At 35.6% G+C, this 57,671-nt stretch carries 42 protein-coding genes; 12 read left to right on the top strand and 30 right to left on the bottom strand.

From position 1 onward, the window contains the following. The first annotated feature begins 4 nt into the window (after nucleotides 1–4). Both BW939_RS07730 and BW939_RS07725 read left to right on the top strand, forming a co-directional pair. The gene (locus tag BW939_RS07730) at nucleotides 5–1,423 is read left to right on the top strand and encodes a WG repeat-containing protein (RefSeq protein ID WP_123891528.1); all 1,419 of its coding nucleotides are present in this window, start codon (nucleotides 5–7) and stop codon (nucleotides 1,421–1,423) included. 77 nt (nucleotides 1,424–1,500) lie between these two features. Continuing rightward, entirely contained in the window at nucleotides 1,501–2,091 is a 591-nt protein-coding gene (locus BW939_RS07725; protein WP_076451463.1) for an acyl carrier protein phosphodiesterase, read from the top strand. A 28-nt stretch (nucleotides 2,092–2,119) separates the two neighbouring features. On the opposite strand, the gene BW939_RS07720 is transcribed toward BW939_RS07725, so the two are convergent. From BW939_RS07720 to BW939_RS07690, 7 genes are all read right to left on the bottom strand, one after another. Further along, nucleotides 2,120–2,896 (bottom strand): DUF3575 domain-containing protein, encoded by a 777-nt coding sequence (locus tag BW939_RS07720; protein ID WP_076451462.1) that lies wholly within the window; start codon nucleotides 2,894–2,896, stop codon nucleotides 2,120–2,122. 47 nt (nucleotides 2,897–2,943) lie between these two features. Then, nucleotides 2,944–3,915: a T9SS type A sorting domain-containing protein gene (locus BW939_RS07715; protein WP_076451461.1), complete on the bottom strand. Its 972-nt coding sequence runs from the start codon at nucleotides 3,913–3,915 to the stop codon at nucleotides 2,944–2,946. Between the two features lie 83 nt (nucleotides 3,916–3,998). Beyond that, nucleotides 3,999–4,436 (bottom strand): DUF1801 domain-containing protein, encoded by a 438-nt coding sequence (locus tag BW939_RS07710; RefSeq protein ID WP_076451460.1) that lies wholly within the window; start codon nucleotides 4,434–4,436, stop codon nucleotides 3,999–4,001. Nucleotides 4,437–4,677: 241 nt separating this feature from the next. After that, complete coding sequence (locus BW939_RS07705) at nucleotides 4,678–5,604, bottom strand: Kelch repeat-containing protein (protein ID WP_076451459.1); 927 nt, start codon at nucleotides 5,602–5,604, stop codon at nucleotides 4,678–4,680. Between the two features lie 359 nt (nucleotides 5,605–5,963). After that, entirely contained in the window at nucleotides 5,964–7,589 is a 1,626-nt protein-coding gene (gene groL / locus BW939_RS07700) for a chaperonin GroEL (RefSeq protein ID WP_076451458.1), read from the bottom strand. 90 nt (nucleotides 7,590–7,679) lie between these two features. Continuing rightward, nucleotides 7,680–8,033 carry a four helix bundle protein gene (locus BW939_RS07695; RefSeq protein ID WP_076451457.1) on the bottom strand — a complete coding sequence of 118 codons (354 nt, stop codon included), beginning with the start codon at nucleotides 8,031–8,033 and terminating at the stop codon, nucleotides 7,680–7,682. Nucleotides 8,034–8,068: 35 nt separating this feature from the next. Then, nucleotides 8,069–8,347, bottom strand: a complete 279-nt coding sequence (locus BW939_RS07690) for a co-chaperone GroES (RefSeq protein ID WP_047444781.1) — start codon at nucleotides 8,345–8,347, stop codon at nucleotides 8,069–8,071. Between the two features lie 211 nt (nucleotides 8,348–8,558). On the opposite strand from BW939_RS07690, the gene BW939_RS07685 reads away from it, so the two are divergent. Next, a complete protein-coding gene (locus tag BW939_RS07685; protein ID WP_076451456.1) occupies nucleotides 8,559–9,113 on the top strand; it encodes a hypothetical protein in 555 nt (184 codons plus the stop codon). A gap of 205 nt (nucleotides 9,114–9,318) precedes the next feature. On the opposite strand, the gene BW939_RS07680 is transcribed toward BW939_RS07685, so the two are convergent. The 5 genes from BW939_RS07680 to lpxK form a co-directional block, all read right to left on the bottom strand. Then, complete coding sequence (locus tag BW939_RS07680; protein ID WP_076451455.1) at nucleotides 9,319–10,374, bottom strand: NAD(P)-dependent alcohol dehydrogenase; 1,056 nt, start codon at nucleotides 10,372–10,374, stop codon at nucleotides 9,319–9,321. A 371-nt stretch (nucleotides 10,375–10,745) separates the two neighbouring features. Next, nucleotides 10,746–12,215, bottom strand: coding sequence for an alpha-amylase (locus tag BW939_RS07675; protein ID WP_228417158.1), 1,470 nt, complete (start codon nucleotides 12,213–12,215; stop codon nucleotides 10,746–10,748). A 57-nt stretch (nucleotides 12,216–12,272) separates the two neighbouring features. After that, the gene (gene dinB / locus BW939_RS07670; RefSeq protein WP_076451453.1) at nucleotides 12,273–13,361 is read right to left on the bottom strand and encodes a DNA polymerase IV; all 1,089 of its coding nucleotides are present in this window, start codon (nucleotides 13,359–13,361) and stop codon (nucleotides 12,273–12,275) included. Between the two features lie 337 nt (nucleotides 13,362–13,698). Then, the gene (locus BW939_RS07660; RefSeq protein ID WP_076451451.1) at nucleotides 13,699–14,214 is read right to left on the bottom strand and encodes a TlpA family protein disulfide reductase; all 516 of its coding nucleotides are present in this window, start codon (nucleotides 14,212–14,214) and stop codon (nucleotides 13,699–13,701) included. 135 nt (nucleotides 14,215–14,349) lie between these two features. After that, a complete protein-coding gene (lpxK, locus tag BW939_RS07655; RefSeq protein WP_076451450.1) occupies nucleotides 14,350–15,375 on the bottom strand; it encodes a tetraacyldisaccharide 4'-kinase in 1,026 nt (341 codons plus the stop codon). Between the two features lie 397 nt (nucleotides 15,376–15,772). Here lpxK and truA point away from each other — a divergent pair, with 397 nt between their 5' ends. From truA to BW939_RS07640, 3 genes are all read left to right on the top strand, one after another. Continuing rightward, on the top strand, nucleotides 15,773–16,504 hold the full coding sequence (truA, locus tag BW939_RS07650; RefSeq protein ID WP_076451449.1) for a tRNA pseudouridine(38-40) synthase TruA: 732 nt from the start codon (nucleotides 15,773–15,775) through the stop codon (nucleotides 16,502–16,504). A 140-nt stretch (nucleotides 16,505–16,644) separates the two neighbouring features. Then, entirely contained in the window at nucleotides 16,645–18,402 is a 1,758-nt protein-coding gene (locus tag BW939_RS07645; protein WP_076451448.1) for an ABC transporter ATP-binding protein, read from the top strand. Nucleotides 18,403–18,658: 256 nt separating this feature from the next. Next, nucleotides 18,659–18,871 carry a hypothetical protein gene (locus BW939_RS07640; RefSeq protein WP_076451447.1) on the top strand — a complete coding sequence of 71 codons (213 nt, stop codon included), beginning with the start codon at nucleotides 18,659–18,661 and terminating at the stop codon, nucleotides 18,869–18,871. A 59-nt stretch (nucleotides 18,872–18,930) separates the two neighbouring features. On the opposite strand, the gene BW939_RS07635 is transcribed toward BW939_RS07640, so the two are convergent. Beyond that, entirely contained in the window at nucleotides 18,931–19,437 is a 507-nt protein-coding gene (locus BW939_RS07635) for a DUF6702 family protein (RefSeq protein ID WP_076451666.1), read from the bottom strand. 120 nt (nucleotides 19,438–19,557) lie between these two features. Between BW939_RS07635 and BW939_RS07630 the strand changes: the two genes are divergently transcribed. Together BW939_RS07630 and BW939_RS07625 are read left to right on the top strand one after the other, a co-directional pair. After that, nucleotides 19,558–20,136, top strand: a complete 579-nt coding sequence (locus BW939_RS07630; RefSeq protein WP_076451446.1) for a HupE/UreJ family protein — start codon at nucleotides 19,558–19,560, stop codon at nucleotides 20,134–20,136. 61 nt (nucleotides 20,137–20,197) lie between these two features. After that, a complete protein-coding gene (locus BW939_RS07625) occupies nucleotides 20,198–22,579 on the top strand; it encodes a M1 family metallopeptidase (protein ID WP_076451445.1) in 2,382 nt (793 codons plus the stop codon). Between the two features lie 274 nt (nucleotides 22,580–22,853). On the opposite strand, the gene BW939_RS07620 is transcribed toward BW939_RS07625, so the two are convergent. Both BW939_RS07620 and BW939_RS07615 read right to left on the bottom strand, forming a co-directional pair. Next, on the bottom strand, nucleotides 22,854–24,131 hold the full coding sequence (locus BW939_RS07620) for an alkaline phosphatase family protein (RefSeq protein WP_076451444.1): 1,278 nt from the start codon (nucleotides 24,129–24,131) through the stop codon (nucleotides 22,854–22,856). 163 nt (nucleotides 24,132–24,294) lie between these two features. Beyond that, nucleotides 24,295–25,497, bottom strand: a complete 1,203-nt coding sequence (locus tag BW939_RS07615; RefSeq protein WP_076451443.1) for a hypothetical protein — start codon at nucleotides 25,495–25,497, stop codon at nucleotides 24,295–24,297. Between the two features lie 379 nt (nucleotides 25,498–25,876). Here BW939_RS07615 and BW939_RS07610 point away from each other — a divergent pair, with 379 nt between their 5' ends. Beyond that, on the top strand, nucleotides 25,877–26,938 hold the full coding sequence (locus BW939_RS07610) for a TerB family tellurite resistance protein (RefSeq protein ID WP_076451442.1): 1,062 nt from the start codon (nucleotides 25,877–25,879) through the stop codon (nucleotides 26,936–26,938). Nucleotides 26,939–26,992: 54 nt separating this feature from the next. After that, entirely contained in the window at nucleotides 26,993–27,694 is a 702-nt protein-coding gene (locus BW939_RS07605) for a hypothetical protein (protein ID WP_076451441.1), read from the top strand. Between the two features lie 30 nt (nucleotides 27,695–27,724). Here the strand turns inward: BW939_RS07605 and BW939_RS07600 are convergent, their stop codons facing one another. From BW939_RS07600 to BW939_RS07530, 15 genes are all read right to left on the bottom strand, one after another. Beyond that, nucleotides 27,725–28,468 (bottom strand): T9SS type A sorting domain-containing protein, encoded by a 744-nt coding sequence (locus BW939_RS07600; RefSeq protein WP_076451440.1) that lies wholly within the window; start codon nucleotides 28,466–28,468, stop codon nucleotides 27,725–27,727. A 5-nt stretch (nucleotides 28,469–28,473) separates the two neighbouring features. After that, nucleotides 28,474–29,001 carry an ankyrin repeat domain-containing protein gene (locus BW939_RS07595; protein WP_076451439.1) on the bottom strand — a complete coding sequence of 176 codons (528 nt, stop codon included), beginning with the start codon at nucleotides 28,999–29,001 and terminating at the stop codon, nucleotides 28,474–28,476. Next, nucleotides 28,998–29,543 carry a YceI family protein gene (locus BW939_RS07590; protein WP_076451665.1) on the bottom strand — a complete coding sequence of 182 codons (546 nt, stop codon included), beginning with the start codon at nucleotides 29,541–29,543 and terminating at the stop codon, nucleotides 28,998–29,000. Before BW939_RS07590 ends, BW939_RS07595 begins: the two co-directional genes overlap by 4 nt. A gap of 13 nt (nucleotides 29,544–29,556) precedes the next feature. Continuing rightward, nucleotides 29,557–29,898 (bottom strand): hypothetical protein, encoded by a 342-nt coding sequence (locus tag BW939_RS07585; RefSeq protein ID WP_076451438.1) that lies wholly within the window; start codon nucleotides 29,896–29,898, stop codon nucleotides 29,557–29,559. 1 nt (nucleotide 29,899) lies between these two features. Beyond that, the gene (locus tag BW939_RS07580; RefSeq protein WP_076451437.1) at nucleotides 29,900–30,742 is read right to left on the bottom strand and encodes a DUF5777 family beta-barrel protein; all 843 of its coding nucleotides are present in this window, start codon (nucleotides 30,740–30,742) and stop codon (nucleotides 29,900–29,902) included. Nucleotides 30,743–30,864: 122 nt separating this feature from the next. Next, complete coding sequence (locus BW939_RS07575; RefSeq protein WP_076451436.1) at nucleotides 30,865–31,515, bottom strand: Crp/Fnr family transcriptional regulator; 651 nt, start codon at nucleotides 31,513–31,515, stop codon at nucleotides 30,865–30,867. Between the two features lie 521 nt (nucleotides 31,516–32,036). Continuing rightward, nucleotides 32,037–32,342 (bottom strand): DUF3467 domain-containing protein, encoded by a 306-nt coding sequence (locus BW939_RS07570; RefSeq protein ID WP_056084768.1) that lies wholly within the window; start codon nucleotides 32,340–32,342, stop codon nucleotides 32,037–32,039. Between the two features lie 118 nt (nucleotides 32,343–32,460). Continuing rightward, on the bottom strand, nucleotides 32,461–36,726 hold the full coding sequence (gene rpoC, locus BW939_RS07565; RefSeq protein ID WP_076451435.1) for a DNA-directed RNA polymerase subunit beta': 4,266 nt from the start codon (nucleotides 36,724–36,726) through the stop codon (nucleotides 32,461–32,463). Between the two features lie 113 nt (nucleotides 36,727–36,839). Next, the gene (gene rpoB / locus BW939_RS07560) at nucleotides 36,840–40,658 is read right to left on the bottom strand and encodes a DNA-directed RNA polymerase subunit beta (RefSeq protein ID WP_076451434.1); all 3,819 of its coding nucleotides are present in this window, start codon (nucleotides 40,656–40,658) and stop codon (nucleotides 36,840–36,842) included. Nucleotides 40,659–41,054: 396 nt separating this feature from the next. Beyond that, nucleotides 41,055–41,624 (bottom strand): hypothetical protein, encoded by a 570-nt coding sequence (locus tag BW939_RS07555; RefSeq protein ID WP_076451433.1) that lies wholly within the window; start codon nucleotides 41,622–41,624, stop codon nucleotides 41,055–41,057. Between the two features lie 81 nt (nucleotides 41,625–41,705). Next, complete coding sequence (locus tag BW939_RS07550) at nucleotides 41,706–44,015, bottom strand: L-type lectin-domain containing protein (RefSeq protein ID WP_076451432.1); 2,310 nt, start codon at nucleotides 44,013–44,015, stop codon at nucleotides 41,706–41,708. A 255-nt stretch (nucleotides 44,016–44,270) separates the two neighbouring features. After that, entirely contained in the window at nucleotides 44,271–45,062 is a 792-nt protein-coding gene (locus BW939_RS07545) for a hypothetical protein (RefSeq protein WP_076451431.1), read from the bottom strand. A gap of 195 nt (nucleotides 45,063–45,257) precedes the next feature. Further along, nucleotides 45,258–45,803: a hypothetical protein gene (locus BW939_RS07540; RefSeq protein ID WP_076451429.1), complete on the bottom strand. Its 546-nt coding sequence runs from the start codon at nucleotides 45,801–45,803 to the stop codon at nucleotides 45,258–45,260. A gap of 81 nt (nucleotides 45,804–45,884) precedes the next feature. Then, complete coding sequence (locus tag BW939_RS07535) at nucleotides 45,885–52,826, bottom strand: DUF6923 family protein (RefSeq protein WP_084566622.1); 6,942 nt, start codon at nucleotides 52,824–52,826, stop codon at nucleotides 45,885–45,887. A 239-nt stretch (nucleotides 52,827–53,065) separates the two neighbouring features. Continuing rightward, the gene (locus BW939_RS07530; protein WP_076451425.1) at nucleotides 53,066–53,833 is read right to left on the bottom strand and encodes a hypothetical protein; all 768 of its coding nucleotides are present in this window, start codon (nucleotides 53,831–53,833) and stop codon (nucleotides 53,066–53,068) included. A gap of 583 nt (nucleotides 53,834–54,416) precedes the next feature. Here BW939_RS07530 and BW939_RS16025 point away from each other — a divergent pair. Both BW939_RS16025 and BW939_RS16020 read left to right on the top strand, forming a co-directional pair. Beyond that, nucleotides 54,417–56,186 carry a purple acid phosphatase family protein gene (locus tag BW939_RS16025; RefSeq protein ID WP_228417155.1) on the top strand — a complete coding sequence of 590 codons (1,770 nt, stop codon included), beginning with the start codon at nucleotides 54,417–54,419 and terminating at the stop codon, nucleotides 56,184–56,186. 42 nt (nucleotides 56,187–56,228) lie between these two features. Next, entirely contained in the window at nucleotides 56,229–57,170 is a 942-nt protein-coding gene (locus BW939_RS16020; RefSeq protein WP_228417153.1) for a T9SS type A sorting domain-containing protein, read from the top strand. Nucleotides 57,171–57,671 lie beyond the last annotated feature (501 nt).

The following is a 57,671-nucleotide window of genomic DNA, read 5'->3' as shown; positions in this document are numbered from 1 at the left end:
ACTCATGATAAAAATAGTTTATATGTTGTGTTTTCTGGCTTTTTTTGGGCTGGGTAAAAGCCAGGAAAAACCAACACTTACCGATCGTAAAAACTTGGTGGGAGATCAAAAAATTCTTCATCAACTTCTGCTTGAATGTTTAGAAATAAAAAATCCGGACACGGAAGCTTTCCACCTTCTACCCGAAATTTATGTGGTAGAAAACAGCGCTAAAATTAAAGTTTCTGTCTATTATTACGGTAAAAATTATTATCCGGAAAATTACTACAGCCCATCGATGGCGACATATACAGCTTCTCTTACGGCAGAAAAGGATAAGCCACAACCTAAAGGAAATTATGGAACATCAAACCCTCATTTTGAAAGGGAAAAGCCAAGTTTTGGTTTCGGAATTGCCGATCTAGATGCTAAAAAATCATACTATGCCAGCGTTCCAAATATTTTAACTAAAAAAAGTGATCAGCCTATTTTTAAAAATGACCTAGTTCACTTGTCTTATGCATCAAACGTAAGCTACAACAAAGTAGACCTTAATCTTTATCCTCAGGAGTTTGGCCACGTCACTTTTGTGAATAAATCTTTTATTATAGCCAATATTAAAGGAAAATATGGCGTTGTAAGCAGCAAAAAAGAAGAAATTCTACCTTTTGAATATGAGCAGATTCAGCTTATAAATAAAGATTTTTTGGTGAAGAAAGATTCCAAATTTTTTATTGTGAATTCTAAAAATGAAAAAGTTTCGGATATATTTGATGAATTTATTCCATTATTCACTTATTCAATGATGATCAACTCAAATCCTGAATTAAAACATTTTTTTCAGGTGAAAATAGCCGGTAAAGCGAACTTTATCGACGGGAACTACAAGATTTTAAAGCCATCGGTTTATGACAATCTTCAATATTTAAAATCTGGGCCATTACTTTTTCTGGCTGATAAAGATGATAAACAGGTGATTGTAGATTTTCAAACTTTTAAAGAAATATCTCCGAAATTCGATCGTATAAGAAGGTTCGACGATACAAATTATGAAGTTACAAATGGCGGTAAGAAAGGAATTGTGGATGCAAATTTCAAAACAATTCTGGACTGTACATACGATTCAGTTGAAATTTCTCTGGATACCGACCTCAGCAAACCTGAGGAATACAAACTTATTGTAGGGAAAGACAAAAAATTCGGAGTCTTTCATTTAGGTGAAAAAAGATGGATTACCAACCTAGATTTTGAATCTATTGACATCAGCTTAAAATACATTACCCTAAAGAAAGATGGAAAATTCGGAACGATGGATTTTGAAGGGAAAATACTTATTCCTGCCAAGTATGATTCTCTTGAGTTTAATCCGAAAACGAAACAAACAGAAGCCGTGAAAAAAGGAAAAGTTTCATCAGTTGATTTTCATGGTTATTTGGTGAAATAATTTTGATTTTTGTAGTAAAAATATTCTCTTAGAAATTATTTTAAAGAGAATTTTGATTTTAAATCTTAAATTGCAGTATGAACTTCCTAGCCCATTCTTTCTTATCTTTTTCCGACGAACAAATTGTCGGGCAATTTCTGGAAGATTATATCCGTAACAAAGAGCGATATTCTTTTTCGAAAGATATTCAGGATGGCATTACGATGCACAGAGCAATTGATACTTTTACAGATTCTCATCCTGCGATACATGAAGCAAAGAAGGTTTTTAGTCCGTTGGTAAGATTATATTCCGGAGCTTTCGTTGATGTTTCGATGGATTATTTTCTAGCTAATGACTTCACTTTAAAAACATTACAAGGCTGGAAAGACCACTCAAAACATGTTTATAAAGTTCTAAACCAGCATCTTCATCTTTTCCCTGAAAATTTCAAACTTATGCTTTCAAGAATGGAATCTGAAGATTGGCTTTACAATTACCGAGTAGATAAAAACATAGGTTTCAGTATGAAAAACGTTTTGCATAAGGCAAAATATCTGGAAAAAGACATTCCTGTTTTTGAAGCTTTTTTAGAACATAAAAAATTCCTGAAAGAATGTTATGATAACTTCTTTCAGGAATTATATCTTCATGCAAAGACTGTTAATGATATGATGAAGAAAATTTAGATTTAAATACTTTTTATCTTAAACTTAATTAAAATCTATATCCCAAAGAAAGGCCACTTCTAAGACCAGCCCACGGACCATCAACTTTTATCCTTGCTCCTTCGGTATTGGTCTCTACTGTATATTCTACAAAAGGAACGTCAAGATCTTCAATTTCTTTTTTAAGCTGAGCCTGCATTTCGGGATTAAGGTAAACATCACTTTTTAATTCAAAATCTCCTTTTCCTGTTCCGTAATGGGCACCGGCAATCCAAAAATCAAGTACTAAATTTTGGGCTCTGTTTAAGAAAAACTGCGCTCCTACCATCAAACCACCGCTATGTCCTCTTGTATCTCCTTTTCCAGTTAATGGAATTTGATAAGTAACTCCGTTTACAGGTTGATAATTATAATAAAAATCGAAAGAGTTTGTCTCTACGCTTGAATACCGATAATATGGGGCAAAGTAAAAACCTTTACCATAACCGTGACCGATGTAAAACCTTGGTTCCAGAGTAAAATTGGTGGCTTTTATTTCAAGATTCTGAAATTGTTTTTCATCTTCTTCATTCAAGAAAGAACTCATAAAAGGTACCTTACCTTCGGGCATTGTTCCAAAACCTATGTTTAGAGAAAACCATTGATTGATGGCTCTTTCATAAGTTAAATTAAAGTTTCTGAAAGCATACGCGGTGACATTTGTCTTCACGATATTCATTTTCTCAGGCATTTCTTCTGCCTGTGGTGTAGGGTTTTCAATCTGAGCCTGCGCGAATGAAATCATGCAACAAGCCACTATAGTTGCTAAGTTTCTAGTTATATTCATCTGATTTGGTGTATTTTGCTAGTGTTATAAAAAATGATCTATACAAATCACTTTTTGATTAATTTTTTAGTTTTAGTAAAGTTACCTTGTTTTTCTGCTGTAATAAAATAAACTCCTTCTGGCAAATCTGAAACATCTACTGCATTCTGATTATTTTTTATCTGTTTCAGCATTTTGCCTTCAGCGTTGTAAATCATAACATTTGCATTTTCTGCATTTTTAAAATACACCTCATCAGAGGCAGGATTAGGATAAAATTCTAGATTAGTATTTGAACTTAAATCTTTAACTGCGAGATAAACTTCATTTAAAGCCTGAGCTCCATTGCTAGTTTGTGCAGCACCACCTGATGGAGTAATTACAGCGTTGGTCGTATTAAACAATGGAAACTTGTGCAAACTGTCATAATAGGTATAGGAAGTATTAACAACAGTACCTGCGGAAAAACCAAAAACGGTAAGATTAAAATTTTGTACAGATTTTATTCTTGTAACATTCGTATACGTTTTTGATCCAATGAGAAGAGTTCCCCAAGCATCAGCAGAGAGATTGATATTTCCACTGAAATTACCAGAACCTTGTGTGGTAGAAAATGTACCGGATGCTATATCTGTTTCAGAATATCCAAAGGTAGCAGGATATGATATGAATGTACCATTATTTCCACTAAAATTTAGTGTTGCATCTGGTGTTACCAAGCCTGTAATCTCAAGTTTTGCAGCTGTTTGCTTATAAAATACGGTAGTAGAACCATTTACATACTTTAAAGTAGATCCTGGATAAGATGAAATCTCTGAACTACTTGGCACAGAATACGTTCCCGATACTCCCACTCCTTGCGTGAGTGCAGCATTATTAAAAACGGTACTAGCACCTGTTGCAGAATTATCTGGAGTGCCTACCAAATTTACGTTATTGGCCACATCACCTGCAACGGGATCGTGAAATGCTTTTGTGATGGTTGTTTGAGCATTAAACAATGAAACACAAAGTGTTAAAGAAAGTAGAATTTTTCTCATGAGGTAAATTTTTTATAAAATTAAACAAAAATTCGACCAAATTTTAAGAAATTTTAAGATTTTCTTAACTTTGCAGAATAACATTATTTTTCTCTGCAAGCACATTCATGATGTTTATTTAAATAAATAATAGTTGCGTTACAAATTTTTTCTAAGGCCTCCAGATTTATGTCAGACAATTTTTTAACGTAAATACAAGCTTTGCCCATTTTGAATTTCCCAAGATTATCCAATAAAGGCTTGTGCTCTTCAATGGGTGAGTAGACGTAGAGCGAAAACTCTGCTTTGCGCGGCGAGAATCCTAGTATGGGCATATCGCCTTCATGCCCACTTTCGTATTTATAATGATAACTGCCAAATCCGATGATTGTAGGTCCCCACATTTTAGGTTCAAAACCAGTCCATTCGCTCATTAGTTTGATTAGTTGAAGGCTGTCTATTTTCTTTTGTTCGTTATCAACGTAAGAATTGATGAAATCTGTAACATTCACATGAGTTTCTTTGGTCTTATTATTAATCATAGTTTTTTTAAATGTATTCAATTATTTTAAAATTAAAAATCGATTTTCAACAGTTTCTTGCTTTTTTTTGAATAAAAAACAGGATGAAAGCGTGCTGGAGTATAGAGAACACTTTAAGATTGCAAGAGATACTACCAAACGCCACAAAAAAAAGCAGTCCTTCTAAAAAACTGCCTTGTATCTAAATTCTAAAAACGACAACTCCATAAGGAGACTCATTGAGCAGCGGTGGACATGGGGTTTATTTAGCGGAAAGCACTTCTTCGCTAATATCTGCAACCTGAATGCTTTTAATAGATGATTTGGTTGAGGATGCTGTACTTCCGCCCATGATGTATAATTTATTGTTATAGATTTCCGCAGCAGCATGTCTTCTGGGAATCATATTGGATGATAACCTATGCAACTTGTTGGTTTCTGTATCAAAGTAGGCCAGAAAATTCTGATTGTTGTAACCGCCTGCAATAAAAATCTTATTACCAGATACCGCTAATGAATGTCCGGATATCGCAGCTGGCATCGTATATTGCTCAGTCCAAAGATTTTTTTTGAGATCATATACATTAACCAAGCGGGATGACGTACCGTTAAAACCTCCAATGACATATAGCTTATCATTCACAATTTTGCCCCTTGCTTCTTTCGCTGTTGGCATATTCGGTAATGGATGCCATGTGTCTGAAGCGATGTCATAATATTGAAATCGGTCAGAAAATACTGTGGTGGCGGCATTGTTTAGCCCACTTCCTCCGAACGTATATATTTTTCCGTTATGGAGGGCAGAACCTGCATTTCCAGTGTAGGCACGGTTAACAGCTCCCTTCGTTTTTTTATGAGTTTCAAGGTCTACAATTTCAAGATGGCTGTTTCCCCACCCGTTAAAAATATAAATTTTATTATCGTAAGTCTCCGAATTGGCAAATCTTTTAGGAACCAAAGTAGAATTAATCACACTCCAGCGGTTATCTTTAATGCTGTATTTTTCAATAAAAGTAGCATTACCATCCGTATCTTTATACCCATTGCTCAAATAGATATTGTCACCTGCAATAGCACTGCTTATTGCTCCTCTTCTCACAGACATATCCGAAAGATGTTTAAAATTTAAGGTTTGTGCATTGGCTACACATAAACCGAAAAGAGAAAGGAGGAATAGTTTTGTTTTCAAGGGCGTGGAAGTTTGGGTTGAAAAATATGTTTAAATATAGAGAAAAGTGATGGATTGGAAATCTGCGAGATCGGATTTTAAATCTATTAGTTCAAGAAAGTGAATTAAAGGTTGTTTTTTTATACAAAAGCCACACGAAGGGATTCGTGCGGCAGCGGTGGATTAGTATTAAAATGCATTTCGCTGGCGCAAGCGTCTCGCTTGTGACCGTCTAGTAGGTACGAGCGAGACGCTCGCACCAGCGGGGGATTATTAGATACAAAATATAAATATACTATTTCCTAATGGAAAACCATAATACTAAAAACCGCTCAGAAGAAATCTGAACGGTTTTAATATATTTAAAGCTTCGTTGATGACTACATCATTCCTGGCATTCCACCTCCCATTGGCATAGCAGGTTCTGCGCTCTTAATTTCAGTGATGACACACTCAGTTGTAAGAAGCATTCCAGAAACTGAAGCTGCGTTTTCAAGGGCAACTCTTGTTACTTTCGTAGGGTCGATGATTCCTGCTTCAAGCATGTTTACATACTCGTCAGTTTTAGCATTGTATCCGAAGTCTCCGCTGCCTTCAGCAACTTTAGCAACGATTACAGAACCTTCACCTCCTGCGTTAGCAACGATTTGTCTCAATGGCTCTTCGATCGCTCTTTTTACGATTTTAATACCTGTAGTTTCATCAGCATTTATTCCTGTAAGGTTTTGCAAAGCATCAATTGCTCTTACCAAAGCAACACCACCACCTGCAACGATACCTTCTTCAACAGCTGCTCTCGTAGCGTTTAATGCATCATCTACTCTGTCTTTTTTCTCTTTCATTTCAACTTCAGAAGCTGCACCTACGTACAATACGGCAACACCACCGGCTAACTTAGCCAATCTTTCCTGTAGTTTTTCTCTGTCGTAGTCTGAAGTAGTAGTTTCCATCTGAGCTTTGATCTGGCTTACTCTACCTTTGATTTTAGCTTCTTCACCACCACCGTTTACTACAGTTGTATTGTCTTTATCGATAGATACTTTTTCAGCAGTTCCCAACATATCTAGAGAGATATTTTCCATTGTAAAACCTTGCTCTTCAGAAATAACCTGTCCGCCAGTTAAGATTGCGATATCTTCCAACATTGCTTTTCTTCTGTCACCGAATCCTGGAGCTTTTACTGCAGCAATTTTAAGAGAACCTCTTAATTTGTTTACTACTAAAGTTGCCAAAGCTTCACCTTCAACTTCTTCTGAGATGATTAATAAAGACTTTCCGCTTTGTGCGATTGGCTCAAGAACAGGAAGCAATTCTTTCATTGAAGAGATTTTTTTCTCAACTAAAAGAATGTATGGGTTCTCCAATTCAGTCAACATTTTCTCAGGATTCGTCACGAAATAAGGAGACTGGTAACCTCTGTCAAACTGCATACCTTCTACAACGTCTACTGTAGTATCGATACCTTTCGCTTCTTCTACTGTGATTACACCTTCTTTCCCTACTTTTCCGAAAGCTTCAGCGATTAAAGATCCGATTGTTTCGTCGTTGTTTGCAGAAACAGAAGCAACCTGCTTTACCATTTCTGTAGAATCTCCAACTTCTTTAGACTGCTCTTTAAGGTTGGCAACAACAGCAGTTACAGCTTTGTCGATACCTCTTTTAAGATCCATTGGGTTTGCACCTGCAGCTACGTTTTTAAGACCTTCTCTTACGATAGCCTGTGCTAGAACAGTAGCGGTAGTTGTACCGTCTCCTGCAATATCATTGGTTTTGGAAGCCACTTCTTTTACCATTTGTGCTCCCATGTTTTCTACTCTGTCTTCAAGTTCGATTTCTTTTGCTACAGAAACACCGTCTTTAGTAACGTGAGGTGCACCGAAAGATTTTTCGATTACTACGTTTCTACCTTTTGGTCCTAAAGTTACTTTTACTGCATTAGCCAATGCATCAACTCCTCTTTTTAGAGCGTCTCTAGACTCGATATCGAATTTTATTTCTTTTGCCATTGTTTTTAAGCTTTTGGCTTTAGGCTTTAAGCGATATGCTTTTCCTAAAGCGGTTAAATTTTTATTATGTGTAGGCTTAATGCCTGAAAATTATTTGATAAGTTTTAATCTTAATTGGTATAGTCTTCTTTTAACAGTATTCAATTCTTCATTGATTCTTTCAAAATCTTCGATTCTAATATATTCCAAATCTTTAGCTAAGAATAAAAGATATTCTGATTCACTAAGCGAGCCTAATGCTATATTTAAAAATTGTGCAAATTCTTTATCAGAATTTCTTCCACAACCTTCCGCAATATTATTAGGAATTGAAACAACTGAACGTCTGATTTGCGATGTTAAGCCAAATAATTCTTCTCTTGGAAAAGTTGAAGTTATTTGATAAATGTCTAAAACAATTTTATGACTTGATTGCCAAACATCATATTTTTTGAAATCCCTCATAAAGCTTATTGCTTATAGCTAAAAGCTTACTGCTATTACCCAATTACACCCAGTAAATCTCCTTCTTTTACAATTAAGAAATCTTTTCCGTCTAATTTTAATTCAGAACCTGAATATTTTCCATAAAGAACTTTGTCTCCTACTTTTACAGTGGTAGGCTCGTCTACTTTACCAGGGCCTACTGCTACTACTGTACCTTCTTGAGGTTTTTCTTTTGCAGTGTCTGGGATAATAATACCTGAAGCTGTTTTAGTTTCTGCAGCGATAGGCTCGATAAGCACTCTGTCTGCTAGTGGTTTAAAGTTTACTGACATAATATTTTTATTTTTTAATTATTTCTGTATCGTAAATCTCTAAATCTATGCCAAGCAACCGAAACTAGACTTTTGGCAGATTTTTTTTTAAGATGTGAAATTTTGGCAGAAAAAAAACAATGAAGTAATAAATGAAAATAATTTAAGTAAAAGAGTTTTATGTTTAGAATAAAATTATATTTTTGTGTAAATATTTTGAAAAACTAATTAGATGAGAAAGATTTTATTATTTGCCGCAATGAGCTTCTTGGGCATGAGTGTTTATTCACAAACTACAGTTGAGCCAGAATTCATTGGTGAGTGTATGTTATTAAAGCCCGACCAAAGCACTGTACTTTTAGAAAAACACATGACACAAACTCGTTCCGCCATGAATGCAGGGATGATAATAACTGGTTTTGGAAGCATGAAATCTAAACTGCAGATTGAAGGTTGCTGTTCTACCACTAAATTAAAATCTGGTGATGATATTCAGTTTATTGTACGTGCAGTGGATAACAACACTGACCCTATGGCTATCATCAAAATTTTTGAATTCGATTCTAGTAAAAAATTCAGAAGAGCAGAGTTGGCATCTGTGAATACTTTTGGTACTACAAAAACCAATAAATTGCATTACCTTAACTTCAGCGGGAAAAAATACGGACAAAACTCTTATTTAATAAGTTTAAAAGATAAACCTCCTGGAGAGTATGGCATCACAGTGACGAATCCTAACGCACTTGATGAAAAAAGTACAATTATTGCTACTTTTTCAATTTTATAGAAAGTAAAAAAAGCCGTTTCAAACCAATCGAAACGGCTTTTTTTGTTTTTAGCTAAATTAAAGTTGAAAATATTTAATTTCCAAAATAATACAGGCTTACAATATCATTTAGATGAGCTCGCCCATTTAAAATCTTTCTAATTGATACAAAAAAACTTGGCGCAATTAAGTGTTGGCCAAGTTTTTTTTAATTATTAGAATCTTTTTATGACAAAGACTGCATATCAATCACAAAACGATATCTTACATCGCTTTTAAGCATTCTTTCGTAAGCATCGTTGATGTCTTGCATTTTGATCATTTCAATTTCAGAAACGATATTGTGTTCACCACAGAAATCAAGCATTTCCTGAGTTTCTGCAATTCCACCAATTACAGATCCTGCAACCGCTCTTCTACCCATAATCATTGGAGGAGTGAAGAGTGCTTCGTCCATCTTACCTATAAATCCTACCAAAACATGAGTACCATTAATGTTCAAAGTTGTTACATAGGGATTTACATCATGATCGTAAGGAACGGTATCGATAATTAAATCAAATTTACTTTTTACGGAAGCCATCTGATCTTCGTCTGTAGAAATAACTACGTAATCTGCACCAAGACTTTTGGCATCATCGGTTTTTCCGGGAGTTCTTGAAAATAAAGTCACCTCAGCGCCCAAGCCTTTTGCAAGCTTTATTGCCATGTGCCCCAAGCCTCCTAAGCCAACAACTGCTACTTTAGAACCTTTACCAACCTTCCAATGCTTTAATGGAGACCAAGTTGTAATACCGGCACAAAGAAGAGGTGCAACAGCAGCCAAATCAAGATTTGCAGGAACTTTCAGTACGTGATCTGCATCTACAACCACTTTTTGAGAATATCCTCCAAAAGTATGTCCCCCTAAATGCTTGTCTTTTGCGTTATAAGTACCAGTAAAGCCATTTTCACAATATTGTTCAAGATCTTGCTTACAACTGTTACATTCTCCGCAAGAATCTACAATACAACCTACCCCAGCAAGATCACCTACCTGAAATTTAGAAACATTAGATCCTATTTTTGTAATTTTCCCTACAATTTCATGACCTGGTACAGATGGATATTTTGTTCCGCCCCAATCATTTCTTGCTGTATGTAAATCTGAATGACAAACTCCACAATAAAGAATTTCAATTTCTACATCATTGGTGGTAATTTCTCTTCTTTCGATATTCATTTCTTTAAGATCAGCTTCTTTGGATTCTGCTCCAAATGCTTTTACAGAATATGTGCTCATATTTTTTAATAATTTTTAAACTTAAATCTTGTTGTATCAAATTTCCGACCTTTTTCTGAAAACCACTAACCTTTTTTATAGATTTATTTATTAGAATTAGTTTTTTTGGAACTTAGGATTTCATATCGTGAACGTTTTAAATTGTATAGAAATTATTTTCCTCAACCCTAAAGCGCAGGATTTTGTTGAGATTTTCAACGTATTTTTCCGTTCTTTAAAGATGAAAAAGAAAAATGAATTGCAAATTTAATTATTGAATCATTTGTAAACAGATTCTGAACACAAATTACAATCATCCAGAACTCCTTGAACCAAAAATTGGCACAAAAATCAGCTTAAATATATAGCGACCTCAATTTATCTAAACAATACTATTTTTCACTTTCAACAAGCCAAACACTTACGTTCCCAGCCGGAACTTTGAAATTTCCCCAACCATTTTCATCAATAATAACTTTATCTTCGAATCTTCCTAAAACATCAAAAAATGTTTTACCTATATACCTCTCCCCCATTTCCATAGGTTTTTCGTATTGATCTTTGTTGCTCAAAACTACGGCACAACCATGATGCTCATCATCTCCTTCACGCGTCCAGCCTAAACAATTGGCATCTTCAAAATAATCCCTCTGAAGTCCGTAGGCATTATTTTTTCTGGCTTTAAGGAGTTCTTCAATTCCATCCACTTTATTGAGTGTAATTTCATATTCATTGCCATCGTTGCCATTATCTTTATAGCTTGCACCGTACAAATCTGGATAGAAAACACAAGGATAACCTTTTTCTCTTAACAAAATCAAAGCATAAGCAATAGGTTTAAACCATTCTTCAACAGGAGCTTCCAAATCCTGAAGTGGTTGGGTATCGTGGTTATCTACCAAACTTACAGAGTGCATTGGATCTGCATCGGTCAAAGTTTCTGTGAAAATATTTCTCATATCATAAGAATCTCCTTCTTGAGATGCAGTATGGAAATTGTTTTGGAGCGAACTGTCAAAAAGACTCATACAACCTTCTGTAGCCTCTATATATTTTTGCAATAAACTGAGCTGTCCTGGTGCCCAGTATTCTCCTACAGCAAAAATATTTTTTTCTGAATTAGAACGAAGCATCGTCAACCATTCTTTATAAAATTCGAAAGAAATGTGTTTTAAAGCATCTAGCCTTACACCATCAAAGTTGGTTTGCTGAAAATACCAATTGGCCCAATTATTAAGTTCTTCCCGAACGTGAGGATTACGGTGTTCTACATCATTGTACATCAAATAATCGTAATTCCCTTTTTCATCATCAATCATTTTTTCCCAATCGTCTCCGTATTCAGATTTAATTTTATAAATGTGGGATTCTTTTCCTTCTGCATAATCTACACCGCTGAAGCAAGTAAAATTCCATTCAAAATCTGAGTATTTTTTTCCACGTCCAGGAAATGTAAATTTGGTGTATGACTCGATTTCAATTTCTGAGGAAATGATTTTATCGCGATTATTTTCGTCAACTTTTACAACTTTAAATTTTTCTAATTCATCACCTCCAGCTTTGTGTCCTAAAACAATATCTACGATAACCTGAATGTTTTTTTCTTTTAAAGCCTTAATTGCTTTTGTATAATCCTCTTTAGTTCCGTACTTGGTAGGAACAGAATTTTTCTGATCAAATTCTCCTAGATCAAAAAGATCGTAAGCATCATATCCAACAGAATTTCCACCATTCGTACTTTTATAAGCCGGAGGAAACCAAACTGATGTGATTCCGAGTTGAGATAAATAGTCTGCCTGCTCTTCGGCGTGTTTCCATAGCTTTCCTTCTCCTTCTGTATACCAGTGGAAAAATTGAATCATCGTTTGGTTCATATTTTATAAATATTGGGTGATTGTATTGCGTTGAAAACTAAACTTTTAATTTTCAAACTCCTCAAACGGAATTTTTAGTTGAACAGAAATCTGTTTTTTTCCTTCCGTATTGAGTTGCGATAACGATAAACCCAATAATCGTACCGCTTTGTTGAAGGGGCGAAGTTCCCAAAGTTTTTTTGAAATTTTAAAAAACTGTTCTGGAGAGGTAAAATATTCTTCTTTAGTAAAACTACGTGTGAATAATGAAAAATCTTTGTATTTGATTTTCAAGGTTAAAGATCTTCCTAGGATATTGTTTTTCTGCAATCTGTTATAAAGTTCTTCACTGAGATTCTTCAATTTTTCATCAATTTGTTGCTGATCAAAAAGATCTTCGAAGAAAGTTTGTTCTACGGCTACACTTTTTTGTATCCTGTGAGGTTTTACATGTGAATGATGAATACCACGGACTACGTCGTAATAATATTTTCCGGATTTTCCGAAAAGTCTGGTTAGTTCTTCCAGCTGTTTATTTTTTAAGTCTTTTCCTTTATAAATAGCAAGACTAAACATTTTGTTGGCGGTAACTTTCCCTACTCCATAAAATTTCTCGACAGGTAACTCTTCTAAGAATTTTTCTACTTTATCGGGATGGATTGTTTTTTGCCCGTTTGGTTTATTGATATCTGAAGCTACTTTGGCTAAAAATTTATTAATAGAAATTCCTGCGGAAGCCGTTAAACCAGTCTGTTCATATATTTTCTGGCGGATTTCTCTGGCAATTTGATTGGCAGATTCTATTTGTTTTTTGTTTTCGGTAACATCTAAATAAGCTTCATCCAAAGAAAGTGGCTCTACGAGATCTGTATATTCGTAGAAAATCTCACGGATCTTTTTTGAAATTTCTTTATATCGTGCAAATCTTGGTGGAACAAAAATAAGATGCGGACATTTTTCTTTTGCTGTTTTACTTGGCATTGCAGAGCGCACGCCATATTTTCTGGCTTCATAACTTGCTGCGGAAACTACACCACGATGGCCACCACCCACGGCAACGGGTTTTCCGCGAAGCGCAGGATTGTCATGCTGCTCCACGGAAGCATAGAATGCATCCATATCGACATGAATAATTTTGCGGGAAAGAAAACTCATTTCTACAAAATTACTGACAATTATTTAAAATTTGATTGTCTTTTTTCTAACGGTGAATTGCTTACGCCCCGACCTGAGTGGAAATCCTTTTTTTGGTGGCTGAGCTTGCCGAAGCCACCAAAAAAAGATTGGGAACGGAGGGCGGATAAAGGCGCCAAAAAAAATACCTCGATTCCCTTAACCGAGATGTTTAGTTTTAAAAAAATATGCTCAATTTAAATTCTGATATTTTAAATTTTGAAAAATTTTCGTTTCCAAAAACAAAAAAATCACCTCTAGATAGAGATGATTTTATATATGCTAATTCTTCTTAAACCTAAAATACTTATCAACAAGCTTATTTCAAAAGTAGATCAATCGTTTTCTGAATTTCTGGATCTTCTGGAGAAATGGCGTAATATTTTGCAATTGAAGATTTTTGATTGATGACCATGTATCTCGGTATCCAATTCAGCTCTATGTAATTGTTAAAATCATTTTTCCAACCTGTAGAAAACCAGTAGTTTTCTTTATCTTTCATATTATGCTTTTCCAGACTTTTATCAAATCCTTCTTTAGATTGTTCCAATGACAGGAAAACAAAGTCTATATCCGGATTGTTTTGCTCAAGTTCTTTTGCTTTTGGCATTGCTTTCAGACAATCTCTACACCATCCCGCCCAAAAATCGATTACCAAAACTTTTCCTTGATGCTTTTTCAAAATTTCATTAATAGTGAGACTTTTTCCGTTTTCATCTTCCAACTTTTGATCTAAAGCTTCTTTTGAGAATTCCGTTTTAGAAACGTTTGGTGTTTTTTGAGAACATCCTAAAGTGAAAACGCTCATCATTATAAAAGTCAGTAACTGCTTCATTTTATTTTTTTTACAAATCTAAACATTGAAAAATAATTTTAATGATGAAATTGTATCATTTAACAAAATTAGAGACATTGAGAAATTCTATTTTCAATACAATATATTCCGCAACAGCTGTTGTGGATTAGTTTACTATCTTTTATTCACAAAATTCATAATCTCCTGATTGAACTCTTCTTTTTTATCTATCACAACATTTATAGGCCAATAATACACCAAATCACGCAGATAATCAAAGGTTTTGAGGCGAACGAAATCTTTTTCAGTTGTTAAAATCAATTTGTATTCGCCCAATTTTTTGTATTCAGCGACAATATTTTTAATGTCTCCATCTGTGAAGTTGTGATGATCTCTGAATTTAAGATGCTTTACGCGCTGAGAAAATTTAGCCAAATGATTTAGTAAAGGTTTCGGATTAGCAATTCCCGTTATCAAAAGAATATCATAATAATTCAGATTGTTATCTGGAAGTATTTTTTCTCTTCCGTAGACGTTTTCATCATATCCGATTGAGGAGAAAAATACTTTCTGGCCTCGTTCTGGCCGAATTCTTGAAATATAATATTGCTTGGTTTCATCCGTCAATTCATCAGGACATTTGCTTACCATAATTATGTCTGCACGCCTAGATCCGGCACGCGATTCTCTCAAATCGCCTGCAGGAAGCAGATAGTCTTTAAAATAAGGGTCATTAAAATCGGTCATCAGAATATTTAATCCTGCTTTTATCGCTCTATGCTGAAGCGCGTCATCCAGAATTAAAACATCGAGATCCATGTCTTCAATCACTTTTTGCGCTCCAAGAACACGTTTTTCTGAAACCGCAATAACGAATCTGTTTTTAAATCTTTCGAAAAGTTGCATTGCCTCATCACCTACGGTTTTATAGTTGCTCTCGTAGTTGGTAACTGCATACCCCTTGCTCATTCTTCCGTAACCTCTTGATAAAACACCAGTTCTATATTGTTTAGAAAGGCTTTTCGCAAGATACATTACCATTGGTGATTTTCCGCTTCCTCCCACAGAAAGATTACCGACGTTGATGACCGGAGTTTGAAATTTCGTAGATTTAAAAATCCCTAGATCGTAGCATGTGTTCCGAAGACCGGTTACTGTACGATAACCCAGAGAAAAAGGATAGAGATACCATCTTTTCATACATTGGCAAAAATAAGAATTTTAAAACCTTTTGACGGATATTTTTGTTCCGTTTTCAAAATAATCTGTATTTTTTTATCATCAAATTAGAGTATTTTTGCAAGAATGTTTTAGCTGGAAGGTAAATTCGAATTATTTATAGTAAACCATTCTTGATTGAATTTTTTTTTGAAAATTTGTGATGGTCTGTTATTAATCATCATGCTGATTTTAACGGAAAGTTTACAAAGTTTTATTTTTACTACCAACCGTTTTAAAGCCCGCAAATGAAAATTCACCGATTCCGTTGCAATTGTAAAAAGTTGTCGGTAAAACCGTAAACTTAGCAAAGAATACAAAGGGTTGTTAATTATTACGGATAGCGGGCAATCATATAAAAATTAAATTTAAAATTACTTTGAGATATTTTATAGAATTTTCTTACAACGGAAAAAATTATTTTGGCTATCAAATTCAGCCTAAAGACATTTCTGTACAAGAAGAACTGGAAAAAGCGCTTTCTACAATTTTGAGAGAATCAATTAAAACTGTTGGAGCTGGTAGAACCGATACGGGAGTTCATGCAAAAAAAATGTTTGCCCATTTTGATACTAACCAAGTTATAGACCAGCAGCTTTCTTATAAACTCAATAGTTTTCTGCCCGCAGATATTTCAATTGAAAGAATTTTTAAGGTTAATGATGATTTTCATGCAAGATTTGATGCTACTTTCAGAACCTATGAATACTATATCTCATTAGAGAAAAACCCTTTTACTCAGGATTCTGCGTGGCAACTTTGGAGAAGAAATATTGATGTTGATAAAATGAATGAAGCTTGCAAGATTCTTTTTGAATATGAAGATTTCACAAGTTTTGCGAAACTCCATACCGACAACAAAACCAATCTCTGCAAAATATATAAAGCAGAATGGGAACAGAAAGGAACAGAACTGAAATTCACTGTTTCAGCCAACCGTTTCCTCAGAAATATGGTAAGAGCGATTGTAGGAACGATGATTGAAGTGGGTTCGGGGAAGATACAGCCAGAAGATGTGAGAAAAGTAATAGAAAACAAAAATAGAAACTCCGCAGGAATTTCTGCACCAGCGCACGCACTGTATTTGGTGGATGTTGGGTATAAATTTTAATGGAATTGTTTACATTTCTTAAAGTTGTTTTGAACAATAGTTTTAATAGGTTTTTTCTACTCACATATCATTGTGTAAAATTTTAAAGCCGTATTTTTGCAAAGAATTTTTCAAATTAATTCTTTACGTCAATTCTATAAATGAAAAAACAAGATACCTGGGCAATTGTAAAAAGGCTTTTCTTCATCGGTATGAAGTTTCGTTCTTGGTTTATTTTCACCCTGCTTATTTCTATCTTTCTGTCTATTGTTTCCACTTACAGACCCTATCTTACAATGCAGATTGTAGATAACGATATTACCAAACTGAAAGATAAAGCCTTAATGATGAAGCATATTTATGGGTTGGTAGGGCTGGTTTTTGCGGAAACATTATTAAATTTCTTTCTGGTATATTTTTCAAATTATATTTCGCAGAATGTCATCAGAGATATTCGTGAGCGATTGTACAACAAACTGATTTACTTTAGAACGGCATTTTTTGATAAAACTCCAATAGGACAATTGGTAACGCGAGCAGTTGGCGATGTAGAAACCATCGCAACGGTTTACACAGACGGCTTTCTAATGGTTTTTGGAGATGTTTTAAGAATTATTTTCGTGCTCTTCATGATGTTTCAGGTGGATGTACATCTCAGCTATATTTCATTGGCAATTTTACCTTTGATGGTAGTTATTACAAGATTTTTCCAGAAAAAGCTGAAGAAAGCTTTTGGTGATGAAAGAACTTGGACATCCAATCAAAACTCTTTTGTGCAAGAAAGATTGGCTGGTATGCCCATTATACAAGTTTTCAACAGACAAAAAGCTGAATTTGAAAAATTTAATGACATCAATATTACTTTAAAAAATGCCTTGCTGAAAACAGTTTTCATATTCTCTCTATTTTTCCCTGTAGTGGAATTAATTTCTTCACTTTTTATTGGTTTCGTGCTTTTTTATGGTGGTTATATTACCATCAGTGCTGGGGTTGTGATTGCATTTATTCAGTTTATATCAATGTTGATTCGTCCTTTGAGACAGATTGCAGATAGATTCAACAACATTCAGCGCGGAATTGTGGGTGCAGAAAGGGTGTTAGGAATTATGGATGAAGATTATGCCATGCCAAACGATGGTAAGGTTTCTAAAGACCATTTCGACGGGAAAATAGAATTTAAAGATGTGCGTTTTGCTTACGATGAAAAGCAGGAAGTTTTAAAAGGGATTGATTTTAAAGTAAATCCCGGAGAAACGGTTGCTATCGTTGGTGCCACCGGAGCAGGTAAATCTACGATTATCAGTTTGATTACAAGGTTGTATGATATCAATTCCGGCGAAATTTATATAGACGATGTAGAATTGAAAGATTACGAACTGTATAATCTGAGAAGTCACATTGGTGTAGTTTTGCAGGATGTTTTCTTGTTCCACGGAAGTATTTTCGAGAATCTTGCATTTGGAGATGAAAGCGTAACTCTAGAAAAAATAAAAGCCGGTGCAAAAGAAATTGAAGTTGATGATTTCATAGAAAGCTTACCTGGTGGTTATCAATACGTGGTAAGCGAAAGAGGCTCGTCTATCTCTTTGGGGCAAAGACAATTGTTGTCTTTCTTAAGAGCATACTTATCAAATCCGAAAATTCTTATTTTGGATGAAGCAACCTCTTCTATTGACCATGAAAGTGAAAAATTAATACAAAAAGCTACCGAAAAAATCACCAAAAACAGAACATCAATTATTATCGCTCACCGACTTTCTACCATAGAAAAGGCTGATAAAATTATTGTGATGGAGAATGGTAAAATAGTTGAGGAAGGAAAACATATCCAGCTTTTAAATCAAAATGGCTACTACTCTACTTTGTATAAAGCGCAGCTGAGAAATGATATAGAAGCCGATGAACTTAAAAACTCTTAAAAATTTAAATCCCAAATTAATAATTTGGGATTTTTTTGTTTCTTGAAAAACCTCCATTGCTTCTTACTTTAATTTTAAATTCACATTTTTTCATTAAAACCCCTTTCACTTCAAACTTTTTATTAAAATTTTATCAAATTCACGCATTTTGTTTAAAATAATTAGTAACTTTATTTATTAATTTGACAATAAACACCTTTTTTATTAGGGTGTTTAATAATAAAAAAGCATTATTAATAAATTCCAATTTTATAAAATGAAAAACATACAAGATGAATTTGAGTACTTCAAAGAAGAATTGAAAAAATTAAACATTAACGTAGAAAAAATAGTGAAAGTAGGAAATGGCAGCATGGATTTTCATGAGGTATTTTACAAATCTCCAAGATATGAAGAAGTGAAATCAGTGTATGTGCAGCGTCACAATATTGATCATATTATAGAGAAATTTAAAGAGGTTTATCCTTAAAACAATCTCGGCACGGTTATTTAAGCCGTGCCGAGATTTATTGTTTTATTTCAAAAAAATTAAAAAACCCCAAACATATAGCGATTAGGATAGCTTAATTTTTCACTTTTCCTATTTCCATTATTAATTAAATGCACAATGTTGATTTGGTCATCAAAATAATTATATAAAAAACTCACTGCTACTTCCACTTTTTTAGGTTTTTCAACAAACTCACTTTCCAAATAGACATTTACAGATTCATGGTCTTCTTCGTAGCCAACAAAATTAATTTTTAGAAATTTTCCGTCACATTTCAACTTAAAATATTCTGCACTATAACTTTTTAATGCTTCGTTCAATTGCATTTTAAATTTAGAATCATTGAAATGAAAAGATTTACCATACTTTTTGCTTAAAGCATTCTCCAAATCATCCATAAAAAATCTTCCTGTAATCTCAAAATTATTAGAATTCTTGGCATAATTTATTTCTACAGAACCTACATGATAAGGGTGTTTTTCTGAAAATGAAGCTGTTAAAAAAACGAGGAATAAAAAGATTTGTATATAATATAATTTCTTCATTGAGGTAATGTTAATCATTATAACAGATGCCAACTTTCATTTGCACAAGCTAAATCCGTGAAATTTACACAAAGTTAAAATAATTTCCGTATAATCGCTTTTTTAAAAAAGTAAACCAAAATGCAGGATTTTTTATTCTACCTCAATTTAGGCTGGGAACACATCATTTCTCTAGATGCACTAGATCATCAATTATTTATATTGGCTTTAATTGCCATCTATTCTTACACAGACTGGAAAAAAATTTTCGTTTTAGTTACCTACTTTACTATAGGACACTCAATAACACTAGCAATCAACACTTTAGACATTATAAGATTGCCCTCTGATTGGGTAGAATTTCTTATTCCTTTAACTATTGTTTTGACAGCTTTGGGGAATATTATAAGTAAAAATAAAAATCAGTCTAAAAGTAAAATCAATTTTTATTTAGCTCTATTTTTCGGGCTCATTCACGGGATGGGATTTGCCAATACCGCACGCGTAATGATTGCGAAAAGCCAAAGTATCGCACTACCACTTTTAGGCTTCAACATTGGCTTGGAGCTTGGGCAAATTGTGATTGTTTTTGCAATTCTTATTATTTTATTTATCCTTTTAAACTTATTTAAAGTCAACAAAAAAGACTGGATTCTCTTTGTTTCATCAGGCGTTTTTGCACTTTCTTTAAAAATGACTATCGAAAGACTTCCTTTCTAATTTATTTTAATTATTTTACAATTACTTATCATTATATTTACAGATTCTTAAACTATTCATAATGAAATTCACAATAACTGCATTTACACTATTTATTTGTTCGGTTGCAAATGCTCAAAACATTCAGCATAATCCAGGAAGTAATCATGGAAATAAGTTTGAGCAACTGGGCGGAATTTTACCTACTCCCAACATTTACAGAGCTGCCTCCGGAGCTCCAGGACACGGATATTGGCAAAATAGAGCAGATTACGACATCACCGCATATTTGGATGAAGAAAAACGAAATCTAAAAGGTTCCGAAACCATTACATATCATAACAATTCCCCAGATGACCTAGACTATATATGGTTACAATTAGATGAAAATCAACAATCTACCGTAAAAAAAGCAGATTATCCTTTTTCTTCTACTTTGCCAAAAGCATCAACCGATCAACAGTTGAAAACTACAGAGCTTCCTATAAAAGATAACGGTTATGGTGTAAATTTAGATAAAGTAACAGACGCTTCTGGAAATCCTTTGAAATATACAGTCAACAAAACCATGATGCGTATTGATCTGCCAAAAATACTTAAGAAGGGAGAAAAATTTGTCTTTAAAATTGATTGGAATTACAATATCCCAAACCGTATGCAAATGGGTGGAAGAGGTGGTTATGAAAACTTCACCGAAGACGGAAATGATCTTTACACCATTACACAATGGTACCCTAGAATGTGTGTGTACAGTGATTTCAAGGGATGGCAGAATCATCAGTTTACTGGCCGTGGAGAATTTGCACTGGTTTTCGGAGATTTCAAAGTGAAAATGAACGTTCCTGCTGATCATTTGATTGGTGGAACCGGAGAATGTAAAAATTACAGCGAAGTTCTTACTGCTGCTCAATATTCAAGATATCAAAAAGCTGAAAATGCTTCTGAGCCAATAGAAATTGCAACTTTAGATGAAGCTAAAAAAGCAGAAAAAAATCACTCAAAAGAAAGAAAAACATGGGTTTTTGAAGCCAAAGACGTAAGAGATTTTGCTTGGACCTCATCAAGAAAATTTGTCTGGGACGGGATGAGAGTTACTATTCCTGAAAACAACAAAAAAGTAATGGCAATGAGCTTTTACCCAAAAGAAGCTTACGGATTGTACAGAAAATTCTCTACTAAAGCTGTTGCTCATACCATAAAAACGTATTCAGAATATACAATTCCTTATCCTTACCCTGTTGCACAATCTATTGAAGCCTCCAACGGCATGGAATATCCAATGATATGCTTCAATTATGGCAGAACAGAAAAAGACGGAACTTATTCTGAAGCTATTAAAAACGGAATGATTGGTGTAATTATTCACGAAGTGGGCCACAATTTTTTCCCAATGATAATCAACTCAGATGAAAGACAATGGAGCTGGATGGATGAAGGTTTAAATACATTTACCGAATATCTTACAGAAGAAAAATGGGATAATAAATTCCCTTCTAGAAGAGGGCCGGCTTGGACGATAGTAGACTATATGAAACTTCCTAAAGACCAGCTGGAGCCTATTATGAGTAATTCTGAAAATATCATTCAATTTGGGCCAAATGCTTATGCTAAACCTGCCACAGGACTTAATATTCTTCGTGAAACTATTATTGGAAGAGAACTTTTTGACAAAGCTTTTAAAACTTATGCCAAAAGATGGGCTTTTAAACATCCTGAACCGGCTGACTTCTTCAGAACAATTGAAGATGCATCAGGAGAAGATTTGGATTGGTTTTGGAGAGGATGGTTTTATGGAACTGATCCCGTAGACATCGCTATCGAAAAAGTAACTATTGCAACTCCTGATTTTGAAACAGCTCCAAGAGAAGCCTCAGAAACAAAATATAAAGTAGATGCCCCAATTCAAAATAAATATGATGACATCTCAAAAATGAGAAATAGGGATGATAAATCTATAACTTTTGAAGTAGAAAAAGACAAAAATCTTCAAGATTTCTATTATAGATACGATCGCGGTCTAGAAAAAGTAAATATTGATAAAGAATATTCTTCTAAATCTGAACCCACATCAAAATTAGACAAGTCTGATAAAGAAAGATTGAAAAACATCACTGCCTACCAAATAGATTTTGTAAATAAAGGAGGCTTGGTAATGCCTATAATTTTAGAATTTACTTTTGAAGATGGTTCAACGTTAAAAGATAAAGCTTCCGCTCAAATTTGGAGACAAAACGAACAAAAAGTATCTAAAACATATTATTTTGACAAAAAATTAAAATCTATTCAGCTGGATCCTTTAAGAGAAACGGCAGATATTGATACGGATAATAATTTCTGGAGTAGTGAGAAATCTACTGTAGCACCTTCTAAAATCCAATTGTTTAAGCAAAATCAGCAAGGCAATACAAGAGGGGCTTCAAACGGAAAAGTAAATCCTATGCAAGCTGCGGAGAAGAAAAATTAATATTTTTCAATATTGATCACAATTTTGGCGGACTCTGGGAGTCCGCCAAAATTGTTTTACATCAACTTCTTTTTAATAGAATTCTTTACTATCTATCATAATAGAAAATATAAATGCTGATTAAGTATTGTTAACAGCTTTTCGATTTTTAAGACATTGCAAAACAAGCATTTGTAGTAAAATATCTGTGGGCTTTGTAGTAAAACATCAGTATAATTATACAAAGCAGACAAACAAACATATAAGATTTTACCTTGTTCCATTAAGATTTTAATTATTGTTTCAAGGTTTCTTTTAAAACTTTTAGTTTTCCATCTATCTTGTTTTCTGTTTTTAAACCTAGCAACTTGGCAACCAACGGATAAACATTCACATTAGAGAATTCATCAATGACGAAATTATTTTTAAATTCAGGGCCCCAAGCAAAAAATGTGGCTTTCATTTCAGGAACCAACATCGGATCATAACCGTGTTTTCCTACAGAAGTTTTCTGATTTTTTTCTAAAAATACTTTTGGAGCTTTCGGTATCAAAAGAATCTGTCCTATCCTGTTGTATCTATCATCTCTGCTAGAAAAGTGTAGATATCTAGGTAATTTTTTATCCAAATAAACTTCGTAATCATCCGTTTTATTAATTTTTAAATTTTTATAGACCTTTTTTACCTCTTCCGGATTTTTCACATAAACCCTTAATAAAGTTTGGGAATTATAAAAATCAAATCTTTTCTTATCAAAAAGCATCATTGGGATTTCTAGAGGATTTCCACCATCAACCTGGATCATTCCGTGGTCTGAAACGAAGATAAAATTGACATTTTCTAAACCTAAATCATTAACTTTCTGAACCAAACTTCCAATCGCAGCATCTACCAACTGAACTGCGGTTTCCGTTTCCCTAGCTTCAGGACCAAAATGATGCCCTGCTGCATCTACTTCAGGAAAATACATTGCGATAAAATGTGGCCTTTGACTTTCTGGAAGCTTCAGCCAATTGATAACTTTATCTACTTTCTCCGTTGGTTTGAATTTTTCGTGGTAATGGTAATAATAAGTTGGTCTCAACCCTCCAGCATCACTTGCAGAGCCAACCCACTGCATAGAAGCCGATACCATTCCCTGTTTTTCTGCCAATGCCCAAAGAGGAATTCCACCATACCAGCTTCCATCTTCGGCATTCTCCTTTTTGCTCATCGCATACTTTTCTTTCCTTCCATAATCGTAGAAATAGTTATCAATTAAACCGTGATGAGAAGGATATAATCCGGTAATCAAACTCCAGTGATTGGGGAAAGTAATACTAGGATAACTCGGAATCATTGCTTTTGCCTGAACGCCCTCGTTTGAAAATTTCAAAAGATTCTGAGCATTGTATTTTTTAGCATAATCATACCTGAAACCATCAGTAGAAATCATAATAACGTAAGGCTTCGTCTTCGCATCTGCATTATTGAACCGGTTGGGAATAACAACTTGCGCTGTATCCGAAATTACCTGTTGGCCAGTAATGATGATAGATAACGTGAGGAGGAAAATTGCAAAAGTTTTCTTCATTAGTAAGATTTTGGCAAAGATAAACACTGCAACTTGTAACTGAAAGAATGACGGATTAATTTAATAATAATCCTAATCTGCTGTGCTTTTTTTCAGACTGTAAACAAAAAAACCGCTTAGTAATAAAACGAAGCTGGATTATGTGTGTGTGTTAAGAAAAATTTTACGCCTGCAAGTTGATATCTCCTACTACGAAAGGCTCCAATTCTTTTGAAAACTCAATTAAATAATTTTGATAATAGCAGAAATAAGTTTCACCAATCAAGATTTTTAATTTGGAAAAACATTCTATTTTTTGGTCTTGCTGAGCCGAATGAAAATAGACAGAATAGTACAGCAATGAGTAATATTTTTTCCAACCTGTTCCCAAATTCTTTAGATTAATTTGGTTCAAAAAACGCTCTGTATTCTTCTTGTCTCTCATTTTTTGATAAGCTACAGCACAAAGAATTTTCCAAACCTCATCGTGTGTTTCTTTTCTTTTTGAAGGAATGTAATCTTCATCATTATTTACTTGAAAGGTATTATTTTCGATCAAAAATTTCATCTCTTGGGAACGATTGGTAAAAATAAGGGATTCCAGAACCGTAGATTCAAAACTGCAAACCGATTTCTCTGACGCTGTCCGATAACGAAGCCTTGCTTTTTTCATTTCGGCGAAATACCTTTTAAAAAGATTTTCGTTGCCGGTAAAATCGGCATAAAGAAGCTGCACGCCGAATTTCAACCCTGCAGGAATTACGTGGACATTCTCCGTAAGTTCGGTTTCTTTCACTTTGTTGTAATACAAATCCATCGACTCTGTATTTTGAAGAAGAAAACTACTTTGAAAAAGGAAACCGTAGGCAAAGATTTTAGCTTCGTTGCTGGTGTTGTATTTTAGATAAGCAGAAAAATATTGTACGTAAACCGAACCTAACAAATCACGAAGCGGATGATTTTCCATAAAATATTTTCTGGCCATCGGAAAAGACATCAAACGGTGATGTGTGCTTACCAAAAGGTCTGGCGACTTGATAATCTGCTGGCACAACTGCTCACTTCTGTCCCAATAATTATGATTTGTATTGTCTGAGTTTCCAAAAAACAGTTCGAGTTCCTGATTGTTGCAGGCATTTCTAAACTCTTTAAAATTGCCATATCCACAAAATTGACTAAGCAAATCTAAAGTAAAATGACTGGATCTTGTGGTAGTTTTTATCAAGCCAAAAAACCGACGAAGTGTTTGAGAACTGATGTTTGTTTTACAATCCCGGGTGATGAGACTTACCAGATTATCACAATCTGTAGCTGTTTGTATATCTTTCCCAAATTGTTTTTCGATGTTCTTCCGCAATTGGTTCACAACACTTATTTCCCGGTTCATAGTTTTAAAAATGGAATCCAAATATAGTTATAACCACAGTATTCTTGTACAAAATTGTACAAAAAATCGACAAAAAATTAACATAAATTGTGACCCGAAAAACAAATGATGGAAAAAAATTAATCTCAAACAGCAAAAGGTCATCTTTTGACTGTTTGAGGTTTTAAGTTTGCTGAAATATGAGGTAAGCGCTTGAAAAGAAAAATGGAGAATTACATTCTAATTTTAAAAATAAACATCAAATTACGACATCCCGTAAAAAACTCTGAAAACAAATTTTTAGTTTAGCAATAAAACTAAAATGCTTTTTTACACGGACGTGGTTTGGCTGGGTGAGAGTGTAGATTTGTGGAATAATAATAAAATTAAAACCTATTAAATGGATACAACAATTGAAAATGAAAAATCGACTAAAATGTTACAAGTTCTTGATTGGGCTTATGAAAAATCACTAAACGGGATACCAGGTGTTTCCGATTCGATAGAGGTATTTGCTTCAAGTTACACTAAAGGCGAAGGGACTACATTGCAGAATGTGAACTCACTTATTCGTTGGCAAATAAGCAAAACAACGACGTCCGGATTTTTGACAGGGCTAGGCGGACTGATAACTTTACCAGTTGCAATTCCTGCTGATATTTCTACTGGCATATATGTTCATATGCGAATGATTGCAGCAATTGCACATATTGGTGGTTATGATATTAAAGAAGATAAAGTAAAATCATTAATATATTTGTGTTTAGTGGGTGAATCTGTTAAAGACATTCTTAAAGATGGGGGAATTGCAATCGGCAGTAAACTCGCAATGAGCTCTCTAAAATCAGTTTCTGGTAAAACACTAACAAAAATTAATCGCATGGTTGGATTTAGGTTAGTTACAAAATTTGGTGAAAAAGGTGCTGTTAATCTCATAAAATTCATACCTGTTGCGGGAGGAATAATTGGAGGAACAGTTAATGCGATTGGAACCAATACTATAGGAAACTTAGCAAGAAAAACTTTTATTGAAAACAATGATTCACAACATAACTCAACAACTTATAAAATCTACGAAGATGCTGAATTTACAGAGACGCCTGATTTAAATCTATTAAAATTTAATTCTTATGTCAATCTTATAAAAGTTGATGGAAAAATTGCTGCTGAAGAATTAAACGTTTTTGAGAAGGAATTAAATCAATCAATTTTATCTGAGGAATTAAAGTTAGATTTGATTAATAGGCTTCATTCTAAAGAAAACTTAGATGTAGATTACTCAAATTTTAAGAATAATATAAATGACTCTTTAGAATTGATAACCAATCTAATTAAACTTGCAAAAATTGATAACGAATTTCATATTTTGGAAAAGATGTTCATAAAGAATGTTGGTATTCAGATAGGATTTTCAGTTGAAGAACTCGAGGAATTGATGGCAACAATCAATCCAACAGAATAGAAATACAATTTTTGAAATTAAAATTAATATGAATTCAAAAGATTACTATATTTTATGCTCTCCACCCAAAAAGACCACCTCCTCACCACAATCCCCAACCTCTCCCGCCTCCCGTGGGTAGGTTCTGAATTTAATTATGCAGAAAGAAGATTGCTTATTGTAGGCGAATCTCACTACGCAATGGGCAAAACAAGAGGAGAATATGAGGAAGATTTGTTGAGACATAAAAATCCGGATTTTACCCGAAAGTTGATTGAAGAAACGCAGATTCAGAAACTATACAAGTATCATTTGTTAGATAATTTCTGGCAGGCACTTTTTGAAAAACAGCCCAATAAATCTGAGGTCTGGAAGCATGTTTCGTTTTACAATTTTGTACAGAGATCGATGGATTACAGCAGTTTCGATGGCGAGAAAAGAGAACAGCCCAACAATGCTGATTTTAAAAACGGATGGGCGGTTTTTGCTGAACTTGTAAAAGTATTGAAACCTACCGACTGTATTTTTCTTGGACTAAAAGCTTCCGAAGGATTTGGGAATTTGAAAACCGATAACAAAGTGACAGAGTTTGATCATTCCTACGCTCCGAAGATTGGGAATATGACGCCTTTGGAAGGCTCTGTAACCATTGATGAGCAAATGATTAATGTGAGTTTTATTCAGCACTGTTCGTCTTTTTTTTCTCCTCAAAGTTGGAATCCTTTTTTACAGAAAAGACATCCGAAATTGATTGATTTTCTTCTAACAAAAGTATAACCAAAAAAGCCACTTCTCAGTGGCTTTTCTCTATTGTTTAATTAATTTCTCAAACATCAAACTTCCGTCTTTTAAAGTGATTTCGAAGTAGTAGTTTCCTGCATTTAAATCTGAAACATCCAAACTTTCTCCTTCTAATGTAGCGGATTTTACTTTTCTCCCGGTAGATTCGTAAATTTCTATTGATTTTATCTGATCTGCATTTTTGAAACTCACTGTTTCCTTTGCAGGATTAGGATACAACAAAGTTTTTTTGCTTTCCAGAGCTAAATCAGAAGTTGCCAATACGCCCGCCATCGTTAAAGACTCATAGCCACGTGACCCGCTGTGATAAGAAAGCCCCGTTCCTCCGGCAGTTCTAGCGTAGAAAATATTGATAGTTCCGGCAGTATTTGCTATGGCGAAATCTCCGGTTCCTCCTGTAAGGGATCTCGTTGCTACCACGGTTCTTGTGCTTCCTGAAACTGTATTTGAGGTTTCAGTCCAATCTTGTACGGCATCCGTTGATGGTGTAGAAAATCCTACAAAATTATAATCTCTATTAGCCGATGAATTATAAATAAAACCATCTGCACCATTTGCCATACCAGAATTTCCAAAGCCAATTCCCATCATAGAATTGCTATCGCCAATTAACGTGATGGTAACAGTTGTAGGGCTAGTATCTAATTTTACGGTCATTGCCGCTGCAGTTAAATTCACTGTTCCAGATGAGAATTGAGCTTGTGCAAGGCTTGCAAAAGCTAAACTTGTAATGAGTAGAAGTTTTTTCATCTATTTTAATTTTTTAGTAGTTTAATAATTTCTTTGTTGTCTGCTTTTAAGGCATATTCAAAAGGCGTCATTCCCATTGAGTCTTTCATTAATTTGTCGGCTTTGTACTGAAGTAAAAGCTCAACTAATTCTGTGTTTCCAGATTTTACTGCCCAAAATAAGGGTGTAGTTCCAGTGGCATCTGCAATATTTGGGTTTGCATTTTTTTTTAATAAATGCTCTACCAAATTTTTGTTATAACGTATAGAAAGTCCTGCCAAAGCTGTTCCTTCTTGGCTCTTGTAGTCGAGATTTTTCACATGGTCTATTAAAAAATCTGCGACCTCAGTGTTTCCTCTGTAACAAGCTAAGATTAAAGGAGAAAAACCGTTTTCATTGGTTTGATTGATAATATCCGGATTATTTTTCATTAAATCTTTCAATTCCTGAACCGTGCCGCTTCTTGCAACATCGTATACTGATTTTGCTTTTTCCTGAGCGGATACAAATGATAAACTCAGAAAAAAAACTGTGAATAAAATTAGCTTTTTCATTGTTTTACTAATGTATAATTATACTCTACATTTACATTTTCAGCTACTTTTTTCATGACCATTTTTGGAATAGTCACTTTGAAATCCGCAGATTTTGCAATAAAATTTCCTTTCATATACATTTTTCCGTCTTTGGCAGAAATCGTTGCTTTAGAAGAAACGTTTCTGTCTACACCATGAAAATTTAATATGCCTTGAACGGTTACTTTTTGAGGATTTGTAGTCAGTTTTGTTTTATCAAAACCCATCACTTTTCCTTTAAAAGTTGCCTTCGGATACTTTGCAGTTTCGGCATAGCTTTCATTGAAATGCTCTTCCATCAATTTAACTTTAAATTTAAAGTTTTTTACTACTGAAACAGAAGCCATTTCTCCTGTATCAGCATTAAGGATCACTACATTATTATCGTCTTGAGCAAAAACATCTTCAAACATAGGAATTGATGCTTCGATTGTTACTTTTCCTGTTTTTGAGCTGAATTTTTGAGCTGAAATAAAATTGCTAAGCAATAATGAAGTTAATATGAATAGTCCATTTTTCATTTTAAAATCTTTTTTATTTTTCAACAAGACCATCAGTTTTCCATTTTACAAAAAGATTGATTTGATTTGATGATAAAGATCCGCCGAGAGGCATTCTTAAAGGATCTCCGTTTGGTTTTTGAATACGGTTAATGATAATGTCGATGTTTGCTTTTACTTGGTTGTAATTATTCAAAGGTTTAAAACCTGATGCAGAATGACAATTGATACAACTGCTTTCTATAATTGGTTTTAAATCTGATTCGTACTTTACCCCATTGGTAATTGGTGTATTGTCTGAAATTTCTTCATAAGTTCTGCTTTCGCAAGAAGTAATGAAAATAACAAGACATACAATGTAAATTATCTTTTTCATTTTAAAATACTCTGTAAAGATTAAATCCAAAGAAAACCTGTCCTTTTTCCCACTTCCCGGTAGCGTTTGTTAAGTATCCAATATCAGAATTCAACTGAGAGTTGCTGAACAAAAGCTGAAAAACGTGGCCACCAGTTTCAATATCCATTACCAAAGACAACGGATTTTTGTAAAAACTGTTTTTATCAAAATTCACAAAATATTCTGCGTTGACGGATATTCTTTTGGAAATTTTGTACCGTCCTCCCAATCCGGTTAAGAATTGATTGTTGCTTTCAATAGTAGGTTCGTAGAGATTTTTGTGAACATAAGAGGGCGATAATTGCAGCGAAAAGCTGTCGTTAAACCTTCTTGAAATCAAAGCTTGTGTGAGGTAAGAAAGTCTGTCGCCAAACTTCAGATGCGGATAAGCTTCTTTATCCAAATCTGTATTAATTGCCATCACATTGTAGCCTACAATATCTACCGGAACATTATCGTTTTGTTTCAGGAGCTTATATTTTGCTCCAAATTCAAAGGTTTTCATATTGGTTTCTCTGGAAAGGCTTAAAGAAATTCCGTCGGTTAAGCCATAGATTGCACCGAGCTTTGTAGAAGCACCGTCTAATCCGAAAAAGTTTTTGAAACCTTCACTCACATCTCCAAAACGGTGTGCTACTACGAAGTACCATTCATTTTTTGCAGTGAGTTTGGTAGATTGTCCGGTAACGATTTGAAGTGCTTTAAATGCTGGCGGGGAGCTTGTGTTGCTAGTTGAAATGGTGTCGATATCTTTAAGCAGATCTTCTTGTGAAAAGGCAAGAACCGAAGAAAAAATCGACAAAAATAGGAGAGTTTTTGTCATATCAATTTAATTAGAATTAATATAACAAACTTATCAACTAAAAGTTTTAAAAGTGTGTGACAAAAGTCACGGAAGATATTGTTTTTATCAATCGGTTTTATAAAACTTTGAAAACAAATTCATTAAACAGGACTTACATTGGTGTCTTTAGGAATTCTGATGCCTTCTCTGCTTTGGGAGATTTCGCCTTCGTTTTCTATTTTTTTCATGACTCTGCTTACTACCTCTCTTGATGTACCAAGGTTGGTGGCAATTTCACGATGGGTAAGTTTAATAGGATGATTACCTGTGAGAGAGATTTGCTGTTTGATGTAGCTTAGAATTCTTTTGTCGAGCTTATGGAATACAGCTTCGTTGACCATATTCATGACTTCAGAAAATCGTTTGTCATACTCTTGAAAAAAAAGTTTATTGATTGCTGGAAACTGAATCAACCAATCATGCATTACAGAAACGGGAATTAATAAAAGCTCTGAATCTTCTTCTGCAACTGAATAAATACGACTTATATAATCCGAAAAAATAGATGAAAATGTCATCATACAGCTGTCATATTCTCTCATGCAATAATAGATCAGCTCTCTATCATCATTTAATGTAAAAACTTTGATTGAGCCTTTGAGTACGAAGGGAATGTATTTGTTTTTTTGGCCTTCTCTTATGATTTCAGTTTTAGCTTTTATATGATTAACAACAGCATGTTTACTGATTTCTTTTAAAAATTCAGGGCCTAAAAATTCAAACTTTTCAACGATAAACGGATTATCTGACATATACTTTAAACAAATGCGGAATCAAAGGTATAAAATTGAATGATTTTTTTGGGAATTTATTTTTAAAGAAATACGGATTTTTAAAAAAATTGTACTAATACATTTTTTTGGAAACTAAATTGGGATTTGGAAAGTGCCTCAGATGCGCTAATTTTTATAACAGCAAGAGCAATTTATTCTGGCTGTTTTTAAGACACAAAAAGGCGTAAACTTATTAAAAATTTCGAATTTAAGAATGCGAATTTTTGTGATTTGTGGTTGAGGATTTTTGGGGTTGCGAATGCACAATTCTTTATTGGGATTCTAGTTTTAAAAGGTAAAACATTTGTAGCTGATGATTAGTTTGAAAAAAAGCAGAATATTGCGCCCCGGCCTGAACGGAGCTCTTTTTGTGAGGAGGAACGACGAGCAAAAAAGCGGGAGTGGAGGACGGATGAAGGCGCCCCACTAAAAATTCAGTAAATATTGAAAAAAAAATGCCCCAACTTTCGCTGGGGCATTCTTCTATTTATTGAAAAATATTACGCTTGTACGTTGTTTCCTCCTAATACGAAAGGCTCAACTTCTTTGATCTCTCCAAACTGCTGCTCGTAGTTGGTGATGTTTTGCTGAAGTGCAGCCAATACTCTCTTCGCGTGAAGAGGAGCAAGAATTACTCTTGATCTTACGTTTGCTTGCTGTACACCTGGCATCATTTGGATGAAGTCTACTACAAACTCAGATGGAGAATGGTTTACTAAAGCAAGGTTACAGTAAACTCCTGAAGCTACCATTTCGTTCAGTTGGATGTTGATGTTTCCGTCTTGTGGATTTTGATTATTGTCCATTTGTTTTTAAAAATTTTAAATTATAGATTGCAAGATAATAGATGATAGACTAATAGACAAGAGAAATTATTATTAAATTAAAATCTTTTATCTATCGGTCTATTATCTAGTGTCTTTATTAGTTAAGATCTTCGAATTCTTTTCTAGAACCTACGATTACATTTTGGTATTCTTTAAGACCTGTACCTGCAGGAATTCTGTGTCCTACAATTACATTTTCTTTAAGACCGTTTAAGCTGTCTACTTTACCAGCAACTGCTGCTTCGTTAAGAACCTTAGTTGTTTCCTGGAATGATGCTGCAGACATGAACGACTTGGTCTGTAGAGCTGCTCTTGTAATCCCTTGTAATACAGGCGTTGCTGTAGCAGGAAGCGCTTCTCTTACTTCAACCAAAGCTTGATCTTCACGCTTCAGTTTAGAGTTTTCGTCTCTCAATTCTCTTGCAGTAATCATTTGTCCCGGTTTGAAGGTTTTAGAATCTCCAGCTTCTGTTACTACTTTAAGACCAAATACTCTGTTGTTTTCCTCTAGGAAATCGTATTTGTGCTCCAAAGCAGCTTCAAGGAACTGAGTATCACCTCCATCAACGATAGATACTTTAGTCATCATCTGTCTTACGATGATTTCGAAGTGTTTGTCGTCGATTTTTACCCCTTGTAGACGGTAAACTTCTTGAATTTCGTTTACTAAATATTCTTGCACCGCAGTTGGTCCTTTGATTTTCAGGATGTCGTCTGGAGTAACTGAACCGTCAGAAAGTGGCGAACCAGCTCTCACGAAGTCATTCTCTTGTACTAATATCTGGTTTGATAATTTAACTAAGTAAATTTTTCTTTCTCCAGTTTTAGCTTCAACGATCAATTCACGGTTACCTCTCTTTATTTTTCCGTAAGAAACTACCCCATCAATTTCTGTAACAACCGCTGGGTTTGAAGGGTTTCTTGCTTCAAATAATTCTGTAACTCTTGGAAGACCTCCGGTGATATCCCCTGTCTTTGCAGCTTTTCTTGGGATCTTGATTAAAACTTTACCTGCCTTAATTTTCTCACCATCATTTACCATTAAGTGGGCTCCTACTGGTAAGTTGTAGCCTTTTTGCTCAACACCTTTAGAATCTACCACCTTCAATGTAGGTACAGCTTTCTTATTTCTAGATTCAGAGATTACTTTCTCTTCAAATCCTGTCTGTTCGTCAATCTCCAACTGGAATGAAATACCTTGGATAATATCTTCGTATTCTACTTTACCAGCAGTTTCAGCAATGATTACCGCGTTATACGGATCCCACTTACAGATTAGATCACCTTTGCTTACTTTATCACCTGGTTTCACAGCCAATATAGCACCGTAAGGTACGTTGGCAATCATCAACGGCGTTCTCGCTTCGTTATCAGCCACCAATCTAAATTCTGTTGTACGAGATACTACAACTTCTGCAGTTTTACCGTCTTCGTCTTCAGAAGTAATTGTTCTTACCTCATCCAATTCTACGATACCATCTCTTCTTGCAACGATAGAAGGGTTTTCTGATACGTTTGTAGATACACCCCCTTGGTGGAAGGTTCTCAACGTAAGCTGAGTTCCTGGTTCCCCGATGGATTGTGCAGCAATTACACCTACGGCTTCACCCATGTGGATGGTTTTCCCTGTAGCAAGGTTTCTACCGTAACATTTAGCACAGATACCTTTTTTAGCTTCACAAGTTAATGGTGAACGTACTTCAACAGCTTCTAATCCAACCTCTTCGATTTTCTTAGCTAATGCTTCGTTGATTACTTCGTCTGCATTAATGATTAACTCATCGGTTTCAGGATCATAGATGTTGTGTAGAGAAACTCTACCTAAGATTCTTTCAGAGATTTTTTCAACAATCTCGTCATTTTTCTTCAGTGCTGTAACTTCAGTACCTCTTAATGTACCACAGTCTACTTCTGTAACGATAACATCTTGTGCAACGTCTACCAATCTTCTCGTTAAGTAACCTGCATCGGCAGTTTTCAATGCGGTATCCGCAAGACCCTTACGAGCACCGTGAGTAGAGATAAAGTATTCTAAGATGGAAAGACCTTCCTTAAAGTTTGCAAGAATCGGGTTTTCGATAATTTCCGCACCAGTAGAACCAGCTTTCTGCGGTTTTGCCATCAAACCTCTCATCCCAGATAACTGACGGATCTGTTCCTTAGAACCCCTCGCACCAGAATCAAGCATCATGTATACAGAATTGAATCCACCTTGGTCAACTTTCATTCTGCTCATGATCATTTCAGTTAATCCGGCGTTGGTATTCGTCCAAACGTCGATTACCTGATTGTATCTTTCTGTATCTGTAATAAGACCCATGTTATAGTTGGCTCTAATTTCGTCTACAGTTTCAATAGATGTAGCAATCATTTTCTTTTTCTCAACAGGAACTACGATGTCACCTAATGAGAACGAAAGACCTCCTTTAAATGCATTTGAATAACCTAAGTCTTTCATTGCATCCAAGAACTTCACAGTGGTAGGGAAATCTGTATCGGCAAGTACTTTACCAATTACATTTCTTAATGATTTCTTAGTAAGAAGCTCATTAATATATCCTGACTGCTTAGGAACGATTTGGTTAAATAAGATTCTACCAACAGAAGTTTCAGTTAATTTCGTAGTGATTTCACCGTTTTCCTTGATAGGAAGTCTACATCTTACTTTAGCGTTCAATGAAACTCTACCTTCCGCATAAGCGATTTCCGCTTCTTCTGGAGAATAGAATGCAAGACCTTCTCCCAAAACTTTCATATCATCTGTAGAGCTTAATTCTTTGGTCATAAAATATAGACCAAGAACCATGTCTTGAGATGGTACCGTAATTGGAGAACCGTTTGCAGGGTTCAAGATATTTTGAGAACCCAACATCAATAACTGAGCTTCCAAAATTGCCTCTGGGCCCAACGGTAAATGTACCGCCATCTGGTCACCATCAAAATCGGCGTTGAATGCTGTTGTTACTAATGGGTGTAATTGGATTGCCTTACCTTCGATCATCTTAGGTTGGAAAGCCTGAATACCCAGTCTGTGCAAAGTAGGTGCTCTGTTTAGTAAAACAGGGTGACCTTTCATTACACCTTCTAAGATATCATATACTACCGGTTCTTTTCTATCTATAATTCTTTTTGCAGATTTTACTGTTTTTACAATACCTCTTTCGATCAGTTTTCTGATGATAAATGGTTTGTACAATTCAGCTGCCATGTCTTTAGGAATACCACATTCGTGAAGCTGTAAGTTTGGACCTACAACAATTACCGAACGCGCAGAGTAATCTACCCTTTTCCCAAGTAAGTTTTGACGGAAACGACCTTGCTTCCCTTTCAATGAATCTGAAAGTGATTTCAATGGTCTGTTTGATTCAGATTTTACTGCAGAAGATTTTCTTGTATTATCGAATAATGAATCTACAGATTCCTGAAGCATACGCTTCTCGTTTCTTAAGATTACTTCTGGAGCTTTGATCTCCAATAATCTCTTCAAACGGTTGTTTCTGATGATTACTCTTCTGTAAAGGTCATTTAAATCTGAAGTTGCGAAACGTCCTCCATCCAACGGAACTAATGGTCTTAATTCTGGTGGTATTACAGGAAGCACACGCATAATCATCCACTCTGGTCTGTTGATCATTCTTGTATTAGCACCTCTCAATGCTTCTACAACGTTCAATCTTTTTAGAGCTTCAGTTCTTCTTTGTTTAGAACCTTCGTTGTGAGCTTTGTGTCTTAAGTCGAAAGACAATGCATCAAGATCAATTCTTTTTAGCAATTCTTCAACAGCTTCCGCACCCATTTTGGCGAGGAATTTATTTGGATCTGCATCATCAAGATATTGATTATCTGGAGGAAGAGTTTCCAAAACATCCAGATATTCTTCTTCTGTAAGGAATTCTTTCTCGTCAAAATCTGAACCATCTGCTTTCTTAGCGATACCTTGCTGAATAACAACATATCTCTCGTAATAGATGATCATATCTAATTTCTTGGAAGGAATACCCAAAAGGTAACCGATTTTGTTTGGTAAAGAACGGAAATACCAAATATGCGCAATAGGAACAACCAAACCAATGTGTCCGATTCTTTCTCTACGTACTTTTTTCTCCGTAACCTCTACACCACAACGGTCACAAACGATCCCTTTGTAACGAATTCTCTTGTATTTACCACAAGCACATTCGTAATCTTTGATAGGACCGAAGATTTTTTCACAGAACAAACCGTCTCTTTCTGGTTTATGCGTTCTGTAGTTAATAGTTTCCGGCTTAAGAACTTCTCCTCTTGAGTCTTGTAAAATTGACTCAGGTGAAGCTAAACCGATGGTTATTTTATTAAATCTACTTGATTTATTTTTATTTGACATAATTTAATTTTTGATTAAAAGATTAAAAGATTGAAAGATTTAAAAATCACTTTCGCTCTTATCATCTCAGAGTTAATTAATGTTTTAATTTTTTAATAATTAAATCTTTTAATTTACTCCTCCAATCTTACGTCTAATCCAAGACCTTGTAACTCGTGAAGTAATACGTTGAAAGATTCCGGAATACCTGGTTCAGGCATTGCTTCTCCTTTCGCAATCGCTTCATAAGTTTTTGCTCTACCAATCACGTCATCCGACTTCACAGTCAAGATTTCTCTCAAGATATTGGATGCTCCAAATGCTTCAAGAGCCCAAACCTCCATCTCTCCGAATCTCTGACCACCAAACTGAGCTTTACCTCCTAACGGCTGCTGAGTAATCAATGAATAAGGTCCGATAGAACGTGCGTGCATTTTGTCATCTACCATGTGCCCAAGTTTCAACATATAGATAATACCTACCGTTGCAGCTTGTGTAAATCTTTCTCCGGTACCACCATCGTAAAGGTGAGTATGTCCGAATTTAGGAACTCCAGCTTTCTCAGTATACTCTGTAATCTGATCAAGAGTAGCTCCATCAAAAATTGGCGTAGCAAACTTTAAACCTAATTTTTGACCAGCCCATCCTAGAACTGTCTCATAAATCTGTCCGATGTTCATACGAGAAGGTACCCCAAGTGGATTCAAAACGATATCAACCGGAGTTCCGTCTTCCAAGAATGGCATATCTTCCTGACGTACGATTCTCGAAACGATACCTTTGTTACCGTGACGACCTGCCATCTTATCACCAACGTTTAGTTTACGTTTTTTAGCGATATATACTTTAGCCAACTTCATGATCCCTGCAGGAAGCTCATCTCCGATAGAAATTGCAAATTTCTCACGGTTTTTAACCCCTTGGATATCATTGAATTTGATTTTGTAGTTGTGAATCAATTGTTTGATCAATTCATTCTTATCGTTATCAACCGTCCAATCTGAACCACTTACATTTACATAATCTTCAACTGAAGTTAATAATTTGTGAGTGAATTTCACACCTTTACCGATAATTTCTTCATCAAGATCGTTGGTAACTCCCTGAGAAGTTTTACCACTCACCAATGTGTTTAATTTTTCAATTAAAGTATTTCTTAACTCTTCAAACTTAGCTTTATAAGTATTTTCAATCTCTTCCAGCTTTAGTTTTTCTTCAGTTCTTTTCTTTTTGTCTTTGATGTTTCTTGAGAATAATTTTTTGTTGATAACAACACCTCTTAATGAAGAATCTGCTTTCAATGAAGCATCTTTCACATCACCTGCTTTATCACCAAAAATCGCTCTAAGAAGTTTTTCTTCAGGAGTAGGATCAGATTCACCTTTAGGAGTAATCTTACCAATCATGATATCACCAGGCTTCACTTCAGCACCGATTCTGATCATCCCGTTCTCATCAAGATCTTTTGTAGCTTCTTCAGATACGTTTGGAATATCTGCTGTCAGTTCTTCCATACCCAATTTGGTATCACGAACTTCAAGAGAATACTCATCTACGTGAATAGAAGTAAACCAGTCTTCACGTACCACTTTTTCGTTGATTACGATAGCATCCTCAAAGTTATATCCTTTCCAAGGCATGAAGGCTACGACTAAATTTCTACCTAAAGCCAATTCTCCGTCTTCGGTTGCATAACCGTCGCAAAGAACCTGACCTTTTTGTACTACCTCACCTACTCTTACGTTTGGTCTTAATGTAATAGTAGTACTTTGGTTGGTTTTTCTAAATTTAGTTAGTTTATATGTTTTAGTAGCAGACTCGAATTGTACTAAATCTTCGTCTTCACTTCTGTCATATTTAATTATAATTTTATCAGCATCTACATACTCTACAGTACCTGTACCTTCAGCATTGATCAAAATTCTAGAATCTCTTGCAACCTGCTGCTCAAGACCTGTACCCACGATTGGAGCTTGTGGCTTCAATAAAGGAACTGCTTGACGCATCATGTTTGATCCCATCAATGCACGGTTGGCATCATCATGTTCCAAGAAAGGAATTAATGAAGCTGAAATACCAGAAATCTGGTTTGGTGCAACGTCGATCAAATTAACTTGAGAAGGCTCTACTACAGGATAATCGCCGTCTAGACGCGCAATAATTCTGTCTGTTAAGAATGCTCCGTTATCATCTAGCTCAACGTTTGCCTGAGCGATTACTTTGTCTTCTTCGTCTTCAGCATTTAAGTAAATAGGAGCGTCATTAAGTGCCACTTTTCCGCTATCTACTTTTCTGTAAGGTGTTTCTATGAAACCTAATCTGTTGATTTTAGCATAAATACCTAAAGAAGAAATCAAACCAATGTTTGGTCCCTCAGGAGTTTCGATTGGACAGATACGGCCATAGTGAGTATGGTGAACGTCACGAACCTCGAAACCTGCTCTTTCTCTTGATAAACCACCAGGTCCTAGGGCAGAAAGTCTACGCTTGTGCGTGATTTCTGATAGAGGGTTGGTTTGGTCCATAAACTGAGAAAGCTGGTTGGTACCAAAGAATGAGTTGATTACTGATGTTAAAGTTTTAGCATTAACAAGATCAAGTGGAGTAAATATCTCGTTATCTCTAACGTTCATTCTCTCTTTGATTGTTCTTGCAATTCTAGAAAGACCTACACCGAACTGTCCTGCCAATTGCTCACCTACAGTTTTAATTCTTCTGTTTGATAAGTGGTCAATATCATCAACCTCAGCTTTAGAGTTTACCAATTCAATTAAGTGTCTTACAATCGCGATGATATCTTCTTTTGTAAGAACCTCAGTAGTAGTAGGGATATTAAGACCTAATTTTTTGTTTAGTCTGTAACGTCCTACTTCACCAAGAGAATATCTTTGCTCAGAGAAGAATAATTTTTCTATAATTCCTCTTGCAGTTTCCTCATCTGGTGGATCTGCATTTCTTAGCTGACGATAAATATATTCTACCGCTTCTTTTTCTGAGTTGGTAGGATCTTTTTGTAATGTATTTTGGATGATAGAAAATTCGTTTGCATTTTCTTTGTGAATCAAAATAGATTTCACACCAGCTTCCAAAATAAGATCTAAATGTTCTTTTTCAAGAATCGTTTCTCTGTCTAAGATGATTTCGTTTCTTTCGATAGAAACCACCTCTCCTGTGTCTTCGTCTACGAAATCTTCGAACCAAGTGTTCAAAACTCTCGCTGCTAAAGTTCTACCTTCTACTTTTTTAAGAGCTGCTTTAGAAACTTTCACTTCTTCTGCAAGGTCAAAGATTTGAAGAATGTCTTTATCAGATTCGAAACCGATTGCTCTTAATAGTGTAGTTAAAGGTAATTTTTTCTTACGATCGATATACGCGTACATTACGCTGTTGATATCGGTAGTAAATTCCATCCAAGATCCTTTGAAAGGGATAATTCTTGAATAATATAATTTTGTTCCGTTAGCGTGGTATGTCTGTCCGAAGAATACACCAGGTGAACGGTGAAGCTGCGTAACGATAACTCTTTCTGCACCATTAATGATGAAAGAACCACTCGGAGTCATATAAGGAACCGGACCTAAATACACATCTTGTACAACAGTCTGGAAATCCTCATGTTCCGGATCCGTACAGTATAATTTAAGTCTTGCTTTTAGAGGAACTGAATACGTCAATCCTCTTTCCACACATTCGTTAATTGAATAACGTGGTGAGTCTACTAGATAATCAATAAATTCTAAAACGAATTGATTTCTAGAGTCTGTAATAGGAAAATTCTCCTGGAAAGTCTTATACAAACCTTCGTCTGTTCTGTCTTCAGGAAGTGTATCTAGCTGAAAAAATTCTGAAAACGACTCGATTTGGATGTCCAAAAAATCTGGCGTTACGATTTTTCCTTTCGCTGTAGAGAAATTAATTCTCTTCTCCTGAGTTGTAGCTGTTGTTTTACTCATAAAACTTTTAAGAAAGGGGGTTAAAAAATATTTTGTTTAAAAAAATATCAGAGAGCAAAGAAAACAAATAGAGTGAGATAAGGGCAAAAGTGCTTTAATACGCACGAAGAACCTATAACTAATATATTGATTTCTAAATCTTTCTAACTGCAACACTGGTATATCTTTTCACAGCGTAATGCAAAATATTTTTTCTGCGAGAAGAAAATCATTTATTTATGGTAGAAAAACAACAAAACCCTTTTAACCAAATAAAAGAGTAAAACATTGATTTTCAATAGATAATATAATAATTGACTTCAAACAGGACTGCAAAATTACGATAAAATTTCTATTAAACAAAAAAAACCATCCCAAAAATAAATTTCGGGATGGTTTACAATTAGGTATAAAACTTTATTCCGGTTTCCAGAAGCTCCATTTGCTTCCGTTAAATACAGCCAGACGCTTATAGAAAGTAGGCGATACACCTGCCACATAAACCATCATGCCCGGTGAAGGACTTAGAATATCTTGTACATCTGCAACAGTTGGTAATACCATCGCTTTGGTGGTACTGTTTAAAACCAGTGCCCCTTCAGGAAATGTACCTGGGATAGGGTCTGGTACCGTGCCAATGATTGCTCTGGCTTCCGCAGCTTCTGTTATTCCTGTTGGTTGATTGGCCAACGCTGTGGTTACATTAGCATTTTGACCACTCAAGTCTACCCAAACAGTTTCGTTATAATACTTCATTCTTGCTGCTGTTGCGGTAGTGGCATCTAAAATAATGGAACCTCCTACCAACGCATTTCCCGTAGGTAAGGTTCTAACATAGGGAACTATAATACCCTTGTTTTGATTTGCAGCAAAATCCAGAAGAACCGATGTTTTATTAGCTGCAGTACCCACTGCATCACCTAGAATGACCTGCGCATTTGCAAAAGAAAAACTTGCTATCAATAGGGTGAATATTACTTTTTTCATTTTATTTAAATTTTAAATTATAAAACTCCGGATCGGTTTATATAAAGATGTGTATATCAGCCGACCGGTTTTGCGTTTAGATTAAGGACAGGTTGGTGTATTGAAACAGCTCCATGCAGTCCCGTTAAATAATTTTAAACATTTCAAATCGGTATCGTAAACCATCATCCCACTTTGACCGGTAAGTGCATTGATCTCTGCGGTAGTCATTCTGGTAATCACAAAACCTTTCGTATTGGATTCTAATGCTGTGAAAGCAGATTTTCTTACCATAGGCCAGTTATTGGGTTGAGGTGCTGCACCCGCTCTTCTCAATAACGTGATTCCGTGTTTGGTATCTGCGCCTGCCGTGGTGGTATTGGGATCATTGTAACAAATACAAGCATTTACTGCTGCATTGGTAGAAGAACCAGCTCCTTGGCCAATGTCTGCTGTAGTAGGTCCCGGTACATCTGTGTTATCTGCAAAACCAGCTAAATTTGAAGGGTTAGTAACAGAATGTAAGTTATTCCCTGCATTGTTTACCAATTGTGGCACCCCTAAAGCAGATGCAGATTGGCTTACAATATTAGGTTGTGTATTGGTTGTTATCCCATCATAAATAACTTTTATCTTTCCTCTATTAGCATAGTTCGCGTCTGCAATTGGCAAATTCAAAGACCAAACCTGCTCTATCGAAACATTTTCTGAACCTTCTACAGCATCCGGGCAAGTATCACCATCACTATCGGTGTCTAAATGATTAGGTATTCCATCATTGTCTGTATCTATTTCTATTGGTAGCGCACATAAAGATGAGAATCTAACTCTTTGGTCGTTATTTAAACCACCCGTAGAAGCGGTAAATCCAAAATAGACTTTATTTGCTCCACCAAAAAAGTTAGTTACAACGTTTCCAGTATAAGTACCAGCAGCTGTGCCATTTACAGAGTACGATAATGTTTGTGAAGAAGCATCCCAATTAACAAGCACTGGTTGCCAAATTCCATTTTCTAAATCTGGCAAACTTATCGCAGTAGTTATTGCAGATTGATCAGAAGAACGCCAGATTTGACCATGATCTGGACCAGAAGGAGAACCTGGGTCAAAAGCATTTGTATATGTATCTAATTCTAAAACAATACCGTTTTGTATACCTCTAGCACCGATTCCATCACCATTTGCACCTGTAGCATTAATGCCAGCTGGATCGTTATGAAATACTATAGCTATACCATCTGCTCCAACATCATTATTCCCTAAGAATGCATCAAAAGAAATACGGAAATTTTTCGTGAAATCAACTTTACCATAAGACCACATTTGCCCACCTTGGTTATTTACAGCAGAGGTAAGTTGAACTTCTGAGGCGCTGATTTGTGAAGCGTTTCCATTTAATTCAAATATTTGATTTATTGGTTTATCTAACCCTTGTTCAACACAGTCCAAAATTCCATCGTTATCATCATCTAGGTCTAAAGTATCAATAACTCCATCACCATCAGCATCGGGACACCCTGCGGTGGACTCAGTTATTGTTACAGGACCTGTAGCTGGGTTATTACAATTGTTTGTGTTATCTCTATAAGAAGCATAATAAGTTCCTGCTCCTACAGCACTAGGATTACCAACCAATGTTGTTAAAGCAGCATTGGTATACCATTGTAAAGTAGTATTAGCAGTAGATACATTAGTATTTGTAACTAAAGAATTTAAGTTAAAGCTTGTCCCTGGACAAAAAGTGGCTGTTGTACTAGATAAAACAGGTAATGCATTAAAAGTTAAAACAGGATTATCATAACTCCTTGTAGTAGTAGCTGGTGTATTTAGATTGTAAATAAAATAACGAATTTGATATGTTCTTCCAGGTAACATATCAAAATTCGTCGTAGCAGTGCCTGTTACAGTTGCCGCATTATTAATAGTTACACCTTGAAAGATTGTGGTTGAAGCACTGGCTGTTACATCAAAAACCTGTATAGCCCATTGCGCATTACCACGACCTGAAGCCAATCCACCGATATTTTTCATACGAGCAGCTTGTAATCTTACGCTATTATAATTAGCAGGCACCGTAATTGTGGTAAACATATAATCATTATTGGTTACAGCTGCAGCAAAATTAGCCGAACCTAAATTTTGCATCTGAAAAACAGAAGAACTACCTGTACTTCCGCTTTCTGTAACATTATTTAACGTAATTCCTGGTCCTCCCGTCATTGCAGATGCAGTAACGCCAGTTATTCCATTTTGAGCTGTGGCATTAGGAGTATTGGTTGGTGTATCACCAAAAAAACCAAAATAATCAACACTACATTGCGCTTGATATTGACTTAATCCTAATATGAAGCAAGCCAAAAATGTAAGCTTCAGGATAAATGAGTAAGTTTTTGTTATTTTTTTATTTTTCATTAATTTAATTTGTCAGTTTTTATTATTCTGTATGTCATCTAAAAAATTTGGATTTGTCGTTATCTAGCGCTTCAACAAAAGAACCATAAAAAAAATCGTTATAATTACCAAAATAGCATAATTTTCTAGGGTTTTTATTATATGTTTTTAATTTGAAAGTTTTTTCCCTCGCAATAGAAGGGGTACGATTATATTACAAACTGAATTGTAAAATTGTAATGGCTTTAGACAATTACGAGATAAAACATTGAAAAGCTATGCAACGTATGGTGGCCCCCGAAGTGAAGAACTTCTGAATTTGCCAAATTGCAAATAAGAAAGTGAGGTATAGAATTTTTGCTTTTGTAATTGGCTTTCAATCTTAAGAATTGTTTGATCATAAGTTGAAGCAAGAGCATGATTTTGTACTATATTAGAAGAAACTAGAATAGCCGTTTTGGTTTTACCTGAACTTACTGTAATCCCAGAATCACCACTGGAAGAAACCAAAAAGTTATTTTTTGCCTCTTCCTGAATCCTTTGTACTAACAGCGCTAATTTTTTATCGGCTTTATTTTCAGATAACGTTTTGTTAGTTTGTTCTAAAAAAGAAGTTTTTGAAAACTCTGTTGGTTGGGATTTTCTTTTTTCAACAACAATTTTTACTTTGTAGATTTTATCTAAACCGACTATTGTTGTTCCAGCCGAAATAAAAATCGTTTTATTGTCTTTTTCCTGAATATCTGGAGACTCTTGGGAAATATCATCTGAAGAAATAATGTTGGTTAGATTTTCATCAAATTGCTTCTCTGAGTTTTCTGCTAAAACATGTGCAGATTGATATATAGTATCTGTTACAATGGTGTTTTCTACATTATTTGGGTAAGAATACAATTCTATAGAAACCTTCGTACTGATGAGCGCTAAACTTTCTTTCTTAAGATTAATTTTTGTAGCCGCTCCAAACAATTGAATATGTAAAAAAAAAGAAATGATGAGCACGCCAAAAAAACGCATTTTATTTTGCGCTTTACTATGAGCTGTTTTAAAATTTCTGAAAAATAACATTTTTATTAAAAGCGAAAATTTTACAAACCTTATCAATGGTTTATACCTGAAAAAAAAATAATGGTGGCAAAATTAAGTATTTTTTTATGATATTATGTTAAGTTTATTAATAAATTACATTTTGGATTCATTAAGTCTACTTCTTAAAAACAAAAAAGCCGAATCAAAATTGATTCGGCTTTTCTCTTGTTTTTGTTACGGTTTCCAATAACTCCATTTACTGCCATTGAAAACGGCTAATCTTTTTGCGCCTGCCTTGTTGATGTAAACCATCATACCCGGACTCGGACTTGGCACATCATTCGTGTCTGCCACCGTAGGCAAAACCATCGCTTTGGTAATGCTTTCCAATATTAAAACACCATCTGCACTACTTGTATCTGAACCTATTATTGCCTTAGAAATACTTTCAGTTACTCCAGCAGGTTGTTGTGCTAATACAGTGGTAAGGTTTGCGTTTTGACCACTTAAATCAACCCATCCTTTTGTAGTTCCTGCATAATATTTCACTCTGGATGCTGTTGCTGTACTCGCATCTAGTAAAATAGTTCCTGCCGTGAGTGATGTACCAGAAGGCAACGTTCTTACGTATGGTAATATGATACCTTTGTTTTGACCTGCTGCAAATTCTAAAAGAACTGAGGTTTTAACACTCGCTGTTCCTACAGCATCTCCTATGATTACCTGCGCATTACACAGAGCAACAGCTCCTAGAAATATACTTATGATTAATCTTTTCATTTTTAAAGTATTTTTATAAATTAAAATTGAGAAGGAAAGTATTTCTTTTTGGAAATACCCTCCCCTTCAATCTGTTTTTATTTATGGACACGCCGGAGTATTAAAACAACTCCATACTGTTCCGTCAAAAATTTTCAAACATTCAGCTACGGTGTCATACACCATCATTCCTTCTTGTGGATTGGTAATAGCCGATAAACCTAAAGTCGTCACTCTAGAAACAACAAATCCTTTGGTATTAGATTCTAAAACAGTGTGTGCCGATTTTCTTATCATTGGCCATCCACCATTGTTTGACCCTGCACGTTGTAACAAAGTAATACCATGTTTTGTATCTACTCCTGTTCCCGTAGTATTTGGGTTATTGTAACATACAGCTGCTGTATCAGTATCCGTTGCTGTATTATTTGTAGAGTCTGAATCTGTAGAATTTGCTGGTGAGGTAACCGTAGCTACATTCACTAAGTCTCCTGAATACGAAATAGGAATTGCAATAGTAATGGTATATGTAATGGTTCCTCCAACAGGTACATTAACAACATCATTTAACGCTCCTGTTTGTGCAGAAGTAATACTTGTAGTTGCACCACCTGTTACCACAGGAACTGAGTAACTCACATTTCCTGCAGGAATACCTGCTGGAACCGGATCTGAAACCGTTGCTCCCAACACACCAAAAGGACCATTATTACTTACTACCACAGTATAGGTGTTTGTGGTTCCTGATGAATAATTGATTTTACCATCAGTTTTGGTAATTGCTAAATCTGCACTGAATACAATAGGCGCAGTAACGCAATGCGCACCGTCATTTCCTGAACTTGCAGGTGCATTGGAGATTAAAACTCTTTGCCCAGTCGTAAGATTGAACTGATAGAAACCACCTCCATTTTCCGCACCATAAATTTCACCAGTACTTGAGGCAAACATCGCCCCAAAAAGTGCAGAGCCTGGAGTTATTCCAATTGGAGTTACAACAGAAGTAGCTGGATTAATAGACACTAATTGACCGGTTGTAACATTTACGCCATACAACAACCCAGTTGTTATATTAAAAGCAATATCTGGAACATATATTGAGGTATTTAATGTTATTAACGTTGCTGTTAATGTATTGAGATTGATTTTATAGAGTTGTGGATTTTCATTGTTTACTTTTACATAATAATTCCCTAAGTTATCAATCTCTCCTGCATTATAAGTAACACCTGTAGGAAGATTGGTTACAGGACCTAGATTAATTGAACTACCATCTGTATTGATTACAACAACATTATTTGAATTAGAAACCTGCATTCCGTACAAACGTCCATCTAAAGGATTAATTGCTATTGCGTTGTAGTTCACAGAAGATGTACCTACCGAAGGATAAGTAAATGGGTTAGATGTAGTGTCTACATCATAAAGAGTATCTACCTGAGAAAGATACATTCTAGAGTCACAACCAAATGCATTCGCACATTGGGCATTCTTAATACTAGAATTAGCAGAAGTACCCACGCCTTGTCCGGTAGTATTGCTATAGCCACTTATCAATGGTGATAATTGTGGTAAACCTTGCGCATTTACACACGCTCCATTTTCACATAGATTTTGGTTAGAAGCGGTGGAACCTGTACCCACTACAACCGTACCTCCAGAACTTACCAATTCACTTAATGAAATATTAGCAGAACCCTCTATTGCATCCAAGCAACCGTCATTATCTGAATCTAAATCTAGATAATCCGATATTGTATCTCCATCGGTGTCTTTCACAACACAGCCTGATAAGAAATAGTATTCTGGTGAACCATTACTTCTATCATAAAAATCGAAATCAATTCTTGAAACCTCGAAAGGTAATTTGAAATCAATATAAATATTAGCGTTGAACGAGTTACCAGTTCCTCCAATATTGGTATTAGATTCAACTAATACACTCATGCTAGATTGTGCACTTGCTAATACATCCGCGCCTTGATAAGTTATATAAGGTAATATATTGGGTACTAAAACACCATTTTTATCATAAACTAAAACTCTTACTTTTTCAAGATTATCTAAATCAGAAATTCTGAAAGCATAATTTGTTAAAGTTTTTGAATAGTCTATTTTTAATTTAGAAGGGTAACCAGAAGGATTAAAACCATTGTAACCTCCAAAACTAATTGGCGCCACTGAGCCCAACACTTCTGTATAGGTGGCTGTAGTTCCACCATAGATTTCTGAAGCGGTAGGATTAGGATTTACACCTATTGAAATAGGAGACAGACAAGTTTGTTCATCTGTATCTAAAATCCCATCATTATCATCATCTATATCCACCAAATCTCCTACACCATCACCATCGGAATCCATTTGTGGTATTGGAGTAACTGATGAGGTATTATTCGTTAGATTAGGATCATTCCCTGTTGTTGAAATAACAGCAGTATTGGTATAATTTCCAGTATTTTTAAAGGTCGCAACGATTGTTAATGTTTCTGTAGCGCCATTCGCTAAAGTACCAATAGTCCAAACTCCACCTGTATACGTACCAACACTTGGTGTAGCACTTACAAACATATACCCAGTTGGCAGAGCATCATTTACGGTAACCGATGGGGCATCACTTGGACCCGCATTGTTCGCAGTTAAAGTAAAAGTAACATTGCTGCCAAAAATTGGGAACGGATTGTTTACTGTTTTCGTAATTACTACATCAGATTTTACTAAACCAAACTTAGTACTACAATCACCATCTGAGAAATTTTTGATTCCCACTGCTGTAGTTACAGGAGTTGAAGATTGAACCCAACTGTTTGCAATTGGTGAGGCTAACTTCACGATGTATTTTTTGTCTAATACATAGCGTATTTTAACATTATCAAAATCTACTCTTTCCGTGTTAGTAAATCCAGCATTATCAGATTCTAAAAAACGGATTGTAGTTGTTGCAGAAATAAGCGCGGTAGGAATAGCAAAAGTTTGACTGCCGGTAGCCGCTGGAAGACCACTGTATCTAGCTAAGGTAACCCAAGGACCTAAAGGCGAAGATGCAACCTGAACATCCACCCAATCATTAGGAGTAGTATTGAAAGCAGATTTATCAAAATCAAAAGTAAGCTCCGCTTGACCTGCACCTAATAAATTTGCGGTACGAGATGCACCAATTTGAGTGATTAACCCATTCCCCTGTATTCTCAATTTATTTCCAATTACCTGAATATTTCCAAGACCAAAACCAGTTGCTTCACCGATTTCTAACCAAGGAGCTACCCATGTTGTAGTACCATTGCTTCCTGTAGCACTACCGTTCGTGTTAAACTGATCTAAATAAGTACTGTTTGGCAAATTAAACTGGAATGTACCAGCATTTGCACCACTAGTAGTTGATTGAGTTTGAAGTACCGGCTCAAGTGTATCTATTACTCCGTTACTGTTTAAATCATCATATAATTGAACAGAAATTGCCGACACCCCTGCTTCCCCAGCATTTGGAGTTCCGTTGCCATTTACATCATTATATACAGTACCCGAAATCACATTAGCATCTACAACAATAGCACATGGGATATTGATAAATACGGTAGCAAGATCACAAATACTGCTGTCAGCACCTTGTCCACAAATATTATAAGTAAAAGAATCCTGACCTGTAAACCCAGCATTTGGTGTATAAGTATAGGTTCCACTAGGATTTTTTACAATGGTACCATTAGTTGGTTGTGTAATAACAACACTATTGGCAGGATTTAATACCACTAAGAAACCCGTATCATTACCCGCTACGTTTATCGTAATTGGTGTATTCTGAGGGGTAATTACTTTATCATCTGCTGCAAAAACAATTTTGGCAAAACATTTTGGTTCCATGGTATAACCTACATCAAGCGCAGGTGAACCTCCTGGAGTAGTAGTTTCTGAAGATTGTCCCCAAACCATAGCCATAGGAACATCATTACAATTATACACAGCCATACCCGAATTGTCATTACTTGAACCCGGATTTTTAATTTGTCTAGATTCTAAAGCATTCACTGTGAAACTGACATCATAATAACCACCACATGGACTTTGATTAGGTCCTGCAGTAACATTACCATCATACTTTACATAAACTGTTGTCGTTGTTTTTGGCGTTACCCAAACCGGGTTATAATTTGCACTTCCATCAGAACTACCTGGTGCCCAAGCAACCAAAGCTGCTGAAGACAATCTTTTTTCGGGGATCATATTAAATGCCCAATCATATGTAGTACCAGCATTATCTGCATCCATGATAACTACTGCGGTATAAGATTCACCACCAGCACTTGTAAACTTAGTTCCTGTTGCTACATTTAAATTAAAAGTTACTCTACCATTGTTTGCAGGCACAGTGAAAGAACCTGATAACGGTGTTCCTGATGCCCTAGACCAATTGATTGTAATGGCGCTACCGGTTGGATTTACAAAATACGCAAGAGCCGGTGCTGCCGCATTTGTAGAATAAACTGGCGAGTAATAGGTAGTCCCATAAAACTGACTCGGAAGCACAGGAATATTACGGGTGCCATAAGTATCAATTCCTCCAAATACAAGATCAATACCTACAGGATTGTTTGCACTAACTCTGGCTCCCGCTTTTATATCGGTTGCATTATCCACATCGTCGGCTGGTGGTGATGTAGCTATAAAAATTCCTGGCGTAGAACCTACACCGTTATAGAACCATACTTCACCTTCATTTAGTGTTGGTGAGGTCACATCAAAATCACCATCAGCATCATAATCCAGTTCAACTACCGTTCCGTTATCTTTTGCACGTACAAAAAGACCTGTATATCTAAATGCTGTAGTCGGGCCATCTATAACATTCTCACCAAATGGCAATACGAAGAAATTACCAAATCGCGTAATGTCTGATACATTGGTCTTCACCGATTGAACATTAAATAACGGAGTAATAGGAGGACCAGCAACAGTACCTGCATCACCATTTACTTTAGAAACAGAAATATTTGCCGTTGAAAATATTTTGTCCTTACCATCAAATGCAAGAGTTGTCGTTGGTCTACTCCAAGGAAAAGTATTATCTAATGTGATGAATCCACCAGCAGGAATAACATCTGTTGGGAATCCTGGTGCAACACCATTTGAGATAATACCATCACCCCAAATTTGAGTTGAACCCTGAGCAGGATTTTTAATATCTGCTTCATATCCATCTTCCCACTGATCATAAATTAAATTTGTACCAGGATAAGGCACAGAAATACTCACAATACTTCGCACATTAGCAGTAAGTAAATTAGCACTTGCTGCACTTAAAAGACTTTGTTTAAGTTGTGCATCATTTTCAGGAAATGGCAAATAGTATGTTTTTTCTTTATTTGCTAAGAAACAAGGATCATCAGGAACCTCCAGAACATTGATAGTCACTGTAGCAATTTTACAGGTTACCGTTGGTCCGTTAGAACATACTTGGTATTTTATGGTCTCCGTTCCAAGAAATGCACCAAACGATACATAAGTCATTTGTCCATTAGCTCCTAGAGTCACAAATCCTCCAACAGGTTGTTGTGTAATTGTAACCATAGATGGATTGATATTACACAAATCATTAGCCAGAACATTAAATGTAATGGGCTGTCCTTGGTTGGTAATATAAGCATCATCATTCACAAAAAAACTGCCTGAATCCGCTTGATGAGTTGCAGAAACATTAAAACACCCAGAAGCGGTTGCCGTAATTGTAGAAATTCCAGACCAAGAAGCAGTGTACGTTACAAGACCTGTGCTTGTATTAATTGTATTTCCTGCAGCTAAACTGGCAGGATCTAAAGCATAAACAATACCCGTAGAATTTGCAGAAGTTGCAACATAAGAAACAGTACCCGCACCAGCACAACGCTGAGATGTAGCACCTAATGTAAAAACAGGAACACCTGCACTGGCTGTATTCGTTATAGTATGAGTAGCCGTTTTAGGACCAGCACATCCTACTGCTGTTACAGTTACTGTACTCGTTCCACTCCAAGCTGCAGCGTATGTCACCGCGCCAGTAGATGCATTAATCGTATTTCCTGCTGCTAAACTGGCAGCATCTAAAGCATAAGTTAAGTTCGTTGTATTCGTAGAAGATGCGGTATAATTTACGGTACCTGCAGCTTGACAACGCGTAGAAGTTGCACCCAGTGCAAAAACCGGGGTACCAATATCGGTACAAGTAATAATTACCTGCCCTGCAGCACCATTACCTCCACTACCACTACCACAAAGAGCAATACATAAACTTCTCGCTCCACCACCCGCACCTCCAGGAGAGGCTCCATTACTTCCATTTCCAGAACCACTGGTTTGACCGTTACCACCATTTCCACCACCTGTAGGAGCTGCTGCTCCAGTTGCCGTATTTACTGCACTGGTACCGTTTGCAGCAGTTCCTGCAGAGGCACCTCCACCTCCACCATTATTGCTAGCGGCATTTGATCCGTTTCCTCCATTGAATTTTGTGCTACCTATTCCGGCAGCTGCACTACCGCCAGACGCACCATTGGTATTATTTCCACCAACAGAGTTTCCTCCTTTAGCTAATACAACGGCGTTTGCAACGACCGCGCTTGTAGAAACCCAAGAATCACCACCTGCAGAAGCACTATTACTTCCATTTCCAACGTTTATAGTTAGAACCTGACCCGGTGTTACAGCAATGGTTTGCAAGGAATAAGCTCCCCCGCCTCCACCACCACCACCGGCAGTGCCAAGACCAATTAATCCTGTACGATCGCCTCCGCGACCACCACCACCCCATACTTGGGTTGTAATGCTTGTTACACCTGGCGGTACAACAAATGTTTGCGTACCAGAAGTAGTATAACTACCTATAACGGTTTGCGCGAATGTAAAGACACTGCTCAAAACTAAAGTCGCTACTAAAACGGCTCGCAATTTTGAGGTTGAAGTGTAATTTACACTGCGCTCATTACGACTTGGGTAAACACTGTATTTCTCAGTATTGATGGAACCCCAAATCATTGACATTGCATTGTGCAATAACTGAATAGATTTTTCTATCATGTGAATAAAATTAAATTATTATTAGAATGTAGGTAAGGGAGTTCTTAAACAGAATTCACCCAAATTTCGCAGTCAATAACGGATGAATATTAATTACCCATCAAACACTTAATAAACACAACAATTCAATATTTTAAATAAAATATCAATCATTATAGTAAGCATTTCAGAAAAAAATAAAGAAATTAATAAAAAAGAAATCTTTTTTATTACATAGAATCGACTGCTGAATTAAGCCATTAGGAGTTCTTCGGCGGTGCTCGCAATGAAGCACAGGTATACCTTCTAAAAAGAAAATAAGAATGAGAGGTATAGAATTTTTGTTTTTTTAATTGGCTTTCAATTTTGACAATCGTTTTATCATAAACTGAAGCAAGCGCGTATTTCTGTAACACATTATAGGATATTACAACAGCAGTTTGCGTTTTACCTAATCTCTGTGAAATACCAGAATCACTGGAAGGAGAACTTGAAAAATTATAATCTGGCTTTTCCTGAATTTTATTCCTTAAATGCGCCAGTTTTACTTTGGCTTTTTTCTCAGATAGCGCTACGTTCGTCTGTTCTGAAAAAGAAACTTTTGAAACCTCTTTCGATTGAGGTTTTCTTGTTTCAGCTTCAATCTTCACCTCATAGACTTGATCCAAACCCACTACTGTAGTTCCTGCAGAAATAAAAATAATTTTATGGTCTTCTTCCTGAATATTTGAAGACTCTTTGGAAACAGTTTTTGTAGAAATAATATTGGCAGGATCTTCATGAAATTGCTTTCCGGAGTTTTCTGCTAAAACATTTGAAGATTGATATATACTATCTGATACAATTGTATTTTCTACATTATCCGGATAAGAACGCACCTCTTCTGCTCCCTTACAATTGATAGCTAAACCTACTTCTTTATGATTAATTTTTGTAACCGCTCCATACAAATGAATGTGTAAAAAAAGAGAAATGATGAGCACGCCAAAAAAACGCATTTTATTTTGCGTTTTAACTTGAATTGTCATAAATTTCTAAAAAATAACATATTTATTAAAAGCGAAAATTTTACAAACTTTATCAATAATTATTTATGTTAAACAATTAACTTCAGCAAAAGTAAGTATTTTATTCTAACATTATGTTAATTTATATTAATAATTTAAAATTCGTGTTATGAAATTTTTTTCTCTAAATCTATAAAAAGAAAAAAAAATTTTCATTTGGTATAAATATTTATTTTTTAGCTGGAATGTATACCTAAATTTCGGGATGAGATAATATCATGAATCATAAGGCAAAAACTACAACTTATGACATTGTCCGCAAACAGCTTGCTATGTACAACGGTAAAGCAGGTTAATTTTGAAAACCTTAAATTATTTTTTTTCATACCAAAGAGAAAACTACCGGTTTTTTTTGCTCTTTTTTTTAGCAGCGGTGGATAATAACCACGCTCACAAAACCAACACCCTCAGAATAAACCATTGGAAGGCTTCCTTTTTCAATTTATATATTAAATTAAATATTAATTAACAGACCAATAACAATACGGTAACATGAAGAATTTAGCTTTGGAGCATCAAAAATCTAATCCTCAAATTCTACCAAATGAAACATTATTTTCTGTTACTATGTTGCTTATTCACAAGCTTGTGCTTTGGGCAAACCATAGTTCCTTACTTGCAGAATCCTACTCCCAACTCTATAATTATCAATTGGAAAACATCCTCCGATAACGAAACCACAGTATATTACGGAACCTCGCCTACCCAACTCAATGTTACCGTTACCGGAACTACCAATATCTTCACGGATACGGGATACAGCAACAACTATTATTATCACACCGCAAAAATTACCAATCTTCAACCCAACACAAAGTATTACTACAAAACCAAAACTGGCACAAGCGAATCTTCTGTTTACAATTTCCGAACACTTCCTTTGCCAGGACAAGCTGTAACAGCAGATGGAAAAATCAGATTTCTCATTATGGGAGATAATCAATTGAAGAATGAACCGAGATATGACTCGCTCAACCTTCATGCGTACAAAAAAATCAAAGAAAGATTTGGCGCAAGCAATGATCCTTCAGACAATATTGCCCTTACTTTTATGGTTGGCGACCAAGTAGACGTGGGAACGCTTGATCATTACGAAAATGTTCACTTTAAGAAAAATCAGAAACTATCGCCTTACCTTCCTATACAAACTACGGTAGGAAATCACGAAACATACGGAACATTAGGAATGAGCTCTTATTATGCCCATTTCTTCATTGATGAACTAAGCTACAAAAACATCAGCTCAGGAAATGAGAATTACTACGCTCAACAAGCTGGAAATGTTTTGTTTGTAAGTTTAAGCTCTGAACACACAGGATCTGCGCAGCAAACATGGCTACAACAGATTATGAATGCTGCCGCTGCAGATAATACTGTACAATGGATCATTTCTTTAAGCCACAGACCTTATCAGGCAGAGCAATATGTGGGAGACATTTCTACATGGGTGCGAAATACCGCTGTACCAATGTTGACTGCCTCAGACAAATACATCATGCACATTGGTGCGCACCACCATTTGTACCACAGAGGTCAGCTCAAAAATTCTCCTAATTACCAAATTATCTCTGGCGGAACTGCATGGGATCAATATTGGGGAATGTCTAATGAGCAGGATTTTGACGATGTACAGAAAACCTTAACAGATTGGACGTATCAAATCATTGAAGTAGACGTCAACACAGGCAAAATGGATATCGAAAGCTATTCAATCGGGGGTATTTATAATAAGAAAAACAGCGTGACTGTTGATAGTTTTCACAGGTATAAAAATTTAGCAAAACCTACAAAACCAGCCGTAACCAATGTATTCACAACTCCCGTTACCTTACCTTTAACTATAAACGGAAGTAACTTTACCACGACCACTACAGAACTCCTCAACACAACACAGTTTCTCATCAGTAAAACAGCAGACTTCTCTGTTATTGATAAAGAATTTTACCGAGACTACGAAAACTGGTTTGGTAAAGACGGTACAGGAAATCCTGATGTAACGAAAAACCTTAACGCTGGTGTAGATATTACCAAAGCAACCATCGCTGCCAACACTATTACCAACGGCGTTTATTACGTAAAACTAAGATACAGAGACCGAAATCTTGAGTGGAGCGAATGGAGTGATGTAAAATCTTTCCAAGTTATAGGAAGTGTAGTCTCTAACCCTCAATTGGTTTTAAACAAAACAGAATATCTTCAAAATGAAGAGATCCTGGCAACCTATACAGACGGCCCAGGAAATCAGCAGGATTGGGTAGGAATTTATAAAAAAGGGCAAAATCCCACCACAACAACATCTCAGCAATACAAGTAACTCAACGGACAGACTTCAGGTACAGCCAATTTCAATACCGGATTGGCAACCAAGGGACAATATTTCGCAGGTTTCTTTGCCAATAACGGATACACAGAAATCGCAGGAAGAAAAAGTTTCTATGTAGGCCCAAAAGTACTTCTTCAGCCGACAGCAGATTCTTATCCTGTAGGGGGAACGGTAGTCATCAATTACACCAACGGACCGAACCTAACCAACGACTGGATCGGAATTTACAAAATGGGCCAAGTACCCGGAACTGCTAACCCTTCCGCAACATGGAGCTATGTAACCACCGCTGCAGGAACCAAAAACTTTACAGGATTGCCAAAAGGATATTATTACGCAACCTATCTTCTAGAAGACGGCTACACACAAATCGGAGAGAAAGCATTCTTCAAGGTAGGTGATATTGTTACCGATCTATGGATCAACAAACCAGTGTATACTCTAGGAGAAAACATTACCGCTTCATGGACAGACTCTCCGGGCATCATCAAAGACTGGCTGGGAATTTATCCTCAAAGCGTGCAAACTCCGAATGACCAGTTTACTTCTTACACGTATTTCGACGGTATAACACAAGGCAACAAAACCATCACCGGAAACGTAAATGGTGTGCCAAGCACCACCGGAAACTACTACATGGTAATGTTTACCAATGATTCTTATGCGGAAGTTTCTAATAGAGTTTCTTTTGAAGTGGTGGGTGCAACTTTGGGCACCAATGAAGCCAACAGCAAGACCGAGAAAAACGTGATTCTCTATCCGAATCCTGCAAAACCAGGCCAACCAACCTTTATAAAGAGTGATTATCCTATTGAGAAAATCCAGCTGTTATCGGCTGCAGGCCAGCTTTTGTATGAAACCAAAAACGTGAATGATCAAAAATTCTCTTTAGTGAACGAAAACTTACCTAAAGGAGTTTATTTTGTGAAAGTACATACCCGAAAGTTATTTACTTTAAAACTGATTATAGAATAAATTTCGCATCTATAGTAAATTTAAAACCCAATTTGTATAATCTGCAGATTGGGGTTTTTTGATTTTTTATTTCATCAAAATGAACTTCCCTAAAATCTGAGTTCCCTCGCTGCGCAAAGTCCAAACTATTAATCCTCGCTGCGCAAAGTCTCCTGACTTTGAGCAAACTATTAATCTTTATCATAATTACTATTATTTCCAAAACTCATTTGTTTTGGTAACATCAATGATTGGATTATCTGCTAATTCAATTGTAATGAGCTCTGATCTCTTATGATGTAACCTTCTTTCATTTTATGTTTTTTTCAAATTTATAAATTTTTATGTTTGAATATATAAAAAGCACAGACCTGGAATCTGTGCTTTATATTTCTTGCACAAAGTCGGGAGACTTTGCGCAGCGGGTTACATTTTGAATGTAGTATAAAGCCTTTTTTTGCATTTTTGCAAGAATACCATTATCGCAAAACTACTTTAAGCAAAGTTTTAATTTTCCTATTA

Origin of the sequence: Chryseobacterium piscicola (assembly GCF_900156685.1) — a bacterium.
GTDB lineage: Bacteria > Bacteroidota > Bacteroidia > Flavobacteriales > Weeksellaceae > Chryseobacterium > Chryseobacterium piscicola.
This window is presented reverse-complemented; position numbering and strand designations above follow the sequence as displayed.

What these genes read in the sequence shown, in the direction of transcription:
- BW939_RS07730 (WP_123891528.1), top strand. Translation starts at nt 5, where the DNA reads ATGATAAAAATAGTTTATATGTTGTGTTTTCTGGCTTTTTTTGGGCTG.
- BW939_RS07725 (WP_076451463.1), top strand. Translation starts at nt 1,501, where the DNA reads ATGAACTTCCTAGCCCATTCTTTCTTATCTTTTTCCGACGAACAAATT.
- BW939_RS07720 (WP_076451462.1), bottom strand. Translation starts at nt 2,896, where the DNA reads ATGAATATAACTAGAAACTTAGCAACTATAGTGGCTTGTTGCATGATT.
- BW939_RS07715 (WP_076451461.1), bottom strand. Translation starts at nt 3,915, where the DNA reads ATGAGAAAAATTCTACTTTCTTTAACACTTTGTGTTTCATTGTTTAAT.
- BW939_RS07710 (WP_076451460.1), bottom strand. Translation starts at nt 4,436, where the DNA reads ATGATTAATAATAAGACCAAAGAAACTCATGTGAATGTTACAGATTTC.
- groL (WP_076451458.1), bottom strand. Translation starts at nt 7,589, where the DNA reads ATGGCAAAAGAAATAAAATTCGATATCGAGTCTAGAGACGCTCTAAAA.
- BW939_RS07695 (WP_076451457.1), bottom strand. Translation starts at nt 8,033, where the DNA reads ATGAGGGATTTCAAAAAATATGATGTTTGGCAATCAAGTCATAAAATT.
- BW939_RS07690 (WP_047444781.1), bottom strand. Translation starts at nt 8,347, where the DNA reads ATGTCAGTAAACTTTAAACCACTAGCAGACAGAGTGCTTATCGAGCCT.
- BW939_RS07685 (WP_076451456.1), top strand. Translation starts at nt 8,559, where the DNA reads ATGAGAAAGATTTTATTATTTGCCGCAATGAGCTTCTTGGGCATGAGT.
- BW939_RS07680 (WP_076451455.1), bottom strand. Translation starts at nt 10,374, where the DNA reads ATGAGCACATATTCTGTAAAAGCATTTGGAGCAGAATCCAAAGAAGCT.
- BW939_RS07675 (WP_228417158.1), bottom strand. Translation starts at nt 12,215, where the DNA reads ATGATTCAATTTTTCCACTGGTATACAGAAGGAGAAGGAAAGCTATGG.
- dinB (WP_076451453.1), bottom strand. Translation starts at nt 13,361, where the DNA reads ATGAGTTTTCTTTCCCGCAAAATTATTCATGTCGATATGGATGCATTC.
- BW939_RS07660 (WP_076451451.1), bottom strand. Translation starts at nt 14,214, where the DNA reads ATGAAGCAGTTACTGACTTTTATAATGATGAGCGTTTTCACTTTAGGA.
- lpxK (WP_076451450.1), bottom strand. Translation starts at nt 15,375, where the DNA reads ATGAAAAGATGGTATCTCTATCCTTTTTCTCTGGGTTATCGTACAGTA.
- BW939_RS07645 (WP_076451448.1), top strand. Translation starts at nt 16,645, where the DNA reads ATGAAAAAACAAGATACCTGGGCAATTGTAAAAAGGCTTTTCTTCATC.
- BW939_RS07640 (WP_076451447.1), top strand. Translation starts at nt 18,659, where the DNA reads ATGAAAAACATACAAGATGAATTTGAGTACTTCAAAGAAGAATTGAAA.
- BW939_RS07635 (WP_076451666.1), bottom strand. Translation starts at nt 19,437, where the DNA reads ATGAAGAAATTATATTATATACAAATCTTTTTATTCCTCGTTTTTTTA.
- BW939_RS07630 (WP_076451446.1), top strand. Translation starts at nt 19,558, where the DNA reads ATGCAGGATTTTTTATTCTACCTCAATTTAGGCTGGGAACACATCATT.
- BW939_RS07625 (WP_076451445.1), top strand. Translation starts at nt 20,198, where the DNA reads ATGAAATTCACAATAACTGCATTTACACTATTTATTTGTTCGGTTGCA.
- BW939_RS07620 (WP_076451444.1), bottom strand. Translation starts at nt 24,131, where the DNA reads ATGAAGAAAACTTTTGCAATTTTCCTCCTCACGTTATCTATCATCATT.
- BW939_RS07615 (WP_076451443.1), bottom strand. Translation starts at nt 25,497, where the DNA reads ATGAACCGGGAAATAAGTGTTGTGAACCAATTGCGGAAGAACATCGAA.
- BW939_RS07610 (WP_076451442.1), top strand. Translation starts at nt 25,877, where the DNA reads ATGGATACAACAATTGAAAATGAAAAATCGACTAAAATGTTACAAGTT.
- BW939_RS07605 (WP_076451441.1), top strand. Translation starts at nt 26,993, where the DNA reads ATGCTCTCCACCCAAAAAGACCACCTCCTCACCACAATCCCCAACCTC.
- BW939_RS07600 (WP_076451440.1), bottom strand. Translation starts at nt 28,468, where the DNA reads ATGAAAAAACTTCTACTCATTACAAGTTTAGCTTTTGCAAGCCTTGCA.
- BW939_RS07595 (WP_076451439.1), bottom strand. Translation starts at nt 29,001, where the DNA reads ATGAAAAAGCTAATTTTATTCACAGTTTTTTTTCTGAGTTTATCATTT.
- BW939_RS07590 (WP_076451665.1), bottom strand. Translation starts at nt 29,543, where the DNA reads ATGAAAAATGGACTATTCATATTAACTTCATTATTGCTTAGCAATTTT.
- BW939_RS07585 (WP_076451438.1), bottom strand. Translation starts at nt 29,898, where the DNA reads ATGAAAAAGATAATTTACATTGTATGTCTTGTTATTTTCATTACTTCT.
- BW939_RS07580 (WP_076451437.1), bottom strand. Translation starts at nt 30,742, where the DNA reads ATGACAAAAACTCTCCTATTTTTGTCGATTTTTTCTTCGGTTCTTGCC.
- BW939_RS07575 (WP_076451436.1), bottom strand. Translation starts at nt 31,515, where the DNA reads ATGTCAGATAATCCGTTTATCGTTGAAAAGTTTGAATTTTTAGGCCCT.
- BW939_RS07570 (WP_056084768.1), bottom strand. Translation starts at nt 32,342, where the DNA reads ATGGACAATAATCAAAATCCACAAGACGGAAACATCAACATCCAACTG.
- rpoC (WP_076451435.1), bottom strand. Translation starts at nt 36,726, where the DNA reads ATGTCAAATAAAAATAAATCAAGTAGATTTAATAAAATAACCATCGGT.
- rpoB (WP_076451434.1), bottom strand. Translation starts at nt 40,658, where the DNA reads ATGAGTAAAACAACAGCTACAACTCAGGAGAAGAGAATTAATTTCTCT.
- BW939_RS07555 (WP_076451433.1), bottom strand. Translation starts at nt 41,624, where the DNA reads ATGAAAAAAGTAATATTCACCCTATTGATAGCAAGTTTTTCTTTTGCA.
- BW939_RS07550 (WP_076451432.1), bottom strand. Translation starts at nt 44,015, where the DNA reads ATGAAAAATAAAAAAATAACAAAAACTTACTCATTTATCCTGAAGCTT.
- BW939_RS07545 (WP_076451431.1), bottom strand. Translation starts at nt 45,062, where the DNA reads ATGTTATTTTTCAGAAATTTTAAAACAGCTCATAGTAAAGCGCAAAAT.
- BW939_RS07540 (WP_076451429.1), bottom strand. Translation starts at nt 45,803, where the DNA reads ATGAAAAGATTAATCATAAGTATATTTCTAGGAGCTGTTGCTCTGTGT.
- BW939_RS07535 (WP_084566622.1), bottom strand. Translation starts at nt 52,826, where the DNA reads ATGATAGAAAAATCTATTCAGTTATTGCACAATGCAATGTCAATGATT.
- BW939_RS07530 (WP_076451425.1), bottom strand. Translation starts at nt 53,833, where the DNA reads ATGACAATTCAAGTTAAAACGCAAAATAAAATGCGTTTTTTTGGCGTG.
- BW939_RS16025 (WP_228417155.1), top strand. Translation starts at nt 54,417, where the DNA reads ATGAAACATTATTTTCTGTTACTATGTTGCTTATTCACAAGCTTGTGC.